The 57,671-nt window shown below is 60.0% G+C and carries 45 protein-coding genes and 4 pseudogenes (2 of these 49 cut by a window edge); 23 read left to right on the plus strand and 26 right to left on the minus strand.

Translation table 11 applies throughout. The annotated features are described in order from the left end of the window. From ruvB to AC3IX1_RS22445, 8 genes and pseudogenes are all read right to left on the minus strand, one after another. Window positions 1-70 carry the 5' portion of a Holliday junction branch migration DNA helicase RuvB gene (ruvB, locus tag AC3IX1_RS22410; protein WP_489385864.1) on the minus strand. It extends 992 nt beyond the left edge of the window, so 70 of the gene's 1,062 nt are visible here — the first part of the coding sequence; the start codon lies at window positions 68-70; its stop codon lies beyond the left edge, outside the window. Then, window positions 71-679 (minus strand): Holliday junction branch migration protein RuvA, encoded by a 609-nt coding sequence (gene ruvA, locus AC3IX1_RS22415; RefSeq protein WP_489385865.1) that lies wholly within the window; start codon window positions 677-679, stop codon window positions 71-73. A gap of 113 nt (window positions 680-792) precedes the next feature. After that, complete coding sequence (ruvC, locus tag AC3IX1_RS22420; protein ID WP_008015799.1) at window positions 793-1,317, minus strand: crossover junction endodeoxyribonuclease RuvC; 525 nt, start codon at window positions 1,315-1,317, stop codon at window positions 793-795. Between the two features lie 159 nt (window positions 1,318-1,476). Beyond that, window positions 1,477-2,223, minus strand: a complete 747-nt coding sequence (locus AC3IX1_RS22425) for a YebC/PmpR family DNA-binding transcriptional regulator (protein WP_489385866.1) — start codon at window positions 2,221-2,223, stop codon at window positions 1,477-1,479. Window positions 2,224-2,362: 139 nt separating this feature from the next. After that, window positions 2,363-4,138, minus strand: a complete 1,776-nt coding sequence (gene aspS / locus AC3IX1_RS22430) for an aspartate--tRNA ligase (protein WP_489385867.1) — start codon at window positions 4,136-4,138, stop codon at window positions 2,363-2,365. Between the two features lie 118 nt (window positions 4,139-4,256). After that, window positions 4,257-4,478 (minus strand): FmdB family zinc ribbon protein, encoded by a 222-nt coding sequence (locus tag AC3IX1_RS22435; RefSeq protein ID WP_032829812.1) that lies wholly within the window; start codon window positions 4,476-4,478, stop codon window positions 4,257-4,259. Between the two features lie 136 nt (window positions 4,479-4,614). Beyond that, window positions 4,615-4,950, minus strand: a complete 336-nt coding sequence (locus AC3IX1_RS22440; protein WP_489385868.1) for a ribbon-helix-helix domain-containing protein — start codon at window positions 4,948-4,950, stop codon at window positions 4,615-4,617. 219 nt (window positions 4,951-5,169) lie between these two features. Beyond that, window positions 5,170-5,241 (minus strand): annotated as a pseudogene (locus AC3IX1_RS22445) (DNA starvation/stationary phase protection protein); the annotation flags it as partial. 247 nt (window positions 5,242-5,488) lie between these two features. Here AC3IX1_RS22445 and AC3IX1_RS22450 point away from each other — a divergent pair. Next, on the plus strand, window positions 5,489-6,091 hold the full coding sequence (locus tag AC3IX1_RS22450; RefSeq protein WP_477778296.1) for a cold-shock protein: 603 nt from the start codon (window positions 5,489-5,491) through the stop codon (window positions 6,089-6,091). 65 nt (window positions 6,092-6,156) lie between these two features. On the opposite strand, the gene AC3IX1_RS22455 is transcribed toward AC3IX1_RS22450, so the two are convergent. After that, window positions 6,157-6,363, minus strand: a complete 207-nt coding sequence (locus tag AC3IX1_RS22455; RefSeq protein WP_008052459.1) for a SlyX family protein — start codon at window positions 6,361-6,363, stop codon at window positions 6,157-6,159. 3 nt (window positions 6,364-6,366) lie between these two features. Continuing rightward, entirely contained in the window at window positions 6,367-6,792 is a 426-nt protein-coding gene (locus tag AC3IX1_RS22460; RefSeq protein ID WP_489385869.1) for an HIT family protein, read from the minus strand. A gap of 908 nt (window positions 6,793-7,700) precedes the next feature. Here AC3IX1_RS22460 and AC3IX1_RS22465 point away from each other — a divergent pair. Next, the gene (locus AC3IX1_RS22465) at window positions 7,701-9,047 is read left to right on the plus strand and encodes an OprD family porin (protein ID WP_489385870.1); all 1,347 of its coding nucleotides are present in this window, start codon (window positions 7,701-7,703) and stop codon (window positions 9,045-9,047) included. A 67-nt stretch (window positions 9,048-9,114) separates the two neighbouring features. On the opposite strand, the gene AC3IX1_RS22470 is transcribed toward AC3IX1_RS22465, so the two are convergent. The 3 genes from AC3IX1_RS22470 to AC3IX1_RS22480 form a co-directional block, all read right to left on the minus strand. Further along, on the minus strand, window positions 9,115-10,320 hold the full coding sequence (locus AC3IX1_RS22470) for an ISL3 family transposase (RefSeq protein WP_489384767.1): 1,206 nt from the start codon (window positions 10,318-10,320) through the stop codon (window positions 9,115-9,117). A gap of 188 nt (window positions 10,321-10,508) precedes the next feature. Further along, window positions 10,509-11,351, minus strand: coding sequence for a mechanosensitive ion channel family protein (locus tag AC3IX1_RS22475; protein ID WP_489385871.1), 843 nt, complete (start codon window positions 11,349-11,351; stop codon window positions 10,509-10,511). 137 nt (window positions 11,352-11,488) lie between these two features. Next, a complete protein-coding gene (locus AC3IX1_RS22480) occupies window positions 11,489-11,974 on the minus strand; it encodes a YajQ family cyclic di-GMP-binding protein (RefSeq protein WP_007977344.1) in 486 nt (161 codons plus the stop codon). Between the two features lie 135 nt (window positions 11,975-12,109). Between AC3IX1_RS22480 and AC3IX1_RS22485 the strand changes: the two genes are divergently transcribed. From AC3IX1_RS22485 to AC3IX1_RS22495, 3 genes are read left to right on the plus strand one after another with little or no spacing between them, the layout of a single operon-like run. After that, complete coding sequence (locus AC3IX1_RS22485) at window positions 12,110-13,027, plus strand: putative 2-dehydropantoate 2-reductase (RefSeq protein WP_489385872.1); 918 nt, start codon at window positions 12,110-12,112, stop codon at window positions 13,025-13,027. 45 nt (window positions 13,028-13,072) lie between these two features. Beyond that, on the plus strand, window positions 13,073-15,109 hold the full coding sequence (locus tag AC3IX1_RS22490) for a sensor histidine kinase (RefSeq protein ID WP_489388775.1): 2,037 nt from the start codon (window positions 13,073-13,075) through the stop codon (window positions 15,107-15,109). A gap of 2 nt (window positions 15,110-15,111) precedes the next feature. Further along, window positions 15,112-15,693 carry a cob(I)yrinic acid a,c-diamide adenosyltransferase gene (locus tag AC3IX1_RS22495; protein WP_489385873.1) on the plus strand — a complete coding sequence of 194 codons (582 nt, stop codon included), beginning with the start codon at window positions 15,112-15,114 and terminating at the stop codon, window positions 15,691-15,693. A gap of 115 nt (window positions 15,694-15,808) precedes the next feature. On the opposite strand, the gene AC3IX1_RS22500 is transcribed toward AC3IX1_RS22495, so the two are convergent. From AC3IX1_RS22500 to secA, 4 genes are all read right to left on the minus strand, one after another. After that, window positions 15,809-16,756, minus strand: a complete 948-nt coding sequence (locus AC3IX1_RS22500) for a Nudix family hydrolase (RefSeq protein ID WP_489385874.1) — start codon at window positions 16,754-16,756, stop codon at window positions 15,809-15,811. After that, the gene (locus AC3IX1_RS22505; RefSeq protein WP_489385875.1) at window positions 16,753-17,385 is read right to left on the minus strand and encodes a glutathione S-transferase family protein; all 633 of its coding nucleotides are present in this window, start codon (window positions 17,383-17,385) and stop codon (window positions 16,753-16,755) included. Before AC3IX1_RS22505 ends, AC3IX1_RS22500 begins: the two co-directional genes overlap by 4 nt. 161 nt (window positions 17,386-17,546) lie before the next feature. Next, on the minus strand, window positions 17,547-18,764 hold the full coding sequence (argJ, locus tag AC3IX1_RS22510) for a bifunctional glutamate N-acetyltransferase/amino-acid acetyltransferase ArgJ (RefSeq protein ID WP_108215085.1): 1,218 nt from the start codon (window positions 18,762-18,764) through the stop codon (window positions 17,547-17,549). A 120-nt stretch (window positions 18,765-18,884) separates the two neighbouring features. After that, window positions 18,885-21,620 (minus strand): preprotein translocase subunit SecA, encoded by a 2,736-nt coding sequence (gene secA, locus AC3IX1_RS22515; protein ID WP_489385876.1) that lies wholly within the window; start codon window positions 21,618-21,620, stop codon window positions 18,885-18,887. A 307-nt stretch (window positions 21,621-21,927) separates the two neighbouring features. On the opposite strand from secA, the gene AC3IX1_RS22520 reads away from it, so the two are divergent. Continuing rightward, window positions 21,928-22,386 carry a DUF721 domain-containing protein gene (locus AC3IX1_RS22520; protein WP_489385877.1) on the plus strand — a complete coding sequence of 153 codons (459 nt, stop codon included), beginning with the start codon at window positions 21,928-21,930 and terminating at the stop codon, window positions 22,384-22,386. 104 nt (window positions 22,387-22,490) lie between these two features. On the opposite strand, the gene AC3IX1_RS22525 is transcribed toward AC3IX1_RS22520, so the two are convergent. Further along, window positions 22,491-23,969 (minus strand): helicase HerA-like domain-containing protein, encoded by a 1,479-nt coding sequence (locus AC3IX1_RS22525; protein ID WP_489385878.1) that lies wholly within the window; start codon window positions 23,967-23,969, stop codon window positions 22,491-22,493. Window positions 23,970-24,157: 188 nt separating this feature from the next. Here AC3IX1_RS22525 and AC3IX1_RS22530 point away from each other — a divergent pair. The 4 genes and pseudogenes from AC3IX1_RS22530 to gpgD form a co-directional block, all read left to right on the plus strand. Continuing rightward, window positions 24,158-25,189, plus strand: a pseudogene (locus AC3IX1_RS22530) (HAMP domain-containing protein); the annotation flags it as partial. A 93-nt stretch (window positions 25,190-25,282) separates the two neighbouring features. After that, window positions 25,283-26,047, plus strand: coding sequence for a methyl-accepting chemotaxis protein (locus AC3IX1_RS22535; protein ID WP_489374296.1), 765 nt, complete (start codon window positions 25,283-25,285; stop codon window positions 26,045-26,047). Window positions 26,048-26,181: 134 nt separating this feature from the next. Beyond that, window positions 26,182-27,294 (plus strand): N-acetylglucosaminyl phosphatidylglycerol synthase, encoded by a 1,113-nt coding sequence (gene gpgS, locus AC3IX1_RS22540; protein WP_489385879.1) that lies wholly within the window; start codon window positions 26,182-26,184, stop codon window positions 27,292-27,294. Continuing rightward, a pseudogene (gpgD, locus tag AC3IX1_RS22545) lies at window positions 27,287-28,060 on the plus strand (N-acetylglucosaminyl phosphatidylglycerol deacetylase); the annotation flags it as partial. The gene gpgS and the pseudogene gpgD, both read left to right, overlap by 8 nt. A 283-nt stretch (window positions 28,061-28,343) precedes the next feature. Here the strand turns inward: gpgD and purU are convergent. Continuing rightward, window positions 28,344-29,192 carry a formyltetrahydrofolate deformylase gene (purU, locus tag AC3IX1_RS22550; RefSeq protein ID WP_007993692.1) on the minus strand — a complete coding sequence of 283 codons (849 nt, stop codon included), beginning with the start codon at window positions 29,190-29,192 and terminating at the stop codon, window positions 28,344-28,346. A gap of 336 nt (window positions 29,193-29,528) precedes the next feature. Between purU and mvaT the strand changes: the two genes are divergently transcribed. Further along, entirely contained in the window at window positions 29,529-29,906 is a 378-nt protein-coding gene (mvaT, locus tag AC3IX1_RS22555; protein ID WP_007933316.1) for a histone-like nucleoid-structuring protein MvaT, read from the plus strand. Window positions 29,907-30,004: 98 nt separating this feature from the next. Here the strand turns inward: mvaT and sbcB are convergent, their stop codons facing one another. Further along, window positions 30,005-31,435: an exodeoxyribonuclease I gene (gene sbcB, locus AC3IX1_RS22560; RefSeq protein ID WP_489385880.1), complete on the minus strand. Its 1,431-nt coding sequence runs from the start codon at window positions 31,433-31,435 to the stop codon at window positions 30,005-30,007. A gap of 200 nt (window positions 31,436-31,635) precedes the next feature. On the opposite strand from sbcB, the gene AC3IX1_RS22565 reads away from it, so the two are divergent. The 4 genes from AC3IX1_RS22565 to AC3IX1_RS22580 are packed head-to-tail and all read left to right on the plus strand — an operon-like array spanning window position 31,636 to window position 36,026. Beyond that, window positions 31,636-32,361, plus strand: coding sequence for an RDD family protein (locus tag AC3IX1_RS22565; RefSeq protein ID WP_489385881.1), 726 nt, complete (start codon window positions 31,636-31,638; stop codon window positions 32,359-32,361). Then, complete coding sequence (locus AC3IX1_RS22570) at window positions 32,358-33,335, plus strand: stage II sporulation protein M (RefSeq protein WP_489385882.1); 978 nt, start codon at window positions 32,358-32,360, stop codon at window positions 33,333-33,335. Before AC3IX1_RS22565 ends, AC3IX1_RS22570 begins: the two co-directional genes overlap by 4 nt. Then, window positions 33,322-34,866, plus strand: a complete 1,545-nt coding sequence (locus AC3IX1_RS22575) for a DUF4129 domain-containing protein (RefSeq protein ID WP_489385883.1) — start codon at window positions 33,322-33,324, stop codon at window positions 34,864-34,866. Before AC3IX1_RS22570 ends, AC3IX1_RS22575 begins: the two co-directional genes overlap by 14 nt. Then, window positions 34,863-36,026, plus strand: coding sequence for a DUF4350 domain-containing protein (locus tag AC3IX1_RS22580; RefSeq protein WP_489385884.1), 1,164 nt, complete (start codon window positions 34,863-34,865; stop codon window positions 36,024-36,026). Before AC3IX1_RS22575 ends, AC3IX1_RS22580 begins: the two co-directional genes overlap by 4 nt. Before the next feature lie 611 nt (window positions 36,027-36,637). On the opposite strand, the gene AC3IX1_RS22585 is transcribed toward AC3IX1_RS22580, so the two are convergent. Further along, a complete protein-coding gene (locus AC3IX1_RS22585; RefSeq protein WP_489385885.1) occupies window positions 36,638-42,634 on the minus strand; it encodes a T1SS-143 repeat domain-containing protein in 5,997 nt (1,998 codons plus the stop codon). Between the two features lie 398 nt (window positions 42,635-43,032). Here AC3IX1_RS22585 and AC3IX1_RS22590 point away from each other — a divergent pair, with 398 nt between their 5' ends. From AC3IX1_RS22590 to AC3IX1_RS22600, 3 genes are all read left to right on the plus strand, one after another. Then, window positions 43,033-43,218: a helix-turn-helix domain-containing protein gene (locus AC3IX1_RS22590; RefSeq protein ID WP_489388776.1), complete on the plus strand. Its 186-nt coding sequence runs from the start codon at window positions 43,033-43,035 to the stop codon at window positions 43,216-43,218. A 242-nt stretch (window positions 43,219-43,460) separates the two neighbouring features. After that, a complete protein-coding gene (locus AC3IX1_RS22595; protein WP_489385886.1) occupies window positions 43,461-44,507 on the plus strand; it encodes an AAA family ATPase in 1,047 nt (348 codons plus the stop codon). Further along, a complete protein-coding gene (locus tag AC3IX1_RS22600; protein ID WP_489385887.1) occupies window positions 44,504-45,832 on the plus strand; it encodes a DUF58 domain-containing protein in 1,329 nt (442 codons plus the stop codon). The genes AC3IX1_RS22595 and AC3IX1_RS22600 overlap by 4 nt, the downstream gene beginning before the upstream one ends. 4 nt (window positions 45,833-45,836) lie before the next feature. Here AC3IX1_RS22600 and AC3IX1_RS22605 read toward each other — a convergent pair whose 3' ends face one another. Continuing rightward, window positions 45,837-46,196, minus strand: a complete 360-nt coding sequence (locus AC3IX1_RS22605; RefSeq protein WP_489385888.1) for a PilZ domain-containing protein — start codon at window positions 46,194-46,196, stop codon at window positions 45,837-45,839. A 234-nt stretch (window positions 46,197-46,430) separates the two neighbouring features. Further along, a complete protein-coding gene (locus tag AC3IX1_RS22610) occupies window positions 46,431-46,814 on the minus strand; it encodes a tetratricopeptide repeat protein (protein ID WP_489385889.1) in 384 nt (127 codons plus the stop codon). Window positions 46,815-46,987: 173 nt separating this feature from the next. On the opposite strand from AC3IX1_RS22610, the gene pyk reads away from it, so the two are divergent. Further along, complete coding sequence (gene pyk, locus AC3IX1_RS22615) at window positions 46,988-48,439, plus strand: pyruvate kinase (protein ID WP_150726740.1); 1,452 nt, start codon at window positions 46,988-46,990, stop codon at window positions 48,437-48,439. A gap of 207 nt (window positions 48,440-48,646) precedes the next feature. Here the strand turns inward: pyk and AC3IX1_RS22620 are convergent, their stop codons facing one another. From AC3IX1_RS22620 to AC3IX1_RS22630, 3 genes are read right to left on the minus strand one after another with little or no spacing between them, the layout of a single operon-like run. After that, window positions 48,647-49,396: an enoyl-CoA hydratase-related protein gene (locus tag AC3IX1_RS22620; RefSeq protein ID WP_489385890.1), complete on the minus strand. Its 750-nt coding sequence runs from the start codon at window positions 49,394-49,396 to the stop codon at window positions 48,647-48,649. Window positions 49,397-49,425: 29 nt separating this feature from the next. Then, window positions 49,426-50,361, minus strand: coding sequence for an iron-sulfur-binding ferredoxin reductase (locus tag AC3IX1_RS22625; protein ID WP_489385891.1), 936 nt, complete (start codon window positions 50,359-50,361; stop codon window positions 49,426-49,428). Then, window positions 50,354-51,460 (minus strand): GGDEF domain-containing protein, encoded by a 1,107-nt coding sequence (locus AC3IX1_RS22630; protein WP_489385892.1) that lies wholly within the window; start codon window positions 51,458-51,460, stop codon window positions 50,354-50,356. The genes AC3IX1_RS22625 and AC3IX1_RS22630 overlap by 8 nt, the downstream gene beginning before the upstream one ends. A gap of 313 nt (window positions 51,461-51,773) precedes the next feature. Between AC3IX1_RS22630 and AC3IX1_RS22635 the strand changes: the two genes are divergently transcribed. The 4 genes and pseudogenes from AC3IX1_RS22635 to AC3IX1_RS22650 form a co-directional block, all read left to right on the plus strand. Continuing rightward, entirely contained in the window at window positions 51,774-53,297 is a 1,524-nt protein-coding gene (locus tag AC3IX1_RS22635) for a fumarate hydratase (RefSeq protein ID WP_046042171.1), read from the plus strand. 144 nt (window positions 53,298-53,441) lie between these two features. Continuing rightward, window positions 53,442-55,208 (plus strand): ATP-binding protein, encoded by a 1,767-nt coding sequence (locus tag AC3IX1_RS22640; RefSeq protein ID WP_489385893.1) that lies wholly within the window; start codon window positions 53,442-53,444, stop codon window positions 55,206-55,208. Beyond that, window positions 55,202-56,541: pseudogene (locus AC3IX1_RS22645) on the plus strand (sigma-54-dependent transcriptional regulator); the annotation flags it as partial. The gene AC3IX1_RS22640 and the pseudogene AC3IX1_RS22645, both read left to right, overlap by 7 nt. A gap of 278 nt (window positions 56,542-56,819) precedes the next feature. Next, window positions 56,820-57,671, plus strand: partial view of an MFS transporter gene (locus AC3IX1_RS22650; protein ID WP_489385894.1) — the 5' portion only. Its footprint extends 468 nt past the window's final position; the window shows 852 of its 1,320 coding nt (coding positions 1-852); the start codon lies at window positions 56,820-56,822; its stop codon lies beyond the right edge, outside the window.

Below are 57,671 nucleotides of genomic sequence, written 5' to 3' on the forward strand. Positions count from 1 at the left end.
CGCGGTCCTGGACTTCTTCGCGCTCACGCGGGCTGTGCGTGGCAGCGATCAGACGATCAGCTTCAATCACTTAGATCATTCCCTTCAAGGCGCGGCGGATCATGTCTTCACTGCTCAAATCTTTGTCCTTGATCGCAGACACAGCCTTGCTCGCTTCCTGGGGCTTGTAGCCCAGGGAAATCAAGGCGCTGACGGCGTCAGTCTCGGCAGTGTTCACCGGGGCCGGTCCATCCGGCTGGTTCGGTACCAGGGCGAACATGGCCGGTACGATTTCCCAGGCCTTGAAGCGATCCTTGAGCTCCACCAGCAAGCGTTCGGCGGTTTTCTTGCCGACGCCCGGGACCTTGGTCAGCGCCGAAGTGTCCTGGGACTGCACACAACGAACCAGTTCGTCGACTTCCAGGCTCGACATCAAGGCCAGGGCCAGTTTCGGCCCGACGCCGTTGAGGCGGATCAATTCGCGAAAAAAGTCGCGCTCACGCTTGCCGACAAAACCATAGAGTAACTGTGCGTCTTCGCGCACGACCAAATGGGTATGCAAGGTTAGCGGCTCACCGACCGACGGCAAGCGGTAAAGGGTCGTCATGGGCACTTCAAGTTCATAGCCCAGGCCATTTACATCCAGAATCAGATGGGGAGGCTGCTTCTCAGCCAGGGTGCCGCGCAAACGTCCAATCACGTTACAAATCCTTGAGCGTTGGCCAGCTCTTGGCCAGCGACTGATAGAGCGAGGAATACCGCCGACAACCCAGGCGGAACGCCCTCACTCCATGAAAATGATTGCTGATGCTATCAGAGACGCAGGCGCCCGCCACGACTGCGTGCAGCTCCCAGCCCATGGGGCAGCAGGCTGGAACGGGTGTGGGCGTGACAGATGGCAATGGCCAGGGCGTCCGAAGCATCGATCTGCGGTTTGCTGGTGAGCTTGAGCATGTGCATAACCATCATTTGCACCTGCTCCTTGTTGGCCGCACCGGTGCCGACGACCGCCTGCTTGACCTGGGTTGCGGTGTATTCGGCAATTTCCAGACTTTCCTCGGCGCCGGCCACAATCGCGGCGCCACGGGCCTGCCCCAGCTTCAGGGCGGAATCGGCGTTACGGGCCATGAACACCTTTTCGATGCCCATGGTCACCGGATGGTACGTCTGAATGATCTCCCGCACGCCGCGATAGACAATCTGCAGTCGCTCATGCAGCTCGCCGGCACCAGTGCGGATACAACCGGAAGCGACGTACTCACAGCCACGGCCGGTATCACGAACCACGCCGTAACCGGTGATGCGCGAACCGGGGTCGATACCAAGAATTAAAGTCATAACGCCTGCGGATAAATTGAAATAACGCGTCGGCCATGACACCGCTCGCTGTAGGAGCGAGCTCGCTCGCGATGGACCTTAACGATAACGCAACGCTTTAAATTAGCGTCGTTCTCGGGTTTTTCGCGAGCAGGGCTCGCTCCTACATAAGGAAGCAGATCAACCGAGCTGTGCGGCCACCGACTCCGGGATGTCCGCATTGGAGTAGACGTTTTGCACATCATCCAGGTCCTCGAGCATGTCGATCAGCTTGAGGACTTTCTCGGCACCTTCCAGATCGAGCTCGGCGCTGGTGGTCGGCAACATGACGATTTCCGCGTCGTCACCTTTGAAGCCCGCCGCTTCCAGTGCGTTACGCACGGAATAGAATCCGGCAAACGAGGTGAACACGTCGATCGAACCGTCTTCGTTGGTCACCACGTCATCGGCGTCGGCTTCCATGGCGGCTTCCATCAGTGCGTCTTCGTTAACGCCGGCAGCGAAGGAGATCTGCCCCTTGCGCTCGAAAAGATAGGCCACCGAACCGTCAGTCCCCAGGTTGCCGCCGCACTTGCTGAACGCGTGACGAACAGCGGCTGCGGTGCGATTACGGTTGTCGGTCATGCACTCGACCATCACCGCGACGCCACCCGGACCATAACCTTCGTAGGTCAGCTCGACCATGTCGTCGGTATCGGCGGCACCGGCACCACGGGCGACTGCCCGGTCGATGATGTCGCGACTCATGTTCGCGCCAAGGGCCTTGTCCAACGCCAGGCGCAGACGCGGGTTGGACCCTGGATCTCCGCCACCCTGGCGGGCAGCTACGGTCAGCTCACGAATCCACTTGGTGAAAATCTTGCCTTTTTTGGCATCCTGACGTTCTTTGCGGTGCTTGATGTTCGCCCACTTGGAATGACCTGCCATAACTCGCTCCGAATTCTCTTTGAAACAATGCCCGCCCTGCTCTTGCATTGGCCAGCAAATAAAAAGTCTCGACCTTCTTTCAATCCATACAGACAGGAAAGAAAAAAGGCGCATCCGAAGATGCGCCTTCAGGCCCGTCTTACTCAGCCTTTGGCGTTTCTCGCAAACGAATGTGCAGCTCGCGCAGTGCCTTGGCATCCACTACACCCGGTGCTTGCGTCATCACGTCGGCAGCACTCTGGGTTTTCGGGAAGGCGATCACTTCACGGATCGACTGGGCGCCGGTCATCAGCATTACCAGACGGTCCAGACCGAAGGCCAAGCCACCGTGCGGCGGTGCACCGTACTTCAGGGCGTCGAGCAGGAAGCCGAATTTCTCTTCCTGTTCAGCCTCATTGATACCCAACAGACGGAACACCGACTGTTGCATTTCCTTGCGGTGGATACGGATCGAACCGCCACCCAGCTCGGTGCCGTTCAGAACCATATCGTAGGCGCGGGACAGAGCGCCGGCCGGGTTGGCCTCCAGCTCTTGCGGCGTGCACTTCGGTGCGGTGAACGGGTGGTGCAGCGCAGAGAAGCTGCCGTCGTCGTTTTCTTCGAACATCGGGAAGTCGACGACCCACATCGGCGCCCACTCGCAGGTCAACAGCTTGAGGTCGTGACCGAGCTTGATGCGCAGTGCGCCCAGCGCTTCACTGACGATCTTGGCCTTGTCGGCGCCGAAGAACACGATGTCGCCATCGACTGCACCCACACGATCGAGGATCACGTTCAGGTTGGCCTCAGGAATGTTTTTCACGATCGGCGATTGCAGACCGTCAACACCGGCAGCGCGCTCGTTGACCTTGATGTACGCCAGACCCTTGGCACCGTAGATACCGACGAACTTGGTGTAATCGTCGATCTGCTTGCGCGGCATGCTTGCCCCGCCTGGAACGCGCAAGGCGGCGATGCGGCATTTCGGATCGTTGGCCGGGCCGCTGAACACTTTGAAATCGACTTCTTTCAGTTGATCGGCAACGTCGACCAGCTCCAGCGGGTTACGCAGGTCCGGCTTGTCGGAACCGTAGCGGCGCATGGCTTCTTCGAACGTCATGTGCGGGAAATCGCCGAATTCCAGACCCAGCACTTCCTTGAACAGGTTGCGGATCATTTCTTCGGTCAGGCCCATGATCTCTTTTTCATCGAGGAAGCTGGTCTCGATGTCGATCTGGGTGAATTCAGGCTGACGGTCGGCCCGCAGGTCTTCGTCTCGGAAGCACTTGGCGATCTGGTAGTAACGGTCGAAGCCGGCGACCATCAGCAGTTGCTTGAACAGCTGCGGCGATTGCGGCAGGGCGAAGAACGAACCGGCGTGAGTACGGCTCGGCACCAGGTAGTCGCGCGCGCCTTCAGGGGTGGCGCGGGTCAGGATCGGCGTTTCTACGTCGAGGAAGCCGTTCTCGTCCAGGAAGCGGCGGATGCTGGTGGTCATGCGCGAGCGCAGACGCAGTTTCTCGGCCATTTCCGGGCGACGCAGGTCGAGGAAGCGATAGCGCAGGCGTGTTTCTTCGCCGACGTCGGAGAACTCGTTCAACGGGAACGGCGGGGTTTCCGATTCGTTCAGCACTTCCAGCTCGTAGCCGAGGACTTCGATCATGCCCGACGCCATGTTGGCGTTGGTCGCACCGGCCGGACGCAGGCGAACCTTACCGGTGATCTTCACGACGTACTCGCTGCGCACGCGATCTGCAGCGGCGAAGGACTCGGCGCGGTCCGGATCGAACACGACCTGGGCCAGACCGTCACGATCACGGATATCGAGGAAAATCACCCCACCGTGGTCACGGCGGCGGTGGACCCATCCGCAAAGGGTAATTTCCTGGCCGTCCAGGCTTTCGTTCAGTTGGCCGCAATAATGGCTGCGCATCATGGTCGTGGTTTCACTTCTCGTAATTCGAAATTCGGTGGAGATCCTACAGCAGCCCCGCCTTTAAAAAGTCACCGGGTGATGCAGGAGCACGCGTGTCGTTCAACTCAGGTTCCAGACCTTAGTCAGCTTTGTCGCCGCCGGCCAGGTTCTTCTTGGAACCGGTCTTGAAATCGGTTTCGTACCAACCCGTGCCGCTGAGGCGGAAGCCCGGCATGGACAGCAACTTTTTAAGCTCTGGCGCCTGACAGGCAGGGCAGTCGACCAGCGGTGCATCGCTGATCTTTTGAATGGCTTCCAACTGATGACCACAGGAAGCACATTGATAATCGTACATCGGCATGGAGGTTGTCTCGGCGATCAGATTGCTACCGCACACGCGGGGTTTTGCGGCAAAGAGCGGGATTATATCCATTAAATGCGGCCTGTGCAGCCGTAAGACTGCACAGGCCGACACTCTGCTGTTTTCGCCGCCCCGCCTAGGCGCTGACGACACAACCTCCTTCCTTGAGACTGTGCACGACACAGACAACCCGAACCAATCCACTGAAGTTCCTTACCCCGCCATGGCGCAAGTGAACTTCGCGATCCACATGAGACAACAGGTTATTGACCGAGCAACCATTGACCCGGGCCATCTCCCCCAAAATATCCCAATAAACCTGCTCAAGCCGCAAACAGGTGGCGAAGCCATTCAATCGTACGGAGCGGGACAAGGGCTGGGCCAGCCCCATATCGAACTCGCGAACAAACGGATCAACCCTTACACCCTTGTGCGAACCGTATCGCCCCTCTTCCTGCCTTTCATAAACCATAACGCTGACACTCCTTTGCCATCCTGGTTTCTTTAAGAGCAACTATCTGTCGACTTATAAAAACGCAGGTGCAAAGGTATTTTCCAGCCGAATTTATGACCCTCGACGTAGGATAAGCCAACAACCTTTGGCAGACCCTGGAGAACGTCCTACTCCGGACCTTTTCCCACGCAGTGAAGCGATACCCCCTTCAGAAGCACCGTATGGAATGATGTAGGAAAGAAGCGCGCGAAGCATCCACGTCGTTTTTTCATGTACCTGCATGCGCTGGGCCGGCAAGTCGGCCGCAGGGAGGTACCGCAGCCCCGCAACCTGGGGCAACCTGCGTCAATTGGCCCCTAAAAGAGCCGCCGGACGCCCTGATTTGAGTAGCCTGCGGCTTTGCTGTTAAATAGACAGCGTGTCGCCAATGCCTATTTTTCCGGGCACGGCGCATAGGCTGATACCGGGTACGTGTCCAACGCCTCTTTATTATCTTGAAGCGAACCGTGCGCCATCAGCTCTTCCTTGTGAGCTGCCTTAACGTGAGTTAATCAAAATGTTGAAAATCGTCCATCTGTTGATAGGCGCAGCGGCCTTGCTGCTGTCCTTCATCCCTAGCCTGCAATCCGAAGCCTTGCCTTACCTGCAACAACCCGACGCGCTGTACCTGGCCTTTTTCGGCCTGCTCAACCTCACACTTGCGCCTGTCATCCCTTACTGGAACAAAGGCCCGCGTCACCAACTGCAAAACCTGGTCAGCGCCCTGCTGGTTCTGAGCGTAGTCCTGCAAACCCTGACGCTGATCGCACCGATGCCCGTCATCGCCGGTCAACCCGCGGTACTGTTCAGCCTGGTCGCAGCCCTGATCGCCGTTGCCCTGCACCTGGGCATCAGCTTCTACAAGTCGTCACCAGCCACCGCCTCGCCAAGCTACGACATGAGCAACCGCGATACCGGCACAGTGAAGTGGTTCAACACATCCAAAGGCTTCGGCTTCATCTCCCGCGACTCCGGCGACGATATCTTCGTCCACTTCCGGGCCATTCGCGGTGAAGGCCACCGCGTCCTGGTCGAAGGCCAGCGCGTGGAGTTCTCCGTCATGAATCGTGACAAGGGCCTGCAAGCCGAAGATGTGATCGCCGCACTGCCGCGCCGCTGATTCAAGGCCAAAAAAAACCGCGCACAGCCGAGCTGTCCGCGGTTTTTTTTATGTCTGCGATTTACTTAATAGTGGGGCGGCGGCGCCTCTTCTTCGAATGACTCGAACTGCCCGACCATTTCCTCCTGCCGCTTGAGCAGTGCGGCCATTTGAAGCTGCAGGCGCTCGACCACCCGCTGCTGTGCCACCAGCACATCGTTCAATGCCTGGATGGTGTCATCCTGAAACGCCAGACGGCTTTCAAGCTCGGTAACGCGTTCTTCCAGGCTCATGGTTCAGCCCTCCAGAAACGTAAAATCATCGGTCAAAATCAAGCGCAAACGCTCGCGAATCGCGGCGATCTGCTCCGAACTGTAGGATTTTGCCGGATGCTTACCCCAAACCGGCGCTGGCCAGGCAGCATCTTCGCGTTTGCGCACAATCACATGCATGTGCAACTGACTGACGACATTGCCCAGCGCCGCCACATTCAACTTGTCCGCATCGAACGAGTCCTTCAGCACTTGCGAAAGCGTCGTCGTCTCCTGCCACAGCCGCTGCTGGTCTGCGACATCCAACTGAAATATCTCACTGATAGCCTCGCGACGAGGTACCAGGATGAACCAGGGATAGTTCGAATCGTTGGACAGCAGCAACCGGCAGAGCGGAAAGTCCCCGATCAGTAACGTGTCTTGTTGAAGTCGTGGATCTAAAGCGAACACTGCGCGTACTCCCGCCGGGTCATCATTTTCAGCTTAGCGCCCATCCAGAAGGACAGCGCACCAAGCGACCGGACGGCAGCATACCTGCGAACGGCGCAGGCTTCACGGCGAACCTTGCATCGAGGCCACGAGCGCCAGCAAAAAACTGACAGCCGCCCCCGAATGAGACAGTTTTCGCCGCCGCGCACTATTACAGAACCGAACGGCAGGCAAAAAACGCCGAAATGACTGATCAACAAGGAGAAGTTCGCTTCAGGCAAGCGACCTACAGAGATGAATTCAGTACAGGGCTAAAATTTTTTGCACCAAAACCGCACAGTGAGTCTACGCTGAACGCTTCGACATCCGCCATTTACTCAGTGGTGGGGTGAACCGGTAACATTTTTGGTTGCCAGGCTGTCGACCAGAAGGGCGAAACATGATGTCAGGCAAGGCGTCAAGCCCAAACCAAAAGCGCTTGAACCCCCCGGTTTTATGAGGTTTTGACAGTACTTGGCAGTCAATTAGAAAAAAAACGTAACAAAACACGATTTTGTGCACGCTTATTGCATTCATACCCAACATCGCCGGAGTGGCACCCGCTGGAAGCGGAGGCCCTCAGGCAAAAAAAATAGTGGCAAGGTAGCCCGATGGAGATTCAAACGTTTCACCAGGACTCTTTTTACCGACGACAAGGCGCAAAAAACAGCATTAAAGTTGTCCGCCCTGTTGCGTCGGAGCTGGAAATTTGCGACATCTACCACGCTGTTTGCGACAGGGTCGTAAAGAAGGCGAAAGGTTAGATGCGCAAGTATCGCCAACATTGTCGGCGTGATATAAGTTTGCGCCGACACAAAAAGAAAGAGCCGCCCAGATAATAAACCAGGTGGGACGGCAGTACTCTTCTAAAACCAAAGGAGCAAATCACGATGCGCGTGATGAAGTGGAGCATGATCGCACTGGCAGTTGCAGCAGCAGCCAGTACCCAATTGGCTACGGCCGCCCCTTTCGTAAGTGACCAGGCTGAAGCCAAAGGCTTTGTTGAAGACGCGAAGTTAGATTTGCTGGTTCGCAACTATTACTTCAACCGTGACAACAAGGACGGCGCCCGCGACGTCAAAGACTGGACCCAAGGTCTTTGGGGCACCTTCAGCTCCGGTTACACCCAGGGTACTGTAGGCGTCGGTGTTGATGCATTCGGTTACCTGGCCATTAAACTGGATGGCGGCGATGGCACCTCCGGTTCGGGTAACATGAGCCGTAGCGACACCGTCAACGCCAACGGTGGCCGCAACGTCAACGACAGCCAGGGTAAAGCCGGTGGCGCAATTAAATTCCGCGTCTCCAAAACCGAGCTGAAGGCCGGTGACATGTCGCCAAGCACTTCTCCAGTGTTTGCTGTTGGCGGTTCCCGTATCCTTCCTCAAGTTGCCAGCGGTCTCCAACTGCAGAGCAGCGAAATCAAAGACCTTGATCTCGAAGCCGGTCACTTCTACTCGGGTTCCAGCCAGGACAAAAACTCCCGCGATGGCGACCTGTTTGCAAACTACGCCGGCGTGCAAGCCGACAGCATCGACTACTTCGGTGGTAAGTACGGCATCACCGACAACCTGTCGGCATCCCTGTACGGCGCCAAGCTGGAAGACATCTGGAACCAGTACTACGCCAACGTGAACCTCACTACCCCATTTGGTGGTGACACGTCGCTGAACACTGACTTCAACATCTATCGCACCACCGATACCGGTGACGCGAAAGCCGGTGACATCAGCAACACTGCATTCTCGCTGGCAACCGCTCTGTCGTTCCTGAAAGCGCACACCATCACCCTGGCCTTCCAAAAGGTTAATGGCGATACCCCGTTCGACTACATCGGTATCGGCAAGAACAACCGTGGCGGCGACTCGATCTTCCTCGCCAACTCCATCCAGTACTCTGACTTCAACGCCCCTGGCGAGAAGTCGGCCCAGATCCGTTACGATCTGAAAATGGCTGAGTACGGCGTTCCAGGTCTGAGCTTCATGACCCGTTACGTGAAAGGTTGGGACATCGACGGTACCAACACCCCAGCAGGCAGCGCTTACACCGGCCTGTACGGTGCAGATGGCAAACACAACGAAACCAACTTCGAAGCCAAGTACGTTGTTCAGTCTGGCCCGGCAAAAGATCTGTCCGTTCGCTTCCGTCAAGCTTGGCACTTTGCTAACGCCGACGAAGGTGAAGGCGACGTGAAAGAGTTCCGTGTGATCGTCGACTACCCGCTGTCGATCTTGTAATCGCATCCATCTAGTTTGCGGTAACAAACAAAAGGCCCATCTTCGGATGGGCCTTTTTTATGGTTCTTCACGGATTACCGGGAAAGACGCTCTTGATCTTCATGAAAAAGAATTCGCTGTCCCGGTAACCGTACGCCATCCGCTTGATGACCTTGATTCGATTGTTGATGCCTTCCAACTGGCCCGTATGCATCGGCCAGCGAACCCGGCTGACGATGCCCCGCCAGTAACCCTTCAGTCGTTTGGCAAACTGGATCAGAGGCGGTATTTCGCTTTCATGCGCATGGCGCAGCCATTGCTGCCAGGCTGATCGCCAGCCCCAGGCGGTGCTCGGTGTCCAAAGCGTTTTGAGTTCAGCCTTCATCAAATAGACCGTCATTAACGCTTGGTTGGCCGCCAGCAGATCCTCCAAACGCACCTGTTGCTCCGGCGTTTTCAGGTTCTGCGGGTTGCGCAGCAACAGCCATCGCGCTTGCTTGATGACCTTTCGGGCAGGCTTGTCATGACGTAGCCGATTAGCTTCATCGACGCGGACTCGATCAATCACCTCTCGGCCATATTTGGCCACCACATGGAAGAGGTCGTAGACCACGCGCGCTTTTGGGCAGTGCTGACGAACCTCCAGGTCAAAAGCGGTGTTCATGTCCATCGCCACCGCTTCGATGCGAGCGCAACCCTCTGGGCCCAGCTCTTCGAAGAATGGCCTGATCGCCGCACGGCTGCGACCTTCGCCAATCCACAGCACTCGCCGGGTATCGGCGTCCAGCACGACGCTGGCGTAACGATGACCTTTGAACAGCGCGAATTCGTCCATTACCAGGCGCCGTGGCTGCGCCTTTGGCAAAACACTCAGCGCCGCTTGCAAGGCTCGACGCTCCAGCAACCGCACACTGTCCCAATGCAGCCCGAACAGTTGAGCCACGTGTTTTGTGGGCAGGCGCTCGCAGGTTTGAATGACGGCCTCGGCCAGGCGGCGTGTCATGCGGGCATAGCGATCCAGCCAACTGACCGCTTCCATGCGTTTGCCACAGTCGCGACACCCGACACGTCGGAGCAACACGCTGAGGCGCACTGCTCGGCCGAGAATGGGCAAATCACGAATGACTCGCTGGCAGTACTCATGCGTGGTTGAACACGGTTGTTGGCAGCCGCCACAGGAAGGAAACCGGGTGGCGTGAGGCATCAGGTCGATCTGTAGCGTATCGCCATCGGGCTTGATCGTAACGACAGAAAAGCCCTCCCAAAAGGGAAGGAAAGTATTAATATCACGCATAAGAACGCCGGTTTGTTAGATGTGTTTGCTCGCACGAACATCATCAATCAAATCGGCGTTCTTGTTTCTGTGTTTCCCGGGATTCCGTGAAGAACCTTTTTTATTGGCTACAGCATTGTGTTTAACTGGCCTGGCTCTTGTCGAACATGTCTGACCGAAAAGTCAGACACTCATCGAAAGACCGACCGTTACACCGCTGCCGATTCCTGAACCACTCGAATAACCCGTTGCGGAAATGGAATATCGATACCGGCTGCCTTCAAGCGATCACGGGCGTGCTCGTTAAACATGAACATTACATTCCAATAATCAGCGGTCTTGACCCACACTCGCAGCGAGACAGTGATCGAACTATCGCCCAACATGGAAATGACCGCTTCCGGTGCCGGCTCAACCAATACGCGTTGATCCTTGGCCAGTTCCAGCAACACTTCCCGGGCCTTTTGCAGATCCGCGAGGTAATCCACGCCAACGTCAAACACGACTTTGCGTGTCGCTTGACGATTGGTGTTGGTGATGATGCCATTCGACAGATTGCCATTAGGTACGATGATGGTCTTGTTGTCACCGGTACGCAGCACGGTATGGAAAATCTGGATGCTGTCGACAGTACCGGCGATGCCCTGAGCCTCGATCCAGTCACCGATGCGAAACGGACGGAACAGCAAAATCAGCACGCCACCGGCGAAGTTCGCCAGGCTGCCCTGCAAGGCCAAGCCAATGGCCAGGCCTGCCGCACCAATCGCCGCCACAAACGAAGTGGTTTCCACACCGATCATCGAGGCCACGCTGACGATCAGAAGGATCTTGAGGATGATGTTCGCCAGGCTGCTGATAAAGCCTTGCAGCGCCAGGTCGGCATTACGCAATGCAATCAGGCCGCCGAGCTTTTTCGTGACCTTGTTGATCAGCCACCAGCCGATGGCCAGGGTGATGACCGCCAGCAGTACACGACTGCCGTATTCCATGATCATCGGGATCCAGGTTTGGGATACCTTGACCAGATTGTCTACCTCGGCATTTAAGTCCATCTACACTCTCCTGTTTTCCGGCTACCCGGCATGCGTAAAAAAAGCGGCAGAAAGACCGAACTGCGACGGGCTCAATCGTTTCTGCCGTTGCTTGGATCTGCGACGTCGCAAACGCCAAGAGGTTCCCGCTTTCAGACTCAGTCGCGGAAGTTGTTGAACTGCAGCGGCATACCGAATTCCTTGGCCCGCAACACTGCAATGGCTTCTTGCAGGTCATCACGCTTTTTGCCGGTGATGCGAACCTGCTCGCCCTGAATGGCCGCCTGGACCTTGAGCTTGGCGTCCTTGACATGAGCGACGATTTTCTTCGCCAGCTCCTTGTCGATGCCTTCCTTGAGGACGGCTTCCTGCTTCATCAGCTTGCCCGACGCGAACGCGTCCTTGACTTCAAGGCACTGCACGTCGATTTTGCGCTTGACCAGCGCCAGCTTGAGGATCTCAATCATCGCTTCGAGCTGGAAATCCGCTTCGGCGGTCAGGTTGACGGTCAGGTCTTTTTCCTTGAACTCGAAGCTGCCTTTGCCTTTCAGGTCATAACGACGATCGAGTTCCTTGACGGCGTTCTCGACCGCGTTGGTGACTTCGTGTTTGTCCAGTTCGGATACCACGTCGAACGACGGCATGTAATCTCTCCAAATTTAAAGGCGTACTGATGGAGCACGCCTGGCTTGCGGTTAAAATCCGCGCTGATTATAACGGGTCTTTCCCATCATTCACTGCGAGCTGCCGATGCACGCCTTAAACAGAGCAAAAAGCTGATGTCCACCACCTGGCATGTACTGGGCGCCGGCAGCCTCGGCACTTTATGGGCGACACGTCTGGCACGGGCTGGCGTGCCGGTCAGGCTGATCCTGCGGGACACCGCGAGACTTCAGGCCTATGAGGCGGCCGGTGGATTGACCCTGGTGGAACACGGCGAGGCGCAGCTCTATGCCGTGCCCGCCGAGACAGCCGACAGCAGCCAACCGATCAACCGCCTGCTGGTGGCGTGTAAAGCCTACGATACCGAAAGTGCGGTGGCTCGATTGGCGCCACGCCTGGCCCCAGGCGCCGAACTGATCCTGCTGCAAAATGGCCTGGGCAGTCAGGACGCGGTGGCCGCACAGGTTCCTCAGGCACGCTGCATCTATGCCTCGAGCACGGAAGGAGCCTTCCGCGATGGCGATTGGCGCGTGGTGTTTGCCGGGCATGGCTTCACCTGGCTGGGGGATGCGAGCCATCCGGTGGCGCCGATCTGGCTCGATGACCTGAGCGCTGCCGGTATCCCCCACGAATGGAGCACCGAAATCCTGACCCGGCTGTGGCGTAAACTCGCCCTCAATTGTGCGATCAATCCGCTGACGGTGCTGCACGATTGCCGCAACGGCGGTTTGCAGCAACATCACTGCGAAGTCGCCACCCTGTGCGGTGAACTGGTGGAGTTGCTCGAGCGTTGCGGTCAGCCGGCAGCGGCCGAAAACCTGCTGCCGGAAGTCGAACGGGTGATTCACGCCACCGCAGCCAACTACTCCTCGATGCATCAGGACGTCACGAGCCAGCGCCGCACGGAAATCAGCTATCTGCTCGGTTACGCCTGCAAAGTGGCCGGGCGCCATCAACTGAACCTGCCTCACCTCAATCAGCTTGAGGCAAGGTTGATCGCCCGCCTGCAAAGCCTTGGATTGCCCAGCGACTGAGCAGCGGCTACGCTGGCCACTTGTTCCTTGTCTGCGATGAATCCGATGCCATTGCGCCAGCGCCTTGAAAACCTGCCCGTCGGCCAGAAACTGCTGGCCGCCCTGCTGGTACTGATGGTCACCGTCCTGCTGGTTGCCAATCTGACCTTTATCAGCGCCGCCTACTACATCTCCCAGGAAAGCATGGCGCCCCAGGCCCTGCAGACCATCGGCCGGCTGGTATCCAACCCGAGCCTGGCCTCCGAGGCCCTGGCGTCACCGCAAAGCGCCGAGCGCCTGCTGAATGAACTCAACAGCTATTCACCATTGCGCGCGGCGGCCCTGTATGACGGAAAGGGTGAGCGGTTGGCGCAATTGCAGCATGGCGACAACCTGGAGCTGCCGAAGCGTTTCCGGCATATCGAAGACTGGCAGGCCACCGAGTTTCGTACCAACCAAGTCATCCCCCTGCCCCGCACCGGTGCGGCACCAGGGCACCTGCTGTTGGTGGCCTCAAGCGAACTGCCAGTGGCGTTCTACACCGGGACCCTGACGGCGAGCCTGGGGATTCTGATCTTCAGCGTACTGCTGTGGCTGATCATTGCCCGGCAGATCAAGCGCCTGATTACCCGGCCGATCCACCAGCTCGAAGAGTTGTCCAGGCAGGTCACCCGTGAAGAAAACTACGCACTGCGCGCTTCGCGAGGGAACCACGATGAAATAGGCAGCCTCGCCGAGGCGTTCAACACCATGCTCTCGCGGATCGAGGCCAGGGAGCAGCAACTCAAGCGGGCCCGGGACGACTCCCAGGCAGCCTATGACCAGGCCCAGGGTCTGGCGGAAGAAACCCGCCATACCAACCGCAAACTGGAGCTCGAAGTCCAGGTGCGCAGCAAGATCGAGAAAAAGCTCACCGGTTTCCAGAACTACCTCAACAGCATCATCGACTCCATGCCGTCGGCGCTGATCGCCCTCGACGAACAACTCTACGTGACGCAATGGAACCAGGAGGCCAGCGCCCTGTCCGGCACGCGCCTGGATGAGGCCCTGAACCAGCCCATCTTCCTCGCCTTCGAACCGCTCAAGCCGTTCCTGCCGCAACTCAAGGAAACGGTCGAGCAGCATACGGTGGCCAAGATCGAACGTGTCACCTGGCTCAAGGACGACGAACCCCGCCACTATGCCCTGACCTTCTATCCATTGATGGGCGGTGCCGGGCGCGGCGTGGTGATCCGGATCGATGACATCACCCAACGCCTGTCCCTTGAAGAGATGATGGTGCAGTCGGAAAAAATGCTTTCGGTGGGAGGCCTTGCCGCCGGCATGGCCCACGAGATCAACAACCCGCTGGGCGCGATCCTGCACAACGTGCAAAACATTCGCCGACGCCTGTCGCCCGATTTGCCGAAGAACCTCGAAGTGGCCGAACAGGCCGGCATCGAACTGGCGACGGTCAACCAGTACCTGCAAATCCGCGAAGTGCCACAGTTGCTCGACGGCATCCAGCAGGCCGGTGCCCGGGCGGCGAAAATCGTCACCCACATGCTCAGTTTCAGCCGTCGCAGCACCCGCCAGATGGCCCCGTGCGACCTGCCCGCCCTGATCGACCAGGCGGTGGAGATCGCCGGTAACGATTTCGACCTGGCTATCGGCTTCGACTTCAAGGGCCAGGCCATCATTCGCCAGTTCGATCCGACCCTGGGACCGGTCCCCGGCACCGCCAACGAACTGGAGCAAGTGCTGCTCAACCTGTTGAAAAACGCCGCGCAAGCCATCCACCAGCGCGAAGACGACAGCGAGCCGGGGCGGATCATTCTGCGCACCAGGCTGAATCCGCCATGGGCGGAAATTCAGGTCGAGGACAACGGCATCGGCATGAGCGAAAACGTGCGCAAACGGACCTTCGAACCGTTTTTCACCACCAAGGAAATCGGCCAGGGTACCGGGCTTGGCCTGTCGGTGTCGTACTTCATCATCACCAATAACCACAAGGGGCAGATGGAAGTGCAATCGACTCTTGGCCAAGGCACCTGTTTCACCTTGCGCCTGCCCTTGGCGAACACGCCGTCTGTGCAGCAAGAACTCAATCTGCTATCGAGGTAACCATGGGCTTTCGTTTGTCGAAGATTTACACCCGTACTGGCGACAAAGGCGAGACCGGGCTGGGCGATGGTCGTCGCGTACCCAAGGATCACCCGCGGATCGAGGCCATTGGCGAAGTCGATACTCTGAACAGCCAGGTTGGGGTGCTTCTGGCCGGGTTGGCGGCGCAAACTGCTCAGTTTCCGGGCCTGAACGAAGTAATCGAGGTATTAGCTCCCTGCCAGCATCGGTTGTTTGATCTGGGTGGCGAACTGGCAATGCCGGTGTATCAGGCGTTGAATGCAGCGGAAATCGAACGCCTGGAAGCGGCGATCGATGTGTGGAATGAAGAGTTGGGGCCGCTGGAAAACTTCATCTTGCCCGGCGGCTCGACGCTGATTGCCCAGGCCCATGTCTGCCGCAGCCTGGCGCGCAGCGCAGAACGGCGCTGTCAGCAACTCAATGCGATTGAGCCGTTGGCCGGGGTTGGCCTGGCGTACATCAATCGGTTGTCAGATTTGTTGTTTGTGGTGGCGCGGCTGATTGCCAAGCGTCAGGGAGTGGCGGAGATTCTTTGGCAGCCGGCGGCGAAGCCTGAGGTCTAATCGGTGTCGTTCGCGCCCCCATCGCGAGCAGGCTCGCTCCTACAATTGACCGAGCTCCAACAGTAGGAATGCGATCCATGTAGGAGCGAGCCTGCTCGCGATGAGGCCATTTGCATCACTGGGAATCAGGCCAAAACGCCCGAATACCCGCCACACCCTGCGCACCCGCCGACCAGGCTTTCTCGACCTCCACCGGGCCAACCCCACCCAGCAGGAACACCGGCTTGCTGAATCCTTCGATCAAGCTCGACGCCTGCTCCCAACCCAACGGCTCGGCGCCAGGGTGAGTCAGGGTCGGCTGCACCGGCGACAAGGTCACGAAATCCACCCCCATCTGTTCGGCCAGCGCCAGCTCTTCAGCGTTATGGCACGACGCCGCCAGCCAGCGCGATGCCGGTAGCGGTCGACCAGCCGCTGCGTACTTGCGCAACTGCGCCGAGGTGATGTGCCAACCCGCGGACGGGAAGTCACCCAGCCATTCGAACGGCCCCTTGATCATCAATTGCGCCTTGCCGGCACACAGCCCTACCGCATCCACGGCCAGGTCGCGGTATTTCGGGTCGTAACCGTTCGGTGCACGCAGTTGGATCAATTTGATGCCGCCGGCAATGGCCTTCTGGATACCGCGCAGCAGCGCCGGGGTTTCCAGGTCTTCCGGGGTAATCAGGTACTGAGCGGGTAACTTCGCGGCGGCGACGATCGGCTGATTGGCCACCGGAAACTCGTAATCCGACAGGTCGCGGGGCGACACCCAGGCCAACGGCTGGCCTTCGGCGCCGTGGGGCTCGCCGGTAAACGCCGAGACTTCCCAGACATCCAGCAACACCTGCTTGTCCGGGTAATCGTGCCGGACCTTGATCAGCGGGCGTGCCGCGCCGACCACAATGCCCAGTTCCTCATGAAGTTCGCGGGCCAGTGCGGTTTCGACCGACTCGTCGGCCTCGACCTTGCCCCCGGGAAACTCCCACAGGCCACCCTGGTGCTGTGAATCCGCACGACGGGCGATCAGGATTTGGCCACTGCCATCGCGGATGACGGCGGCGGCGACATGGACTCGTTTCACCTTTGCAACTCCTCCAGTCCGGCCTTCTGCCAGGCCTTGAACGCTGGCCATTGGTAGAGGGTTTCAACATAGGCTTCGTCAGCCGCGGACAGTTTCACCCGATAGGTGCGCAGGCGCACGGCGATGGGTGCAAAGAACGCGTCGGCCAACGTGATGCGGCCAAACAGGTACGGACCGCTCTCGGTCGCAGCGGCACGACATTCGGCCCACAACGCTGACATGCGCTCGATGTCCGCCTGGACATCGGCCGGGATCGGCGACAGCGCGGCGTCATGGCTCAGGTCGAACGGCATGTTGCCGCGCATGGCGAAAAAGCCACTGTGCATCTGCGCGCACGCCGAGCGCGCCTGGGCACGGGCGGCAGTATCTTTGGGCCACAGCTTCGCGTCGGGAAACTGTTCTGCCAGGTATTCGGCAATCGCCAGGGAGTCGGCGATGGTGCCGTGTCCGGTTTTCAGCAGCGGGACTTTACAGGTCGGCGAATGCTTGAGCAGACGCTCACGAGTGTCCGGCTGGTTCAGCTTGATCAGTTCTTCGGTGTAGGAAGCGCCGGTCAGGTCGAGGGCCAGGGCGCCGCGCAGGGACCAGGAGGAATGCAGTTTGTCGCCGATGATCAGGTGCAGGCTCATGTTCGGGACCTTTTGATGAGGGGACAGGCCAAAATCTCTAGCGTTCGGTCATCCGTCATCGCGGGCAAGCCCGCTCCCACAGTAATCGCGCTGAACACAACCTTTGTGTACGCCACTGAACCTGTGGGAGCGGGCTTGCCCGCGATAGGGGCGACTCGGTCTTACGTACGGTACTCGGCGTTGATCTTCACGTATTCGTGGGACAGGTCGGTGGTCCAGATGGTTTCGCTGCAATCGCCACGACCCAACTCGATACGGATGGTGATTTCTTCCTGCTGCATCACCGCTGCGCCCTGGGCTTCGGTGTAGGTCGCCGCGCGCGCGCCACGACTGGCAATGCACACTTCACCGAGGAATACATCGATCTTGCTCACGTCCAGGTTCGGCACACCGGCACGGCCGACGGCTGCCAGGATACGGCCCCAGTTCGGGTCGGACGCGAACAGCGCGGTCTTGATCAGCGGCGAGTGGGCCACGGTGTAACCAACGTCCAGGCATTCCTGGTGATTGCCGCCGCCATTGACTTCAACGGTGACGAACTTGGTCGCGCCTTCACCATCGCGAACGATGGCCTGGGCCACGTCCATGCACACTTCGAACACAGCCTGCTTCAATTTGGCGAACAACTCGCCTTCGGCGCGGGTGATTTCCGGCAATGCAGCCTGCCCCGTGGCGATCAGCATGCAGCAGTCGTTGGTCGAGGTGTCGCCATCGATGGTGATGCGGTTGAACGACTTGTTGGCGCCATCGAGCATCAGGTTTTGCAGCACGTCGCGGGAGACTTTGGCGTCAGTGGCGATGTAGCCGAGCATGGTCGCCATGTTCGGGCGAATCATGCCGGCGCCTTTGCTGATGCCGGTAACGGTGATGGTCACACCGTCGTGCTGGAACTGACGGCTGGCACCTTTTGGCAGGGTGTCGGTGGTCATGATGCCGGTGGCGGCAGCTTCCCAGTTGTGGATCGACAAGTCGTCGAGGGCCGCTTGCAGCGCGCCTTCGATTTTCTCCACAGGCAACGGCTCGCCGATCACACCGGTGGAATACGGCAGCACCTGGCTGGCATCGACACCGGTCAACTCGGCCAGTTTCGCGCAAGTGCGCTCGGCGGCGGCCAGGCCAGGTTCGCCCGTGCCGGCGTTGGCATTGCCGGTGTTGGTCAGCAGGTAACGCACAGGGCCTTGTACGCGCTGTTTAGCCAGGATCACCGGTGCGGCGCAAAAGGCGTTCAGGGTGAACACGCCAGCAACCGTGGAGCCTTCAACACAGCGCATGACCACAACATCCTTGCGCCCCGGGCGCTTGATGCCGGCCGAGGCGATACCGAGTTCAAAACCGGCAACCGGGTGCAACGTTGGCAAAGGACCAAGACCAACAGCCATGAATGCGCTCCTTTATAAATGATGTCAGCACCGTTTCAGCAGAACGGTGGTTCGAATGGTAAAACGCCGCGACGGCAGAAGCCGGTCGCGGCGCGGGTATTTCAGCGATTGAAACGGGTTTTACTGAATCTGCCCGTGGCAATGCTTGAACTTCTTGCCCGAACCGCAGTAGCACAGCTCATTGCGACCCAGCTTCTGCTCGTTGCGAACCGGCGCGGCAGCGAGGGCAACATCGACCTCTTCGCCCAACACTTCCGACTGCTCCAGGCCTGGAGCCTCTTCATGCAGGAACTGCATGCGAGCGGCCAATGCCTCGGCTTCCTGACGCAGGCGCTGCTCTTCTTCGATCGGGTCTTCGCGGCGAACCTGAACGTGGGACAGCACACGGATCGAATCGCGCTTGATCGAATCCAGCAATTCGGAGAACAGGGTGAACGACTCGCGCTTGTATTCCTGCTTCGGGTTCTTCTGGGCATAACCACGCAAGTGGATACCGTGACGCAGGTGGTCCATGGTCGACAGGTGGTCTTTCCACAGATCGTCCAGTACGCGCAGAACGATTTGTTTCTCGAAGGTGCGCAGCGCTTCGGCGCCCGCCTGGTCTTCTTTCTCGTTGTACGCGGCGATCAGTTCCTGCATCAGCTTTTCGCGCAGGGTTTCTTCGTACAGGTGATCGTCTTCGTCGAGCCATTGCTGAATCGGCAGCGTGACACCGAAATCGCTCTGCAATGCAGCTTCCAGACCGGCCACGTCCCACTGCTCAGGCAGCGATTGCGGAGGAATGTGCGCGCTGACGGTGGCGTCGAGCACATCCTGACGGAAGTCAGCGATGGTCTCACCGATGTTATCGGCGGCCAGCAACGTGTTACGCATGTGATAGATCACTTTACGCTGTTCGTTGTTGACGTCGTCGAACTCGAGCAATTGCTTGCGAATGTCGAAGTTGCGGCCTTCAACCTTGCGCTGGGCCTTTTCGATGGCGTTGGTCACCATGCGGTGCTCAATCGCTTCGCCAGGCTGCATGCCCAGGGCCTTCATGAAGTTCTTCACCCGGTCAGAGGCAAAGATGCGCATCAGGCTGTCTTCCAGCGACAGGTAGAAACGGCTGGAACCGGCGTCGCCCTGACGACCGGCACGACCACGCAGCTGGTTGTCGATACGGCGCGATTCGTGACGCTCGGAGGCAATCACCTGCAAACCGCCCGATTCGAGCACTTGCTGGTGACGCTTCTGCCAGTCGGCCTTGATCTGGGCAATCTGCTCAGGGGTCGGGTTTTCCAGGGAAGCCACTTCCACTTCCCAGTTACCGCCCAACAGGATGTCGGTACCACGACCGGCCATGTTGGTGGCGATGGTCAGTGCGCCCGGGCGACCGGCCTGGGCAATGATCTCGGCTTCCTTTTCGTGGAACTTGGCGTTCAGGACCTTGTGTTCGATACCTTCCTTCACGAGCAGGCTGGACATGTGCTCGGAGGTTTCGATGGTGGCGGTACCGACCAGAACCGGACGACCTGCAGCCATGCTTTCCTTGATGTCGGCCACGATTGCCGCGTATTTCTCGTCGGCAGTCAGGAACACCAGGTCGTTGTAGTCTTTACGGGCCAGCGGCTTGTTCGGCGGAATCACCATGACCTGCAGGCCATAGATCTGATGGAACTCGAACGCTTCGGTGTCGGCCGTACCGGTCATGCCGGACAGTTTGTTGTACAGACGGAAGTAGTTCTGGAAGGTGGTCGATGCCAGGGTCTGGCTTTCGGCCTGGATGTTCAGGTTTTCCTTGGCTTCGATGGCCTGGTGCAGGCCTTCGGACAAGCGGCGGCCCGGCATGGTACGGCCGGTGTGCTCGTCGACCAGTACGACCTGACCGTCCTGCACGATGTACTCGACGTTGCGATGGAACAGCTTGTGCGCGCGCAGGCCGGCGTAGACGTGAGTCAGCAGGCTCAGGTTGTGCGCCGAGTACAGGCTCTCGCCCTCAGCCAGCAGGCCGATGCTGGTCAGCGTTTCTTCGACATACTGGTGACCGGCTTCGTTGAGTTCGACCTGACGGGTCTTCTCGTCGACGGTGTAGTGACCGGCCTGGGTCACTTCGCCTTCGACTTCTTCAACGTGCAGCTTGAGCTGCGGGATCAGCTTGTTGACCTCGATGTACAGCTTGGAGCTGTCCTCGGCCTGACCGGAGATGATCAGCGGCGTACGGGCTTCGTCGATGAGGATGGAGTCGACTTCGTCGATCACGGCAAAATTGAGTTCGCGCTGGAATTTTTCTTCCATGCTGAACGCCATGTTGTCGCGCAGGTAATCGAAACCGAATTCGTTGTTGGTGCCGTAGGTGATGTCGGCGGCGTAGGCAGCGCGCTTCTCTTCCGGCGGCTGGAACGGCGTGACAACGCCGACCGTCATGCCGAGGAATTCATACAGCGGGCGCATCCAGTTGGCGTCACGGCGGGCCAGGTAGTCGTTCACCGTCACAACGTGCACACCGTTGCCGGACAGCGCATTGAGGTAAACGCCCAGTGTTGCCACCAGGGTCTTGCCTTCACCGGTACGCATTTCCGCGATCATGCCTTCATGCAAGGTCATGCCGCCGATCAGCTGGACATCGAAGTGGCGCATGCCCATGACACGCTTGCCGGCTTCGCGGGCGACCGCAAAGGCTTCTGGCAGCAGTTTGTCGAGGGATTCCCCTTTGGCGATGCGGGCCTTGAACTCGCTGGTCTTGGCACGCAATTGATCGTCCGAAAGGGCCACCATTTGCTCTTCGAAGGCATTGACGAGTTGCACCGTCTTGAGCATGCGTTTGACTTCACGCTCGTTCTTGCTTCCAAAAAGTTTCTTTAACAAAGGCGCAAACATATCGGCAGGATCTTCCACACTAAAGGGATGGAGGGCGGCCCCGTGAGTCGCCCGTGCAGCCCTCATGGCCGCATGCGAACGAGCATTCTACCCGGAAACGATGGAGAGGAAAGTGGCGATATTCCACGATGCTGGCACAGCGCTTTGACGGGGCTCACTTAAAATAAGGGCGTTTTGCTCAACTTCAAGCCGTTCAAGGCAGAAGTTAGTTGTTGATTTAATGGGTAAAGCACCCACAAAAGCAATGGGCGGGCGCATCCGGTGCTTTCTGCTACCATGGCGCCTCTGTTACTTCAGGTGTCTGATCATGGCATTTCGCCCACTTACGGCAAAAGTACCTGCCGTTCTACTACGCGAAGCCAAGCCGCTGAAAGCCATTCTCGGCCACGCTCAACGCCTGGGTCATCTGCAACGTTTGCTCGAAAGCCAATTGCAACCCGCCGCTCGTGAGCATTGCCACGTGGCTTCCTGGCGCGAAGGCAGTTTGTTGCTGATTGTCACCGACGGCCACTGGGCAACCCGCCTGCGCTACCAGCAGAAGCGCCTGCAACGGCAGCTGCAAATGTTCGACGAGTTCGCCAATCTGACCCGGATCCTGTTCAAAGTTCAACCGCCGACCGTTCAGCAAGGTGCGGCCGGGCATACGATGGATTTGTCCAACGACGCGGCTGCGACCATTCAGGCCACGGCCGACGGGATCAGCGACCCGAACTTACGGGCCGCGCTGGAGCGGTTGGCGGCGCACGCCAAAACCAAAACCTCATAGGCATCCCCTGCTCGCGAAGGCGGCATGACATTCAACAATGATGTTGCCTGACTCACCGATTCGCGAGCAGGCTCGCTCCCACAGTTAGATTGTGTTCGCTCAAGCTAGCGGCGTTTTTTGCTGCCTAGCAACGAGCCCATCAAGCCGCGCACCAACTGTCGGCCAATCTGGTTCGCCGCCTGTTGCATCGCTGACTTCAGCGCCTTCCCTGCCGCTGTGCCGAGGAACTCTCCGGCCTGTTCGGTGAAGCTCGGTTCCTGTTTGCCCTGCTCCGCTTCGGGCTCAGGTGCCAGTCCCTTGCGTCCCATCAGCACCTCATAGGCTGATTCGCGATCGATCGGTTGGTCATAACGCCCTTTGAACGGTGAGCCTGCGATCAACATCGTGCGCTCGGTTTCGGTCAAAGGCCCGATTCGCGATTGCGGCGGTGCCACCAGCACCCGCTGGACCATTTCCGGCGTGCCTTTTTCCTGCAGGGTGCCGACCAGCGCCTCGCCGATCCCGAGCTCGGTCAACACCGATAAGGCATCGAACGCAGGATTCGGCCGGAAACCTTCGGCCACCGCGCGCAGGGACTTCTGCTCCTTGGCGGTGAACGCCCGCAGACCGTGCTGGATGCGCAATCCCAACTGCGCCAGCACATCATCCGGCAGGTCACCCGGCGACTGGGTGACGAAATACACGCCCACGCCTTTCGAACGAATCAGCCTCACGACTTGTTCCAGGCGGTCACGCAATGCCTGAGGTGTGCCGTTGAACAACAAGTGGGCCTCGTCGAAGAACAGCGCCAGCAACGGTTTGTCGGCATCGCCACGCTCCGGCAGTTGCTCGAACAATTCGGCCAGCAGCCACAGCAGGAACGTCGCGTAGACTTTCGGCGCTTCATGCACCAGACGACTGGCATCCAGCAAATGAATGCGTCCGCGGCCATCCGCGGTGGGCTGGAGGATGTCTTCGAGTTGCAGCGCTGGCTCGCCGAACAAGGCTTCGGCGCCCTGTTGTTCCAGCGTCGCCAGACGCCGCAGCAACGCCTGGCTGGAGCCAGTCGTCATCAATGCCGCATCGTCGCCCAACAACTGGGGGTTGTCCCGCAGGTGATTGAGCAACGCCTTCAGATCCTTGAGATCGAGCAGCAACAGGCCTTCGCGGTCCGCCACCTTGAACGCGGCGTACAGCGCCGACTGCTGACTGTCGGTCAGCTCCAGCAGGCTGCCCAGCAGCAGTGGCCCCATTTCACTCAAGGTTGTGCGTAAAGGATGACCGGACTGACCGTGTATGTCCCACAACGTCACTGGATAAGCCTGAGGCTTGTGGTTGAGCCAGGGCATCCCGGCTATCCGCTCGGCGATCTTGCCCTGGGGGTTGCCCGCGGCGCCAAGTCCGCACAGGTCACCCTTGATGTCGGCGGCGAACACCGCCACGCCAGCATCACTGAAGGCTTCGGCCATTCGTTGCAAAGTGACGGTCTTACCGGTGCCGGTCGCGCCCGCGATCAATCCGTGGCGGTTCGCCAGGCGCATGGCCTGGGCAATCGGCTGCCCTTCGAGATCTGCGCCGATAACGAGTTGCAATGAGTCAGGCATTTGGTCACCCATGATTAATCTTTGGTCCTACATGGCCGATAGAGATAACGACAAAGCAGTCAGACACGATCTGGTCGGAAATTTCCCTAAGGAGAGTCGGAAAATTCACTTGCTTTCAACCTTGCCCGTCGTGCGTCCCTTTATAAAAGCACGCGCTGGACATTAAGACCTTAGCGGAACCCCAAGCCATGAACAAAAATCTGCGTTTCAGCCATAAAATCCTGCTTGCCGCCGCCCTCATTGTGATTGCCGCCTTCGCCTCATTCACCTTGTACAACGACTATTTGCAGCGCAATGCCGTCCGCGAAAACCTGGAAAATCATTTGCAGGAAATGGGCGCAGTGACCGCCAACAATATCCAGACCTGGTTGAACGGGCGCAGCCTGTTGATTGAAAACCTGTCACAAACTGTCGCGCTCAATCACGATGCCGACAATGTTTCCAGCCTGCTTGTACAAAAATCCGTAACCTCGACCTTCATGGGCGCCTACCTCGGCAGCAAGGATGGCTCTTTCATCATTCGCCCGGACAGCAAGATGCCCGATGGCTATGACCCGCGTGCACGCCCTTGGTACAAGAGCGCTCAAGGCAGCAGCGGTTCGGCATTAACCGAGCCTTACATTGATCTGGCCTCCGGCCAACTGGTGATTTCCATTGTCGACAGCGTCATCAAGGACGGCCAGAACATCGGCGTAGTCGGTGGCGACCTGAGCTTGCAGGTGATCGCCGACAGCCTTGGCACGCTGGATTTCGACGGCATGGGTTATGCCTTCCTGGTCAGCTCCGACGGCAAGATCCTGGTACATCCCGACAAAGCGCTGGCGATGAAGACGCTCAAGGATGTCTACCCGCAAGACACGCCGGCCATCAGCAACGCAATGAGCGAAATCCAGGTCGACGGCAAAACCCGAATCGTGACCTTCACACCGATCAAAGGCTTGTCGTCGGTCAGCTGGTACATCGGTGTGTCGGTCGACAAGGAAAAAGCCTACTCGATGCTCAGCGAATTCCGCACCTCGGCTGTCGTTGCAACCATCATTGCCGTGGCCATCATCATCGCCCTGCTCGGCATGCTGATTCGCATCCTGATCCAGCCGTTGCACGTCATGACCCGTGCCATGGCCGACATCGCCGACGGCGAAGGCGACCTGACCAAGCGCCTGTCCATCCAGAACAATGACGAATTCGGCACCCTCGGCACCGCGTTCAACCGTTTCGTCGAGCGCATTCACGGCTCGATCCGCGAAGTGTCCTCGGCCACCGGGCAAGTCAACGAAGTGGCATTGCGCGTAGTGGCCGCTTCCAACTCGTCGATGTTCAACTCCGATCAGCAAGCCTCGCGCACCAGCAGCGTCGCGGCCGCCATCAACCAGCTCGGCGCCGCCGCCCAGGAAATTGCCCGTAACGCCGCCCAGGCTTCGAGCCAGGCCAGCGATGCCCGCAACCTTGCCGAAGACGGCCAGCAAGTGGTGGACCGCAGCATCGTGGCGATGAATCAACTGTCGAGCATGCTCAGCGCATCGAGTTCCAACATCGAATCACTGAACAGCAAAACCGTGAACATCGGGCAGATTCTCGAAGTGATCACCAGCATTTCCCAACAAACCAACTTGCTGGCGCTCAACGCTGCCATCGAAGCCGCCCGCGCCGGTGAAGCCGGTCGTGGGTTTGCCGTGGTGGCGGACGAAGTGCGCAACCTGGCCCACCGCACGCAGGAGTCGGCGCAACAGGTGCAAACCATGATCGAGGAGCTGCAAGTCGGCGCCCGGGAATCGGTCAGCACCATGAGCGACAGTCAGCGCCACAGCCAGGACAGCGTGGAAATTGCCAACCTCGCGGGCGAACGCCTGAACAGCGTGACACTGCGTATCGGTGAAATCGACGGCATGAACCAGTCGGTGGCTACCGCGACCGAAGAACAGACCGCCGTGGTGGAGTCGATCAACGTCGACATCACCGAGATCAACACGCTGAACCAGGAAGGTGTGGAAAACCTGCAATCGACATTGCGTGCCTGCTCGGACCTTGAGCAGCAGGCGGCGCGGTTGAAGCAGTTGGTAGGCAGTTTCCGTATCTGATGCAGTAATTGGAGAGGGAGCTTGCTCCCTCTCCACAACAGCCTCCATCCTGCGCCCCGCAACAAACCCCAACCGAACATCTATCCTTCATATAGGTCAACCAAAGGAGTACCAGGACCGGAGGACCGTTCATCGTGCATATCGCGGACATCACCATGTTCTACGCCCCTGCCAGCGGCGGCGTGCGCACTTATCTGGATGCAAAGCACCGTCGCCTGGGCATCAAGCCGGGCATTCGCCACAGTTTGCTGATCCCCGGATCGTCCTTGAGCGAGCAGGACGGCATCTTCACCGTTCCGGCCCCCGCCCTGCCCTTCGGCAAGGGCTATCGCTTCCCTCTGCGTCTCGCGCCCTGGCGCAATGTCCTGCAAGATTTGCAACCCGACCTGATCGAAGTCGGCGACCCCTATCTCACCGCATGGGCGGCGCTGGATGCGCGGCGCCAACTCGATGTGCCGGTCATCGGTTTCTATCACTCGGACCTGCCGCTACTGGTCAGTAACCGCATGGGCAACTGGGTGACCAACAACGTCGAGGCCTACGTCAGCAAACTCTATGGCAACTTCGACCGGGTCCTGGCGCCCAGCCGGGTCATGGCCGACAAACTCACCGGGCTGGGGGTCAGGAATGTCTTCGTGCAGCCGTTGGGCGTCGACCTGCAAACCTTCAATCCCGATGCCAGAGACCCCGGGCTGCGGGCCGAACTGGGCCTGGACGAAAACACCCGCCTCTTGATCTTCGCCGGGCGCGGTTCCAAGGAAAAAAACCTGCCAGTGCTGCTCGACTGCATGAAACGCCTGGGCCGACGCTATCATCTGCTGCTGGTTGGCTCGTCGATGCCCACGGCCGTGCCCTCCAACGTGACAGTGATCGACGAGTTCTGCCCGGCGGCGCAGGTGGCCCGCCTGATGGCCAGCGCCGACGCATTGCTCCACGCTGGCGATCAGGAAACCTTCGGCCTGGTAATTCTGGAGGCCATGGCCAGCGGCATTCCAGTGGTGGCCGTGGCGGCCGGGGCTTTCGAAGAAATCGTCAGCGAGGACTGCGGCCTGCTCTGTGCGCCGAACAATCCCGCCGCGATGGCCACCGCCGTTCGAGAACTGTTCGGCTCGGGCAGCGTAGCCCTGGGCCGACAAGCGCGATTACATGTCGAACGACATTACGCCTGGGATACGATGGTCAACAGCCTGCTGCGGCACTATCACGCTGTGCTCGGCAGCCAATGGCCGCTGACAGCCAATGGTTGAGTCCATGAACAGTCCCGCTTTAGTGCTGGTACTGCACGACCTGGCACCAACCACCTGGGCCGATTACCAACCCTTCGTCAAAGCCGTCGACGCCTTGGGTGACGTGCCGATCACCTGGCTGGTGGTGCCAGATTTCCACAAACACAACAATCTGGACGCCCATCCGCAGTTTTGCCGCCAGCTCAGTGCCAGGGTCGCCCGGGGCGACGAACTGGCACTGCATGGCTACTTCCATTGCGACGACGGGCCGATGACCCGCAATCCCCGCGACTGGTTCATGCGTCTGGTCTACACCCACGAAGGCGAGTTTTACCGTTTGTCGCAGGAAGACGCCCTCGCCCGCCTGCGTTCGGGCATCGAGATGTTCCACCGGCATGACTGGCCGCTCGCGGGGTTCGTCGCCCCGGCCTGGCTGATGAGCCAAGGCACTCGCCAGGCACTGCGCCAATTGCCGTTGAGTTACACCAGCGACTCGCAACATTTGTACAGGCTGCCGGATTTCACCGCGATCGAGGCGCAGGGGCTGGTCTGGAGTGCGCGCAGTGCCTGGCGCCGGGGCGTATCGAAGCTCGTCAGCGACTGGCTCGAACAGCGCTGGCAGCACGCGCCGGTGATTCGCCTGGGCCTGCATCCGGTGGACATGCGCCATGAGTTCTCGCGCCGATACTGGCTACAAACCCTTGAGCGCCTGCTCAACCACGGACGGGTGCCAATGACCAAGGCCCACTGGCTGGCGCTGCAAGACGACCGAATGGGCTGTGCCGCTGCTGCTGAAGTTGATGAAGCTCAGGCAGTCTTGGATTTGTCCGCGGGCTCTTGCTGCAACTGTTCCCACAATTGCGCGGCGTCAGGAAACTCCGTACCCGTTTCAGGCCCCATGTCATCCGGGTCGTAGCGGCTCAGGCAACCCTCGCCCAGCGTGGCGGGAGCCTTGGAGGTGGCTTTGTCCAGTGGATCGGCCATGGTCATGTCCTCGGTGCAGAAACGGCGAAGGGCCTGAAGCGATTGAACGCCCAGGCCCTTCGAATTTCAACTGTGCCTCCGGTCTGTCAGAAGACGACGGTTTTGTTGCCGTGCACCAGCACCCGGTCTTCCAGGTGATAACGCAGGCCACGGGCCAGCACCATCTTTTCGACATCACGGCCGAAGCGCACCATATCTTCGATGCTGTCGCTGTGGCTGACGCGAACTACGTCCTGCTCGATGATCGGGCCGGCATCCAGCTCTTCGGTCACATAGTGGCAAGTCGCGCCGATCAGCTTCACGCCGCGCAGGGAAGCCTGGTGGTACGGCTTGGCACCGACGAACGACGGCAGGAAGCTGTGGTGAATGTTGATGACCTTGTGCGCGTATTCGCTGCACAACTCGGGCGGCAGGATCTGCATGTAGCGGGCAAGCACCACCACTTCGGCGTCGTGCTGCTTGACCAGGCGCGAAACCTCGGCGAAGGCTGGCTGCTTGTCCTGCGGATTGACCGGGACGTGGTAGTACGGAATACCGTGCCACTCCACCATGCTGCGCAAGTCATCATGGTTGGAAATCACACAGGAAATTTCGCAGTCCAGTTCATCGCTGTGCCAGCGGTGCAGCAAGTCGGCCAGGCAGTGTGACTCGCGGCTGGCCATCAGGACCACGCGTTTCTTTTGCTCGGTATCGGTGATGCGCCAGTCCATCGAGAACTCTTCGGCGATCGGGGCAAAGGCTTCACGAAATGCTTCGATACCAAATGGCAGGGAGTCGGCACGGATTTCGTGACGCATGAAGAACCAGCCACTGAGATTGTCCGAGTGATGGCTCGCTTCAGTGATCCAGCCGTTGTGTGATGCCAGAAAGTTACTGACTTTGGCAACGATGCCAACACGGTCCGGGCAAGAAATCACCAGACGAAAAGTGCGCATGAGGGGGAAACTCCAGAACTTCGCAAAGGCCGCCATTCTAGCGATTACGCAGCAAAACTGCAGTATTGTTGACGTTTCACCCTGCCGGAAGGTCGGTGCGTCAGGGTGGGCAGTACCGGTACCGGTTCGCCCGGATGCGCTAGCGGTACCGGCCAATTGTTAGTTTACGTATATCTGACAGACCTGGACCACACTAATAACTGCATTACCAATGCGTGCCAAAAACCCGCCGATTAAATTAAATAAACTTGCCTTAAATGTTTACTTGATGAAACACCGTGACTATTATTGCCGCACTGTCACCTGCCATCCTGCGCACAACATAAGGTAGTCACCATGTCCTTGATCAACGAATATCGCGCCACCGAAGAAGCTATCAAAGAGCTGCAAGCCCGTTTGAAGAACCTGTCCCAAGACGACAAACTGCAAACCGAGCTGGAATTCGAAGGCAAACTGCGCACCCTGATGGGCGAATACTCAAAGTCCCTGCGTGACATCATCGCGCTGCTGGATCCAGAATCCAAAACCAAGGCACCACGCGGCGGCGCAGTGAAAACTACCGGCACCAAGCGTGCTCGCAAAGTTAAACAATACAAAAACCCGCACAACGGTGAAGTCATCGAAACCAAAGGTGGCAACCACAAGACTCTGAAAGAGTGGAAAGCCAAGTGGGGCGGTGACGTGGTGGAAGGCTGGGCTACCCTGCTGGGCTAAGCCCGAGAGCTTGTCGCAGACGGATCCGTGACAAAAAATAACGCCAGCAAATGCTGGCGTTTTTTATGCGCGGTGTTTAAGCCCTGGCATGTTCGATTTCAAAGACGTAAACGCTGGCGTAGTCCCTGGACATAATCCTGCCACTCACTGAGCACCCCCTGCTGAAACGCAGTAGCACTAACGCTCAATTGGGCCGCGGCCTCTACAAAACTTTCAAGGGTATTTGGCGCCCCCCACTCGGGTTCTGACAAACGTTTCTGACAGAATATTCGCCAGCGTTCCTGCTCTTCGGAATTCAACGTGTCGGGAAAGTTGCGTGCGCGGTATCGAAACAGCAATTCAGGCAAACGTTCGTCATCGAAAGGCCACGGCTCTTGTGCCAATTGCATCGGGTCAACGGTTCTGACTTGTTCACACAATCGCCGATCCCGATCACCGATAAATCCATCGTATAACTGTTGCTCCGGATCCTGACTCTGGGAAAAATCTTCGCGGGCATAAATCGCCAGGATTTTATCCAGCCAAACTTTCCGGGTGTCATTGAGTTGCGACACCCTTTGCTGATACAGCGCCATATCCAGCCCCAGACGCTGTTGATCTTCCTGACGGAGTACCGACAACGGTGCCACCACCGGGCACTTGTTGATGTGAATCAGCTTCAACGGCACCGGCAACTCGCCTTCGGCCAGTTCGTCGCGGCGGGTATACAAGCGCTGGCGCAAGCTTTCGGCATCCAGGTCGAGCAGGCCCTGGGGATCGAGGTGCAGGTCACAGACAATCAAGGCGTTCTTGTTGCGCGGGTGCCAGGCCAGCGGCAACACCACCCCCACATAGTTGCGCGCAGCCGAGAAACGCCCGGAAACATGCACCAGCGGTTGCAGCAGGCGTATCTGGTCCATGACTTTTTGTTTGCTGCGCAGTTGAAACAGCCAGTCGTACAACTTCGGTTGTTTTTCCCGTATCAGGCGCGCCAGGGCGATCGTCGCGCGAACGTCCGACAGCGCTTCGTGGGCATTGCCATGATCGATGCCATTGGCAGCGGTCAGGCGTTCAAGCTTGAGCGTGACCCGCCCCTCGTCATCGGTCGGCCAGACCAGGCCATCGGGGCGCAAGGCATAGGCGGCGCGCACCACATCGATCAGGTCCCAACGGCTGTTGCCGCCCTGCCACTCCCGCGCATACGGGTCGAAAAAGTTTCGGTACAGGCTGTAACGGGTCATCTCGTCATCGAAACGCAAGGTGTTATACCCCGCGCCACAGGTGCCGGGCGCCGCGAGCTGGGCATGCACCCGGGTCATGAAATCGGCTTCGCTCAAGCCTTGCGCCTGCAGTTGCCCGGGGGTGATCCCCGTGATCGTGCAGGCAGCCGGATGCGGCAGGATGTCATCACTGGGCTTGCAGTAAAGATTGACCGGCTCGTCGATTTCATTGAGATCGAAGTCAGTGCGCAGGCCGGCCATTTGCAATGGGCGGTCGCAACGGGGATTGATGCCAGTGGTTTCGTAGTCGTACCAGAAAATGGAGGTCACGGGCGATTCCTGAACTGAAGATCGGCAAAGTCTAGGCGTTCACCTCCCGCCCCGGCCAGTAGTCTTGTCATTCAAGCACCTTGCGCAACTCACCATGCAATACATAGTTATGTCGTTTCCCCCCGCCCCCGACCCTCGAATAGGCTGCTAGCATCGAATGGATACACAATCCCGAATAAGGCCACATCATCAGGTTGCCCATGCTCGAGACCACAGCACAGCCACGGAATGCGCCGCTGTCACCGCCACTGGATACGCGGTACCAGGTCGAAACGCCGGAGGGCGTCGACCTGCCACTGCGCCCGGCCGGGTTGATGGTCCGGGCGCTGGCATTCTCCATCGATCTTGGATTGCGCGGCCTGGTCCTGGGCGTGCTGTTCATTGTGCTGGCGATGCTCGGCAAACTGGGAGCCGGGCTCGGCTCGGTCCTGCTGTTCGTGGTGAGCTGGTGGTACATGGTGCTGTTCGAGGTGCTGAACCACGGCTGCTCGCCGGGCAAGCAATGGATGGGCTTGCGGGTGGTGCACGACGATGGCACTCCGGTCGGCTGGTCAGCTTCGCTGCTGCGCAACCTGCTGCGCGTTGTCGACCTGCTGCCGTTCGGCTACTTCCTCGGGGCCGTCAGTTGCCTGCAACACCCCCACTTCAAGCGCCTCGGCGATATCGCCGCCGGGACCCTGGTGATCTACCGCGAACGACCGCACACCCGCCCCCAACTCCCTGACGCCCAGTCGCGTCGCCCGGCCTTTGTCCTGACACTCACCGAGCAACGGGCCATCCTCGGGTTTGCCGAGCGCCAGGGCCAACTCTCCGAAGCGCGGGTCAATGAACTGGCTTCGATTCTCGCCCAACCCTTGCAAGTCCAGCCCCCGCAGGCGGTGACCGAGCTCAACGGCATCGCCCGCGGCTTGTTGGGGCCGACATGAAGCAAAGCCTTTTTGAAAGCCGGCACAAGGCCGAATGGGAGCATTTCGCCCACCTGCTCGAGCAGTTGGAACGGGACGGCAAGGCCACCGACGCCGGCAGTTTCCCGAAGGACTACCGACGTCTCTGCCAACACCTGGCACTGGCGCGGGAGCGTGGCTACAGCAGTTTTCTGATCGACTCCTTGCAGCAACAAGTGCTGCGCGGACACCAACAGCTTTACCGTCATCGCAGCCGTTTGGGGGCCAATGTATTGGCGTTCATCCTGGCCGACTTTCCGCGACTGGTGCGCGAACAGTGGCGTTTCGTCCTCGCCGCCAGCCTGATGTTCTTTGGCAGCCTGGCCGGTTTCGCGCTGCTGGTGTACCTGTACCCGGAACTGGTCTACAACCTGATCCCCGCCGAGCAGGTCAGCGAGATGCAAAGCATGTACGACCCCGTTGCCGGTCACCTCGGACGCACAGCGGAACGGGCTGCCAGTGAGGACTGGGCGATGTTCGGCTACTACATCATGCACAACATCGGCATTGCCTTTCAGACCTTCGCCAGCGGTTTGTTGTTTGGTTTGGGCAGTGTGTTTTTCCTGATATTCAACGGCCTGATGATCGGGGCGGTGGCCGGGCATCTGACCTACGTCGGCTACGGGCAAACCTTTTGGTCATTCGTGATCGGCCATGGCGCTTTCGAACTCAGCGCCATTGCCCTGGCCGGTGCCGCCGGTCTGAAGCTGGGCTGGGCCTTGGTCGCCCCGGGGCGCCTGCCACGGGCCGAGGCCTTGCGATTGGCGGCGGGCAAAAGCGTACTGTTGATCTGCGGGGCCATGTTGTTTCTGTTGATCGCGGCCTTTATCGAGGCCTATTGGTCGTCAATGACCGGCCCTTCGCACCAGACCAAATACCTGGTCGGCGCAGCGCTCTGGCTGCTGGTGGTGGTTTATCTCGTGTTCGCCGGACGTCGCCGCCATGCGCCTGAGTGACGCCACGGTGGTGATTCGCCCACGCTCGACCTGGGAAGCCATGGACCTTGGGGTGCTCCTGAGCCAGCGCCACAGACGTCTGTTGATGACCAGTTGGGCCTTGGTCACCTTGCCGGTTTTCGCGCTGCTCAGTTGGGGGCTCTGGGATTCGCCCTCTCTCGCCGTGTTCATTTTCTGGTGGCTGAAGCCGGCGTTCGAACGCCTGCCCTTGTACATCCTGTCCCAGGCCATGTTCGGTGAAACGCCCACGCTCAAACAGGCCCTGCGCCAATGGCCACGCCTGCTCAAACCGCAACTGCTGGCCAGCCTGACCTGGCGACGCCTGAGTTTGCCCCGCAGTTTTCTGATGCCGGTGGTGCAACTCGAAGGGCTCCACGGGCAGCAACGGCAACAACGTCTACAGGTGCTGTTGCAGCGAGACGCCGGTGCCGCACGCTGGCTGACGATCATCGGCGCGCACCTGGAAGGCGCGTTGTGGATCGGCTTGATGGTGTTGTTCTATCTGCTGCTGCCACAACAGGTCGCGCTCGACTGGAGCTGGCAGTCGCTGATCTCGGCGGCCACCCAGGACTGGCTCTGGCTGGAACACCTGACCAACGCTTTTTATGCACTGGTGCTGGTGGTCTGGGAACCGATCTATGTCGCCTGCGGTTTCAGCCTGTACCTGAACCGGCGCACCGTGCTGGAGGCCTGGGATATCGAACTGGTGTTCCGTCGAATGCGCCAGCGCCTGGTCAGTGCAGGCGCAGTCCTGTTGATCGCCGTGATTGTGTTGATGCCGCCCACCCACAACGCATGGGCCACCGAACCGGCCCTCTCACCCGACAGCCCGCGCCTGCTGGACCAGCCCCTGACCAGCCAGGCTTCCAGGGACAGCATCAAGTCGATCCTCGAACAGCCGCCCTTCAAGAACCGGGAGTCGGTCACGCGCTACCGCTTTGGCGAAGAGCAACCGAGTGCTGAAGCCGCGGACGATGGCAAGACACCACAATGGTTGAAGGCCCTGCTGAAACTGTTCGAGGGACAACGCTTCGGGGCAGTGGCGACCCTGATTGAAATCGTACTGTGGGGCATCGTCATGGGTGCCGTCGGCCTGTTGATCTGGCGCTATCGCGACTGGTTGCAGGCGTTCGTCAGCCGACGACCGATCCCCGACAGCAAAGACACGCAACCGTTGCCTCAGCAGGCGTTCGGCCTGGACCTCAAGCCCGAATCCATGCCCGCCGACATCGCCGCCCACGCCGAAAGTCTTTGGCAGACTCATCCACGCGAAGCGCTTGGATTGCTTTATCGCGCCCTGCTCAGCCGTCTGTTGCACGACTTCAACATCGCACTCAAGGCCGCCGACACCGAAGGCCAGGTGCTTCGGCGTGTCGAGTTACTGCAGCAACCGGCCTTGCTGGCCTACAGCAAAAACCTGACCGGGCACTGGCAAAACATGGCCTATGGTCATCGCCTCCCACCTGCTCAGGTGCAGCAGGAACTGTGTAACGGTTGGCGTGTTCTGTTCGGCCCGGAGGCTGCCCGTTGAGTCGGCGCTGGGGCTCGATAGCCGGTGCGTTGGTTGCCGTGTTGCTGGCTGCGCTGAGCGTTTATCTGTACCTCAAGGCTACCCCCTACCAGATCGAAGTCGACCACGGCCCCTCCCCGGAAGCCAATGCCAACCCTTATCTGGCGGCAGAGTTGTTCCTGCGCAAGCAAGGCCTGAACGTCGGCCACGCCAACGGCCTCGATATCCTGCCCAGCCTCGATCCGCGCCAACACAGCCTGCTGTTGCTCGGGGAACGCGGCAACATGACCCCACGGCAGATCGACCAGGTGATGAACTGGACCCGGGCCGGCGGGCGGCTTCTGTTCGTCGCCGAGTCGCTGTGGAATGAAAAACTCGGCCATAGCAATGACCTGCTGCTCGACCGGGTGCAACTGCACCAGTCCCTGAGCAAAGACCTCAAGGACCCACCGCCGGGTGTCGGTGACGATCCGTACCCGCTACTGACCAAGCTCTATCTGGAAGACGAAGACGCCCCGGCCTATGCCGGTTTCGATACCGCGTTCCATCTCGAAGACCCGAAAAACCTCGCCCAGGCCTGGGCCAACAGCGCCAGGGCCACGCACATGATGCAACTCGACCACGGACTCGGTTCGATCATCGTGGTCACCGATGCCGACCTGTGGAAAACCCCGGCCATCGACCGGTACGACAACGCCTGGCTGCTCTGGTACGTGACTGCCGACACCCGCGTGACGCTGATATTCAACACCGATCACGACAGCCTGCCGACCTTGCTGCTGCGTTATTTCCCCCAGGCGCTGGTCGCGTTGCTCGCCTTGATTGGCCTGGGTTTCTGGCACTTTGGCGTGCGTCAGGGGCCACTGCTGGAACCGGCGCCGAAAGCGCGCCGGCAATTGCAGGAACACCTGCGCGCCAGTGCCGACTTCCTGTTGCGCAGCAACGGTCAGGCCAGCCTGCTGCAAGCCTTGCAGCAAGACATCCTGCGGCGCGTGCGGCGTCGTCATCCCGGCTTTGAACAGCTCGGCGTTGCCGAACAATGGCTGGTGCTCGCGCGCCTGACCGGCCAACCCACTCACGCCATCAGCCAGGCCATGAGCCCGCGACCGAAACAACGGCTTTCCAGCGTTGAATTCAGCCGTCAGGTCGCCCACCTGCAAACCTTGAGGAACGCCCTATGATCTGGCGCTAGGAAAGCGTTAGATAAGCAGCGTGCCACTGTCCGCAATGGGTCCAGGCTGTGTGAAAACGCGCTAAATACGTCGAAAACCGAGAGGCGCGAGGATTGCTTGTGAAATCAGCGGGCGGAAGCGCGAATTACCTTAGTCAGCTACATAGACGTTCGTAATGCCGTTTGGGCCGCGTCAGCGGCCCAAACGGCTACTAACTGGCGAGCCAAGTGGCTGGATTTACGCCCTGATCGCCTCAAGCAGTCCTACGATGCCGAAGATGCTCATCATTCGTTTGAGGTTGTAGGCGAGTACAGACATTGGTTTGAGACCACGCTACTAGCGTGAACAGCCGATAGATTTAATGTAGCAACGCAGGCTACAAAACTTTCCATGCGTTTTCACACAACCTGGACCCATAGCGGACTTTCATACTAGCCACCAATTGGCCGCTCTCTACTGGTCGTCACTACGGCCTGTGCAGTCACGTCGGATGTAAGCGGGTGGTCACGTGGAGCGCAATTTCGGTAATCGAATCAAAGGGCGCTTTCAGCGCCCGCCCTTATATTACCGCGCGAGACAGGTTTTACATCCTGTCTCGCGCGTGTACTCTTCTTAGCGGATCAAAGCCCGAAATCTGTCGGTGCCAAGTTAGTTAATCCCACCAGTTCGACCACGACAGGATTTTCGATATCAATCGTCTGGACATCGGTGAAATCACTATCTCTATCGACGACCTTGAAATCCAGCGTTAGATCAAGGGTAGCTGGTGTAGTCGTGGTGGTGGAGAAACCAGCATCGATGATCTTCAGCGGATTCGTACTCGTATCCTCCGCAATCGTGTTTCCAGGCCCGACGAGACCACTGACCGTCTGTGCAGAAGTGCTGCTTCCGCCATCGGCACCGACATCGCGATTCAGATTTATCGCGCTGCCCGTAAGGCCAGCATCATTCGAAAGAATCTGAATACCCTTGATGAGCCAGTTATCACCGGTCTGAATGTTGAAGTCATTGCTTTCAACAATCAATAGAGCATCATTATTGTCCAAGAACGGGTCGTTCGGATCGGCTGGGTCGTTGAGGATAAGGGCCGCGTACTTGGTTCCAACAAGATCGGTGTTGACCGTATCATTCTCGTACACATCGCCTTGGTCGACGTAGATGGCACGTGTTGTAGTTATGGAGGAATCATTTGCATTAGCAAGACTGACGATAAGCAAAAGATCATCGCTTTCAGTCTCGTATCCATCGAACTTGATAAAGAAATCGGTCGCGTAACTAAAATTGTTGGCGCCCAGATTTCCTTTCGGATCAGTCTGGAAGAAATTGATGTTGGCCGCTTCACCTGCCTGGATCGTATTTCCGGAGACGCCCAGAGCAGTGCTGGACAAGGTTACAGGGGCCTGCGTGCCGCTCACAAACTCACCCGCCGCCACAACAGTATTGCCGCCGGCACTAAGTGGTGCCTCGAAGCCCGTGATCTGGATGAAGAAACCTTCCCCAAGCTTCCCAGTGGCTACAGGTGATGGGCCACTGGAAGGGCTCGTACCACCCACGTCATACGTTTCGTATCCAGTGCCTTCGCCCAGCGTGACGTCTTGCGTCACTTGCAGCGCATCCATCTCGAAGGTATAGGTGTCATTGACTTTGTCAAACACCAGCGTGCCTTCCACCAGTTCAGGCGTGGTGGCAGCATTCCGATCGTGATCGTATTTGAACGACACGTTAAACGTGGCACCGTCGAGATTCTCTGAGTCCCAGGTGACCGTTGGATCAACGATCGCAACATCGTTCGCCAAACCAGAGAGGGCGAGTTCGGCAAAATCACTGTCCGCTGCCGAAGAGTAGGTCGGCCCGCGCGTGTCCGCACCTATCGAGTAGGCGAAGTCACCCGAAAAGGTCCATAACGCCGCACCCAAAGTGGGATCGACATCCTGCACAGGGGCTGTCCCTATAACGGGCGTATCGTCGTCGACGGTGATGACCAGTTTGTCGGCCGCAGCCGTCACCGTGTCACCGTCCTTGTCGGTGGCCCGCAGTAGCGAGCCCAGGTTGATGGTGATGTCGTTTTCGTCGTTGCCTGCCGCATGATCCAGCGGCTTGAGCAGGGTGAAGCTGTACACACCCGCTGCGGTGAGGCTGAAGGTGAACACGTCGGTCGCGCCGGCCTTGGCGGTGAGCGTGTTGCCCACGACGCTGTATACCAGCGCCACCCCGCCCGAACTCAGCGCCGGCAAGCCGCTGGTGTCACTCGACAAGGCATAGCTCAGCGGTGTGTCGGCGCCGGACTGGAAGATGCCGGTCACGCTGTCGCTGGCCGTGGTCGCCACGCCAGCCACGTCGCCCACACCACCGGCAATGCCATTGGCCAGGCCATCCTCGTCGACGGTTCCTGTCACGGCGGTGCCGGTCGCCGTCGGCGTGTCGTCGTCGACGGTGATGACCAGTTTGTCGGCCGCAGCCGTCACCGTGTCACCGTCCTTGTCGGTGGCCCGCAGTAGCGAGCCCAGGTTGATGGTGATGTCGTTTTCGTCGTTGCCTGCCGCATGATCCAGCGGCTTGAGCAGGGTGAAGCTGTACACACCCGCTGCGGTGAGGCTGAAGGTGAACACGTCGGTCGCGCCGGCCTTAGCGGTGAGCGTGTTGCCCACGACGCTGTATACCAGCGCCACCCCGCCCGAACTCAGCGCCGGCAAGCCGCTGGTGTCACTCGACAAGGCATAGCTCAGCGGTGTGTCGGCGCCGGACTGGAAGATGCCGGTCACGCTGTCGCTGGCCGTGGTCGCCACGCCAGCCACGTCGCCCACACCACCGGCAATGCCATTGGCCAGGCCATCCTCGTCGACGGTTCCTGTCACGGCGGTGCCGGTCGCCGTCGGCGTGTCGTCGTCGACGGTGATGACCAGCTTGTCGGCCGCAGCCGTCACCGTGTCACCGTCCTTGTCGGTGGCCCGCAGTAGCGAGCCCAGGTTGATGGTGATGTCGTTTTCGTCGTTGCCTGCCGCATGATCCAGCGGCTTGAGCAGGGTGAAGCTGTACACACCCGCTGCGGTGAGGCTGAAGGTGAACACGTCGGTCGCGCCGGCCTTGGCGGTGAGCGTGTTGCCCACGACGCTGTATACCAGCGCCACCCCGCCCGAACTCAGCGCCGGCAAGCCGCTGGTGTCACTCGACAAGGCATAGCTCAGCGGTGTGTCGGCGCCGGACTGGAAGATGCCGGTCACGCTGTCGCTGGCCGTGGTCGCCACGCCAGCCACGTCGCCCACACCACCGGCAATGCCATTGGCCAGGCCATCCTCGTCGACGGTTCCTGTCACGGCGGTGCCGGTCGCCGTCGGCGTGTCGTCGTCGACGGTGATGACCAGTTTGTCGGCCGCAGCCGTCACCGTGTCACCGTCCTTGTCGGTGGCCCGCAGTAGCGAGCCCAGGTTGATGGTGATGTCGTTTTCGTCGTTGCCTGCCGCATGATCCAGCGGCTTGAGCAGGGTGAAGCTGTACACACCCGCTGCGGTGAGGCTGAAGGTGAACACGTCGGTCGCGCCGGCCTTGGCGGTGAGCGTGTTGCCCACGACGCTGTATACCAGCGCCACCCCGCCCGAACTCAGCGCCGGCAAGCCGCTGGTGTCACTCGACAAGGCATAGCTCAGCGGTGTGTCGGCGCCGGACTGGAAGATGCCGGTCACGCTGTCGCTGGCCGTGGTCGCCACGCCAGCCACGTCGCCCACACCACCGGCAATGCCATTGGCCAGGCCATCCTCGTCGACGGTTCCTGTCACGGCGGTGCCGGTCGCCGTCGGCGTGTCGTCGTCGACGGTGATGACCAGTTTGTCGGCCGCAGCCGTCACCGTGTCACCGTCCTTGTCGGTGGCCCGCAGTAGCGAGCCCAGGTTGATGGTGATGTCGTTTTCGTCGTTGCCTGCCGCATGATCCAGCGGCTTGAGCAGGGTGAAGCTGTACACACCCGCTGCGGTGAGGCTGAAGGTGAACACGTCGGTCGCGCCGGCCTTAGCGGTGAGCGTGTTGCCCACGACGCTGTATACCAGCGCCACCCCGCCCGAACTCAGCGCCGGCAAGCCGCTGGTGTCACTCGACAAGGCATAGCTCAGCGGTGTGTCGGCGCCGGACTGGAAGATGCCGGTCACGCTGTCGCTGGCCGTGGTCGCCACGCCAGCCACGTCGCCCACACCACCGGCAATGCCATTGGCCAGGCCATCCTCGTCGACGGTTCCTGTCACGGCGGTGCCGGTCGCCGTCGGCGTGTCGTCGTCGACGGTGATGACCAGCTTGTCGGCCGCAGCCGTCACCGTGTCACCGTCCTTGTCGGTGGCCCGCAGTAGCGAGCCCAGGTTGATGGTGATGTCGTTTTCGTCGTTGCCTGCCGCATGATCCAGCGGCTTGAGCAGGGTGAAGCTGTACACACCCGCTGCGGTGAGGCTGAAGGTGAACACGTCGGTCGCGCCGGCCTTGGCGGTGAGCGTGTTGCCCACGACGCTGTATACCAGCGCCACCCCGCCCGAACTCAGCGCCGGCAAGCCGCTGGTGTCACTCGACAAGGCATAGCTCAGCGGTGTGTCGGCGCCGGACTGGAAGATGCCGGTCACGCTGTCGCTGGCCGTGGTCGCCACGCCAGCCACGTCGCCCACACCACCGGCAATGCCATTGGCCAGGCCATCCTCGTCGACGGTTCCTGTCACGGCGGTGCCGGTCGCCGTCGGCGTGTCGTCGTCGACGGTGATGACCAGCTTGTCGGCCGCAGCCGTCACCGTGTCACCGTCCTTGTCGGTGGCCCGCAGTAGCGAGCCCAGGTTGATGGTGATGTCGTTTTCGTCGTTGCCTGCCGCATGATCCAGCGGCTTGAGCAGGGTGAAGCTGTACACACCCGCTGCGGTGAGGCTGAAGGTGAACACGTCGGTCGCGCCGGCCTTGGCGGTGAGCGTGTTGCCCACGACGCTGTATACCAGCGCCACCCCGCCCGAACTCAGCGCCGGCAAGCCGCTGGTGTCACTCGACAAGGCATAGCTCAGCGGTGTGTCGGCGCCGGACTGGAAGATGCCGGTCACGCTGTCGCTGGCCGTGGTCGCCACGCCAGCCACGTCGCCCACACCACCGGCAATGCCATTGGCCAGGCCATCCTCGTCGACGGTTCCTGTCACGGCGGTGCCGGTCGCCGTCGGCCCATCGTCGTCGAAGATCATCTTGGAACCGATTTCGGCGCTCGTAATAGAGGCTTGGAACAGGTGGAGGCCACCGATATCAAAATCGGCGTGGTTATTGCCCTTGGCGTCGAGGGCCGCCCCGTTCTCGATGAGCACTCGGTTGTGATCCAACGTTGTGGTGTATTCAATCAGGTAGCCGGCTTTAATGCCGGTGATGGTTGCAACCCCATTAGCAAAGCTGATGAGAATGGCCGGATCATTCTCCGGTCCGCTTGAATTCTCGATTACCGCCCCGGTGCTGCTGAGGACGCGAACATTGGTGATGGGAATCTCCAAATCATCCGTATATCCGTCGATGAAATCCGTTTTAGGTTCAGGATCGGTGCTGAATGCGCTGATTTTTACGACAGCACTCTTGCCGCTTTGCAACTGCACGACGTCGAAACTGACCGTCTTCACATTGACGACGCCGGTAAAGTCGATGTTGGACTCAACATCTGCTTCGCCCTGACTAAGGTTGGGAATGGTCACATCCTGCCTGGCACCCGTGACGAACGAAAAACGGATGCCTTCCCCTTCCGTAATCATCTGGTTGTTGGTGCCGAAGGTGGTCGGCCCACCCGCCTGGCTGGTATTGATCGTGTCGCCAGTCGTGATACTGATGTCGTCGTTCGTGGTGTTGGGGTCAAGCCCGGACTGATTCGCCGGTAACTTGCCGGTGGCGATGATGACGGGATCCGTGATTCGCACGACATTATTGACAGTTTCAGTTGCCGGGTCCGCTTTCGTGAACATCAGGAAGAGGTTCTGACCGGAGGGCGCATTGGCCAGACTGAATTCCAGATTCTGACTGGCTCCGATGAAAACCTTGTCCAGCAGATTGAGCGAGTCATCGGCGTTCGTACTGTCTGGATGACTGAGTGGTTGGTATTCCACGACCCAGATCTTGCCGCCCGTGACCGGCGATCCGGTTTCTTCAATATAGGCAGCGAACACGATCGCGCCGGTTGCGCCCCCGACTCGGCCCAGAACGATGTTGTTGTTCTCTGTATCCGTATAGAGAAAGATGCTGACGCCATCGAGGGTAACCAGTCCACTGTCCACGTTATTGAGCGGTGCGCCATTGCTGTCGACGAAGCTGACATCGGTAGCGCTTGTTGCGCCGCTGATGGTGAACGCATCGCTGCCCGTATTGCCCACGGCACCGGTATAGCCACTCAAGGCCGCATCCATTGCGGTACCTGCCCCAAGGGTGGTCAAACGGGTAGAGAAGGCCAACGGTAGGGGGGTCGCCGTGTCGTTGTCGTCAGCGTCTTCCGCGTCTTCCGCAGGGATTGGTGTGGTGGTGAGGTTCTGCAACCCGGCCGTTTCGTCGAGCGAAACGTCCACACCGGTCGCCACGACGCTCAGAGCGTTGGCGGTAATCGACGTTGTGAGCAGTGAGTTTTTTTCGTCAAGAGTCATGACTTTTTCCTTGGGCAGTTGCGGTCATGAAGGCCTGACCGTTGGACCGTTAATCTTGGCCACAACTATGGCTAAGCGCCGTGGATTGCACATCGCCCGATACTCCCAAGCGGGGTAGGAGTTTCAGACTACTTGGGAGGGGAGGCGGGATAAGGAGAACGCGAAGGCGCGACGCCGCATATTCCATTTATGAATGAGAACATGGCGCCGGTACTCAAGACCGCCCGGGCTTTGACCAGCGCGTCGAGCTGAATTTGAGCCAGCTCAGGCGGTCGGGGGCGGGGGGGCAGCTTTTTTTGACGGAGGTACACGACATCCTGAGTGCCGAAGCGCCCGTCCGCCTTGCTATTAGACGTCAGCGGATAAGGGATATACATGGTGATGCCGAACTGTCGCAGGTGAGACTTAGGAGGAACATTCCCCAGGAAAGCTTAGGTCCAAGCCAGCCATACATAAGCAGCCTCGAAGCAGGAAGAGGCAGTGCGTCGATAGACAAGATCGAGCAGATGGCAGATGTTCTCGGGGTTCATCCCATGAGCGTAATCTTCGCTGGCTACCTTACATCAGACGAGGATGCCAACTAGGATCAGTTGTTTGAAAGGATTCGAATGGAGTTAGCTGAAATAGGGATCTAACTGATCTCAGCTATCCGGGGCCGATGAAATGAAAAATGGGCTGCTGACAGCGTCCGCCAAAGAATCGGTCGGTTTTGGCCGGTCATGCCCACGACGTTTTGGGTAAATTCCAACGCAAATTCTTGGTCAACTCATCGATAAATGGATGGTAAATATCGTGGAAAAAGTTAGATCACGTAAGTGGCTGATTTATGGAAGATAAAACACATATAACGGTTAGTAAGGCTCCGGAATTTACGAGTCAACCGATCGAGCCCGACGCACCGAGCCGTGCCGCTCAACAGCGTCAGCGTGCCGGCCATCTGGCCCAGGCCGTACGCAAAGAACTGCAAAAAGCAGTGATTGGCCAGGACAACGTGATCGACGACGTCCTGACGGCACTGATCGCCGGCGGCCACGTGTTGCTCGAAGGCGTGCCGGGTTTGGGCAAGACCCTGTTGGTCCGTGCCCTCGCACGCTGCTTCGGCGGTGAGTTCGCGCGCATCCAGTTCACCCCGGACCTGATGCCCAGCGACGTCACCGGACATGCCGTGTATGACTTGCAGACCGAGCAATTCAAGCTGCGCAAGGGGCCATTGTTCACCAACCTGCTACTGGCCGACGAGATCAACCGCGCCCCGGCGAAAACCCAGGCGGCGCTGCTCGAAGCCATGCAGGAGCGGCAAGTCACCCTCGAAGGCCGGCCATTGCCGATTGCGCAACCGTTCATGGTGCTCGCTACGCAAAACCCGATCGAACAGGAAGGCACTTACCCCTTGCCGGAGGCTGAACTGGACCGCTTCATGCTCAAGGTGCGCATGGATTACCCCGACGCCGGGCAAGAGCTGGACATGGTGCGTCAGGTCAGCCGCTCGACCCGGGCCGACATGCTCGACGTTCAACCGATGCGCACGTTGTTGCAGGCCAGGGATGTACTGGCCCTGCAACGCATCGCCAGCGACCTGGCCCTGGATGATCAGGTGCTCGATTACGCCGTGCGCCTGGCCCGCTCCACCCGCAACTGGCCCGGTTTGATCCTCGGCGCCGGTCCTCGGGCATCCATCGCGCTGGTGCGATGTGCCCGGGCCCGTGCGCTGCTGCGCGGCGGTGAGTTCGTGATTCCGGATGACATCAAAGGCTGCGCCCTGGCTGTGCTGCGCCATCGTGTGCGCATCGCGCCGGAGCTGGACATCGAGGGCCTGGATGTCGATCAGGTGCTCCAGCAGATGCTCGACCAAGTGCCGGCGCCGCGCCTGTGAAACCCTCGCGCCTGATGCTCGTCTGGCTGCTGATCCTGCTGGCCTGCGGCATTGTGTCGGGCACTTTACGGGCGTTGGAGTTCGCGATTCCGGCGAATCTCATGGCGATCAATTGGGGGTTGCTCCTGGCGCTGCTGGCCCTGGCCATCCTCGATGCCATTCGCCTCAAGCGCTTGCCTTCGCCCCGACTGAAACGCCAGATACCCGGCAGCCTGGCGCTGGGTCGATGGAGCGAGGTGCAACTGACGGTCGAGCACGACTTTACGCAACCGCTGAAGGTACAAGTCTTCGACCATGTGCCACCGGGCCTGAGCTTCGAAAACCTGCCGCTGACGGTCGAGCTGCAACCCGGCCTGCACAGCCTGGCCGGTTATCGACTGCGCCCGCTCAAGCGCGGCCACTTCAGCTTCGAACGCTGCGAAATCGACCTGCCAAGCCCCTTGGGGCTCTGGTCGGACAGACGCTTGCTCGACCTGCCCGACGCCACCCGCGTCTACCCTGACTTCGCCCGCTTGTATGAAGGGCAATTGCTGGCGGTGGATAACTGGCTCAGCCAGCTTGGCGTCCGCCAGAAACAACGACGGGGCCTGGGCCTGGAATTCCATCAATTGCGCGAATTTCGCGAGGGCGACAGCCTGCGCCAGATCGACTGGAAAGCCACCGCCCGCCAGCGCACGCCGATTGCCCGGGAGTATCAGGACGAACGCGATCAACAGATCATTTTCATGCTCGACTGCGGCCGGCACATGCGCAGCCAGGATGATGAGCTGTCGCACTTCGATCACGCCCTCAACGCCTGTTTGTTGCTCAGCTACGTCGCGCTGCGCCAGGGCGACGCGGTGGGTTTGAGCACCTTTGCCAGCGATCAGCCGCGCTACCTTGCGCCGGTAAAAGGCACCAGCCATCTCAACACACTGCTCAACAGCGTTTATGACTTGAACAGCACCCAACGCAGCGCCGACTATCAAGCCGCGGCCACGCGACTGTTGGCACGGCAAAAACGCCGGGCACTGGTGGTGCTGGTGACCAACCTGCGCGAAGAGGATGACGATGGGCTGCTCTCGGCTGTCAACCGCCTGAGCCAGCGGCATCAGGTGCTGGTCGCGAGCTTGCGTGAAGACGTGCTCGACCACCTTCGCCAGGCCCCGGTGCAGACCCTGCCCGAAGCGCTGGCCTATTGCGGGACCGTGGACTACCTGAATTCACGCGCCGAACTCCATGAGCGCTTGAACGCTCATGGAGTATTGGCGATGGATGCACGGCCCGGCGAGTTGGGGGCAGAGCTGGTGACTCGGTACCTGGGCTGGAAAAGAACCGGACTCTGAGCAATCAGGCCGAAGCCGGCAACGGCAGAAAGCTGAAATACTGCTTCAACGCCTCCACCAGTTGCCCATATTCCGGGGGCGCCCGTTGCAGGCTGAACCCGGCGTCGTAATGTTGGGGGGTCGCGTCTTCGTGGCACCACAGGCAACAGGCCTGCAGGTCGATGATCCGCTGGCCACCTTCGTTGGCGGGAATTTTCAGGCGCAGGTTGAAGTCCGCGCCGATCATCATCGGCAGCTGGCTGATCAGCATCAGCCCGTCTTCGGAGACATTGCCCAGATAGCCGATGAGATTGCCGGTGATGCCGTTGAACACTTGCAGGAAGTACGGCAGTTGATGCCGCTCGATTCGGCGGTCGGTGAACATGTGCAATTTCGCTATGCAAGGCTCTTAAGCAGAGCCGCACTACTGCTTCGGAACGGGTACGCATAAGTCTTGCCCGCTCTCCCCGCTTCCGGTGCGCCAGTCCTTGTAGCGCAGAGTACTGCCTGTGCCGGTCACAGGTGTTGCCCCGGTTCATCAGAGGCAACGCTCTAAAACCGGTTCCCTGGACTATAGCTCACCACCGACGGGGAGCCAGCGCTCAGAGGGTTACGGCCGTCAGAACTGCGTGGGTTTTACCGCTACGGCACTGCGCAACGGGTAGTGACCCAGGCTTTGCAGGGTTTCCAGCCGGGCTCGGGCGCGGTAGGCGTATTCGCTCTGTGGGTACGAAGCGATGATGAACTGATACGTCTGCGCCGCATCGACAAACATCTTCTGCCGTTCCAGGCACAGGCCACGCATCATCGACATTTCCGGCCACACATAAGGCCGCGCCCGGCTTTCGCGCTCGACCTTGGACAGTTCAAGCATGACTTGCTCGCAATTGCCCCGGTCATAGGCTTTGTAGGCATTGTTCAAATGATGGTTCATCGACCAACGGGTGCAGCCCGTGACGCTGAGGGCGCTGATGGCAAGGGCGGCAATGAGAACGAAACGCATGGGAAAATCTCCTGTCTTGAACGCTGTATCGACCCATGGTCGGAAATCTTCAGGCTGCCGGGACGCAAAGTTGCAGGGTTCAATAAAGAAAGAAATAAGTAGTGCAAACGAACAATGACTACAACTTCGGAGCATAGTAGCCTCACTCAGCGCTTGAACTCAGGAGTCTTTGCATGTCCGTCCGTCGTACCAAAATCGTCGCCACCCTTGGCCCGGCCAGTAACTCGCCGGAAGTTCTCGAACAGCTGATTCTGGCTGGCCTGGACGTCGCCCGCCTGAACTTCTCCCACGGCACCCCCGACGAGCACAAGGCTCGCGCGAAGCTGGTGCGTGACCTCGCTGCCAAGCACGGCCGCTTCGTCGCCCTGCTGGGTGACCTGCAAGGCCCGAAAATCCGTATCGCCAAATTCGCCAACAAGAAGATCGAGCTGAAGATCGGTGATCAATTCACCTTCTCCACCAGCCATCCTCTGACCGAAGGCAACCAGCAAGTGGTCGGCATCGACTACCCGGACCTGGTCAAGGACTGCGGCGTAGGCGACGAGCTGCTGCTCGACGACGGTCGCGTGGTGATGCGCGTCGATACCGCCACGGCCACCGAACTGAACTGCACCGTGACCATCGGCGGCCCGCTGTCCGACCACAAAGGCATCAACCGTCGCGGTGGCGGCCTGACCGCTCCGGCCCTGACTGAAAAAGACAAGGCCGACATCAAGCTCGCTGCGGAAATGGAAGTCGACTACCTCGCGGTCTCCTTCCCGCGTGACGCCGCCGACATGGAATACGCTCGTCAACTGCGCGACGAAGCCGGCGGCACTGCCTGGCTGGTGGCGAAGATCGAACGCGCCGAAGCCGTTGCCGACGACGAAACCCTCGACGGCCTGATCAAGGCGTCCGACGCGGTGATGGTTGCCCGTGGTGACCTGGGTGTGGAAATCGGCGACGCCGAGCTGGTGGGCATCCAGAAAAAGATCATTCTGCACGCACGCCGTCACAACAAGGCAGTGATCGTCGCGACCCAGATGATGGAGTCGATGATCCAGAACCCGATGCCGACCCGCGCCGAAGTGTCCGACGTAGCCAACGCCGTGCTCGACTACACCGACGCCGTGATGCTCTCGGCCGAAAGCGCCGCTGGCCTGTACCCGCTGGAAGCCGTTCAGGCCATGGCGCGTATCTGTATCGGTGCCGAAAAGCACCCGACCAGCAAGACCTCCAGCCACCGCATCGGCAAAGAGTTCGAGCGCTGCGACGAAAGCATCGCACTGGCGACCATGTACACCGCCAACCACTTCCCGGGCGTGAAGGCGATCATCGCCTTGACCGAAAGTGGCTACACCCCGCTGATCATGTCGCGCATCCGTTCCTCGGTGCCGATCTACGCGTTCACCCCACACCGCGAAGCCCAGGCCCGCGCGGCAATGTTCCGTGGCGTGTACACCATCCCGTTCGACCCGGCTTCGCTGGCCCCGAACGAAGTCAGCCAGAAGGCTATCGACGAGCTGGTCAAGCGCGGCGTAGTACAGAAAGGCGACTGGGTCATCCTGACCAAGGGCGACAGCTACCACACCACCGGCGGCACCAACGGCATGAAGATCCTGCACGTTGGCGACCCGATGGTCTGAGTGACCGGTTGCTGAGAAACAAAAGCCCCGCCATGTGAATGGCGGGGCTTTTTGCTTTCTGATCCAACTGGTGTGTTGTCTGATAGGGCCTCATCGCGGGCAAGCCCGCTCCCACAGGGTTTTGTGTTGTTCACAAATCCAATGTCCACCTCCGGAACCTGTGGGAGCGGGCTTGCCCGCGAAGAGGCCGGTACAGTCAGCGAAGACTCAATGCCGCTTGATAAACCCGGTCAACGCCGCCAACGCTTCCGGCGAACGCAGTCGCTGGGTAAACAACGCCCCCTCCTCTTCAATCACCTTGCGCAACAGGTCCCGGTCCGGCGCCTTCATCAATTGCTTGCTGATGCGCACCGCTTCCGGCGGCAGCGACTCGAAGCGCAGCGCCATCTCCCGCGCCCTGGCCAAGGTTTCTTCGCCACTGCCCAAGGCTTCGGACGCAATACCCCACGCGGCAGCCTGCTCCCCATTGAACCCCTCACCGAGCAGCAACAACTCTGCCGCCTTGGCCTGCCCGAGCAGGCGCGGCAGGATCAGGCTGGAGCCGAACTCAGGGCATAGACCAAGGTTGACGAACGGCATGCGCAACCGCGCATCACGGCTGACGTAGACCAGATCGCAATGCAGCAACATCGTCGTGCCAATGCCCACCGCCGCTCCGGCCACGGCGGCGATCACCGGTTTGCGGCATTCGAGCAGGTTGAGCATGAACTGGAACACCGGGCTGTCGAGGCCACTCGGCGGTTGCTGGATGAAATCGGCGATGTCGTTGCCGGCGGTGAAGCACTCGGTAGAACCGGTGATCAGCACGGCATTGATCTGCGGGTCGCTGTCGGCCTGTTTCAACGCCTCGGCCAGGTCGCTGTACATGGCGCGGGTCAGGGCGTTTTTCTTGTCCGGGCGATTCAGGCGCAGGGTCAACAGGCCGCGTTCGCGTTCAACTTGGATGGCATCGGTCATGGCAGGTCTCGCGTCTGAAAGGTCAGCGCTCAACCACGGGGCAGGAACACATCGGCCAGCAGTTGGTTGCGCGGCAATCCCGCCAGGTACAGGCGCCGGGCAAAGGCATCGACACTGTCGGGGGCTCCGCAGAGTAAGGCCAGGGTTTGCCGGGAAACAAGCCGCAGTTGCGCCAAAGCCGCTGGCAACTCGGCCGGGGTCCACAGTTCGACACTCAGGTTCGAGCGGCTGGCGGCCATGGCTTGCAAAGGTTTGGCCAGATAGTGCTCATCGGCATCATGGGCCAGGTGAATGACGCGGATGGCCCCTTGGTGATCTTGCCGCAGCGCTTCGCGCAATACGCCAAACAACGGCCCCAACCCGGTGCCGGCCGCCATCAACCACAACGGCCGGGCGTGCCAGTCAGGGTCGTAATGCAAGGCACCGCCGCGCAGTTCGCCGAGACGGATCGGATCGCCGATACGCAATTGCCTGGCGGCATCGCTGAATTCCCCCGGCTTGCGGCAATCGAGATGGAACTCCAGAAAACGGTCTTCCTGCGGCAGGCTGGCGAGAGAATACGGCCGCGCCACGCTGCCGGCCCACAACACCAGATGCTGGCCGGCGCTGTAGCGCAACGGCCGCTGGGGGATTACCCGCAAGCGCAGCACCGTGGTACTCAGCCAATCGACCGCCGCGACCTCGGCCGGATGGCCATCGGTTTGCGGGTCGAAGGCATGCACCTGCAAGTCCTCGACCACCTGGCACTGGCACGCCAGGCGCCAGCCTTGTTCACGCTGCTGTGCACTCAAGGCATCGGGACGGCTGTCGCTCGGCAGGCCCCGCACACACTGCACCAGGCACGCATGGCAACTGCCGGCGCGGCAACTGTAAGGCACCGGCACGCCGTTCTGGTTCAGCGCGTCGAGCAGATTGCTGCCCGCCGCCACCGACCAATGGCGCTCGCCGACCCGCAGCTCAGGCATCGACGTTCTCCCACGCTGCCGCGCACCGGTTACGACCGTCACGCTTGGCGCGATAAAGGGCCTGATCGGCCCGATGCAGGGCATCATCGAGGTCGTCGCCCAGTTCCAGCAGCGTCATGCCGGCGGACAAGCTGAGGCTGCGTACATTCAGACCAATCAGCTCGACATCGGTAAATGCGATGCGCAGCCGTTCGCAGCACGAAGTCAGACTGTCGGCATCGCAATCGGGCAGCAGCACCACGAATTCTTCGCCGCCGTAGCGAGCCAGAACGTCACCGTTGCGCAGGCACGCGGTGGCAACACCGGCAAAGGCTTGCAGCACCTGATCGCCGGCGGCATGGCCGTGCAGGTCGTTGATGCGTTTGAAATGGTCGAGGTCGATCAGCGCCAGGCCATGCACGACACCGGCGTCCATGGCGTTCAACTCGCGTGAAGCCAGGCGCAGGAAATGCCGGCGATTGAATAGGCCCGTGAGTTCGTCGGTGGCCACCAGGTCTTCGAGCTGGCGCATCATCCCGCGCAACGTGTCCTGGTGCGCCTGCAGGGCAAAACGCCGCTGGCGCATTCGCTGTCGCGAAGCCTGCACATAGCGGGCATACAGCACCAGCCACACCAGTACGATGAACAGCACACAGACCTGCAACGCTGCCATGGCCGGGTCAGGCAGCTGGAAGTGGTAGCCCTCCCACAGCGTGATCGCACAGAAACTGAAAAACACCAGCAGCGCGCATCGTACTAAAGACCGGCGTGACAGATGGAACAGGCCGAACAGCAGGATCAGCACGTAAAACACCAGAAACGCGCCCCGGGCTTCGTCCAGATGGGCGATCAGCCAGGTTTGCCAGCCCAGTCCCAGCAACACTTGCGCCTCGGTCAGGCTGGTGTCGGCGAAGCGCAAGTTGCAGCCGCTGTAGAACACCGCGAACAGGATGGCCTGGCTGATCACCACCAGTGCGCTGCCGATGACGACACTGGAAAGCGGGGCATCGTAGTGGCCGGTAAAAAATGCCAGCCACAGCAACAGCAATGCCAGGGCATAGGTGCCGGCCGCGAGGGCGAAACGTTTGAGCAACAGGCGCTGGATGGCGTTATGGGTCAATCGTTGACTCACCAGATGAAAGGAGACTGACAGAGCGTCCTACTCTACAGACCGCATGTCACTTTAGTGGCGTGACCGATAAATGACCATTCAATTTTCGGGATGGGCAAGGTCGTCTCGGTTGCAGGAGCTTATGCGACCAACGATTGACTGTCGGCGCGTGTGCCTGTCCGCGAGGCGCGGTATACTGCCGCGCCTTTTTAGCGTCGCGCCAGCTTGCCCGGCGTGCCTTGAAAGGTGCTTGCAACCGACCGATGCACCCAAGCTGCAAGCACCTTATTGAATGTTCCCGTCTTTTAGAGGAGCGCGACTCATGACCGTGATCAAGCAAGACGACCTGATTCAGAGCGTTGCCGACGCCCTGCAGTTCATTTCCTACTACCACCCCGTGGATTTCATCCAGGCGATGCACGAGGCCTACCTGCGCGAAGAATCGCCAGCGGCCCGCGACTCGATGGCACAGATCCTGATCAACTCGCGCATGTGCGCCACCGGCCATCGTCCGATCTGCCAGGACACCGGCATCGTGACCGTGTTTGTCCGCGTGGGCATGGACGTGCGTTGGGATGGCGCCACCATGAGCGTGGACGACATGATCAACGAGGGCGTACGTCGCGCCTACAACCTGCCGGAAAACGTCCTGCGCGCCTCGATCCTCGCCGACCCGGCGGGCGCTCGCAAGAACACCAAGGACAACACCCCGGCGGTCATCCACTACTCCATCGTTCCGGGTAACACCGTGGAAGTGGACGTGGCGGCCAAGGGCGGCGGTTCCGAGAACAAGTCGAAAATGGCCATGCTCAACCCGTCCGACTCGATCGTCGACTGGGTGCTGAAAACCGTCCCGGAAATGGGCGCCGGCTGGTGCCCACCAGGCATGCTCGGCATCGGCATCGGCGGCACCGCCGAGAAAGCCGCCGTCATGGCCAAGGAAGTGTTGATGGAATCCATCGACATTCACGAACTGAAGGCCCGCGGCCCACAGAATCGCATCGAAGAAATGCGCCTGGAACTGTTCGAGAAGGTCAACCAGTTGGGCATCGGCGCCCAGGGCCTCGGTGGCCTGACCACCGTGCTCGACGTGAAGATCATGGATTACCCGACCCACGCCGCGTCCCTGCCGGTGTGCATGATCCCGAACTGCGCCGCCACCCGTCACACGCACTTTGTGCTCGACGGTTCCGGCCCGGTTGCCCAGGAAGCGCCACCTTTGGACGCCTACCCGGAAATCGTCTGGGAAGCCGGCCCGTCGGCCCGTCGCGTCAACCTCGACACCCTGACCCCGGAAGAAGTGCAGAGCTGGAAGCCGGGCGAGACCGTCCTGCTCAACGGCAAGATGCTCACCGGTCGCGACGCTGCGCACAAGCGCATGGTCGAGATGCTGAACAAGGGCGAAACCCTGCCAGTGGACCTCAAGGGTCGCTTCATCTACTACGTCGGCCCGGTTGATCCGGTGCGCGAAGAAGTGGTTGGCCCGGCTGGCCCGACTACCGCGACGCGGATGGACAAGTTCACCCGTCAGATCCTCGAGCAGACTGGCCTGCTGGGCATGATCGGCAAATCCGAGCGCGGCCCTACCGCGATCGAAGCGATCAAGGACCACAAAGCCGTTTATCTGATGGCTGTCGGTGGCGCGGCTTACCTGGTGGCGCAAGCGATCAAGAAATCCCGCGTTGTCGCCTTCGCCGAACTGGGCATGGAAGCGATCTACGAGTTCGACGTCAAAGACATGCCTGTGACCGTTGCGGTCGACAGCAAGGGCGAGTCGGTACACATCACAGGTCCTGCCATCTGGCAGAAAAAGATCAGTGAAAGCCTGGCGGTAGAAGTGCAATAAACGGCACTTGAATCCGCTGAAGAAACCGGTTTGTCGGTCACGACAGACCGGTTTTTTTTCGCCCCGACAATGGCTCCCTCAGGAGAGAAGAACGCGATTCGCATGCTATGGTGCTCGCCCTTATTTTCGCCTGTTGCCGACCGCATGCTCCTGACTTCCCGCCCTTTGCGCCTGGCGCTCTACACCCTGTTGATCATCGCCGGCGCTGCCCTTGCCGCGACCCTGGCCATGCGTCAAACCGTGCGCCAGTCGATGGTCGAGGACGCCGCCCGTGCCAATCAGCAATTGGCGCTGTACGCCAATTCCCTGCACACCCTGATCGAACGTTACCGTGCCCTGCCCGCCGTGCTGGCCCTGGACCCGGAGCTGCGCTCGGCCCTCAAGGGCCCGGTGAGTGCCGAGCAGCAGGACGCACTGAACCGTAAACTGGAGAAGATCAACGGCGCAGCTGAATCCTCGACCCTGGAGCTGCTCGACCGCACCGGTCTGGCCGTGGCGGCGAGCAACTGGCGTTTGCCCAGCAGTTATGTCGGCCACAACTACGGTTTCCGCCCCTATTTCAACCAGACCCGCACCCAGGGCACCGGGCGCTTCTACGCTGTGGGCGTGACCAGCGGGATTCCCGGCTATTTCCTGTCCAGCGCCGTCACGGATGACGAAGAGCAGTTCCTCGGTGCGATGGTGGTGAAACTGGAGTTCCCCGAACTGGAACGCGAGTGGCGTCAGGGCAGCGACACGTTGCTGGTCAGCGACGCGCGCGGGATCATCTTCATCGCCAATCAGCCAGGCTGGCGCTATCGCTTGCTAAAACCGTTGAGCGCCAGCGATCACGCCGAACTCAAGACCACTCGCCAATACGACAAACAAACCCTGACCCCGCTGGCGTTTGAGTCGCTGCGACGCTTCGACGACAACAGTGATCTGGCGCGGGTCGATGGCCCCGACGGCAAGGCGGAGTACCTGTGGGAATCCCTGCCGCTGAGCACCGAAGGCTGGACGCTGCACCTGCTGCGGCGCCCGCAGGTCGCCTTCGAAGACAGCCGCAACGCTGCCCTCGCTGCCGCCGGTCTGTGGCTGACGCTGGTATTTCTGTTGCTGTTTCTCAACCAACGCTGGCGCTTGGCCAAACTGCGCCAGCGCAGTCGTGAAGAGCTCGAACAACTGGTGGAAGAGCGCACCCGCGACTTGCGCACCGCTCAGGAAGGCCTGGTGCAATCGGCCAAACTCGCCGCGCTTGGCCAGATGTCGGCGGCGCTGGCTCACGAGATCAATCAACCGCTAACCGCCCAGCGCATGCAGCTGGCAACCTTGCGCCTGCTGCTCGACCACGGCCGGGTCGACGACGCCTACAAGGCGCTCAAACCGGTGGATGAAATGCTCACGCGCATGGCCGCCCTCACCGGCCATCTGAAAACCTTCGCCCGCAAAAGCCCCAGCGGCTTGCGCGAACGCCTGGACCTGGCGGCGGTGGTGGACCAGTCGCTGCAACTGCTCGACACAAGGTTGCGCGACGAACAGGTCAGCACCGTGCTGCACCTGACCCGCCCGGCCTGGGTGCGTGGCGATGCGATTCGCCTGGAACAGGTGCTGATCAACCTGCTGCGCAATGCCCTCGACGCGATGCAGGACAAACCCTGCAAACGCCTGGAAATTCGCCTCGAAGCCGACGAACAATTGTGGCGCCTGAGCGTGATCGACAACGGTGGCGGCATCGCCGAAGAGAACCTGTCCAAGGTCTTCGATCCGTTCTTCACCACAAAACCGGTGGGCGACGGCCTTGGGATCGGTTTGGCCGTGTCCTTTGCCATCGTTCATGAATCCGGCGGGCGCTTGAGTGCCGAAAATCATGACAAAGGGGCCGTGTTTACCGTGACCTTGCCCATCGACCTGGAGGTGCATGAAGCATGCTGAACTCAGTGATCGTGGTCGACGACGAAAGCAGCATCCGCAGTGCCGTCGAGCAATGGTTGAGCCTCTCGGGTTTCGAGGTGCAGCTGTTCAGCCGCGCCGATGAATGCCTGGCGCAATTGCCCAGGCATTTTGCCGGGGTGATTCTCAGCGATGTGCGCATGCCCGGCATGACCGGCCTGGAACTGTTGGCCGAAGTACAGCGCCGGGATGCCGATTTGCCGGTGATCCTGCTGACCGGCCACGGCGATGTACCGATGGCCGTCGAGGCCATGCGCGACGGTGCCTACGATTTTCTCGAAAAGCCCTTCAGCCCGGAAACCTTGCTCGGCAGCCTGCGCCGCGCCCTCGACAAGCGCCGGCTGGTGCTGGAGAACCGCGCGCTGCACGAGCAGGCGGACAACCGCGCCAAGCTGGATGCCACGCTGCTCGGCGTGTCCCGGGGTTTGCAGACCCTGCGGCGGCAAGTTCTGGACCTGGCAGCACTGCCGGTCAACGTGCTGATTCGCGGGGAAACCGGTAGCGGCAAGGAGCTGGTCGCGCGTTGCCTGCACGATTTCGGACCGCGGGCCGACAAGCCCTTTGTCGCGCTCAACTGCGCGGCCATTCCCGAGCAATTGTTCGAGGCCGAGCTGTTCGGTCACGAGAGCGGTGCGTTCACCGGGGCGTCGGGCAAGCGCATCGGCAAGCTCGAGTACGCCGACGGCGGCACGCTGTTTCTCGATGAAATCGAAAGCATGCCGCTGGCCCAGCAAGTGAAACTGCTGCGGGTGTTGCAGGAGCAAAGGCTTGAACGACTGGGCTCGAACCAGAGCATCCGCGTGGATTTGCGCATCATTGCCGCGACCAAACCGGACCTGCTCGACGAAGCGCGGGCCGGACGTTTTCGCGAAGACCTGGCCTATCGCTTGAACGTCGCGGAACTGCGCCTGCCACCCTTGCGCGAACGCCGTGAAGACATCCCCCTGCTGTTCGAATCCTTTGCCCAAAACGCCGCCGAACGGCTGGGACGAAAATTTCCACCGTTGAGCGGCGCGCAGTTGAGCCACTTGCTGAGCCATGACTGGCCGGGCAACGTGCGCGAACTGGCGAACGTCGCCGAGCGTCAGGTATTGGGGCTCGGTGAGCCCGAGCCCTTGGGCATCGAGCCTGGCCAGTCACTGGCGGCGCAACAGGAAGCGTTCGAAGCGCAATGCCTGCGTGCGGCATTGACCCGGCACAAGGGCGATGTGAAAGCGGTGCTCGAAGAACTGCAACTGCCGCGCCGGACCTTCAATGAAAAGATGCAGCGGCATGGGTTGAGTCGGGAAATGTTCCTGTAGCGTCTGAACCGGCCTCATCGCGAGCAGGCTCGCTCCTACAGTTATTTGATGTACACCGGACCATTGTGGGAGTGAGCCTGCTCGCGATGGGGCCGGCTCAAGCAAAGAAAATTCCCGACATGAATAAGCAATTTTCCGCTCGCACCCAACGAAACATAAGCGGATTTCCGCTCACCGAAACACCCTCACCCCTCTAAACCGGCCCTCTCTTCGTTGGCACAGCTCCTGCTATAGCCCTGGCAGGCTGCGTTTAATCGCGCTCCACAAAAACAATTAAATGAAGGATCCTTCAATGGATAACTCCAACGCCCTGCCCCTTGGGTCGGCTGCCGTGCCGGCCAAAGAAAGAACCACGTCCAGCCGCATCAAATCGATCTTCAGCGGTTCCGTCGGCAACATGGTCGAGTGGTACGACTGGTACGTCTACGCCGCCTTCTCCCTGTACTTCGCCAAGACCTTCTTCCCCAAAGGCGACACCACCGCCCAACTGCTCAACACCGCCGCGATCTTCGCCGTGGGCTTCCTGATGCGTCCGATCGGTGGCTGGCTGATGGGCCTGTATGCCGACAAGGTCGGGCGCAAAAAGGCCCTGATGGCCTCGGTGTACCTGATGTGCTTCGGCTCGCTGCTGATCGCCCTCAGCCCGGGTTATGAAGTCATCGGCATCGGCGCGCCGATCCTGCTGGTGTTCGCGCGCTTGCTGCAAGGCCTGTCGGTGGGTGGCGAATACGGCACCTCCGCCACTTACCTCAGCGAGATGGCAACCAAGGAGCGTCGCGGCTTCTACTCCAGCTTCCAGTACGTGACCCTGATCTCCGGCCAGCTCATCGCTTTGGCAGTGCTGATTGTCCTGCAGAACTTCCTGACCACCGAGGAGCTCTACGCCTGGGGCTGGCGCATCCCGTTCGCCATCGGCGCGCTGTGTGCCGTTGTTGCGTTGTACCTGCGTCGCGGCATGGAAGAGACCGAGTCCTTCACCAAGAAAGAAAAAGCCAAGGAAAGCGCCATGCGCACCTTGATGCGTCACCCCAAGGAACTGATGACCGTGGTCGGCCTGACCATGGGCGGTACCCTGGCGTTCTACACCTACACCACCTACATGCAGAAATACCTGGTGAACACCGTCGGCATGAGCATTTCCGAC

Source organism: Pseudomonas sp. KH_046_2, assembly GCF_057838985.1.

Coding starts and splice junctions, on each gene's coding strand:
- AC3IX1_RS22440 (WP_489385868.1), bottom strand. CDS start 4,950: ATGGTTTATGAAAGGCAGGAAGAGGGGCGATACGGTTCGCACAAGGGT.
- AC3IX1_RS22570 (WP_489385882.1), top strand. CDS start 32,358: ATGAAGCAAAGCCTTTTTGAAAGCCGGCACAAGGCCGAATGGGAGCAT.
- AC3IX1_RS22490 (WP_489388775.1), top strand. CDS start 13,073: ATGCCATTGCGCCAGCGCCTTGAAAACCTGCCCGTCGGCCAGAAACTG.
- AC3IX1_RS22505 (WP_489385875.1), bottom strand. CDS start 17,385: ATGAGCCTGCACCTGATCATCGGCGACAAACTGCATTCCTCCTGGTCC.
- AC3IX1_RS22450 (WP_477778296.1), top strand. CDS start 5,489: ATGTTGAAAATCGTCCATCTGTTGATAGGCGCAGCGGCCTTGCTGCTG.
- AC3IX1_RS22435 (WP_032829812.1), bottom strand. CDS start 4,478: ATGCCGATGTACGATTATCAATGTGCTTCCTGTGGTCATCAGTTGGAA.
- mvaT (WP_007933316.1), top strand. CDS start 29,529: ATGTCCTTGATCAACGAATATCGCGCCACCGAAGAAGCTATCAAAGAG.
- AC3IX1_RS22485 (WP_489385872.1), top strand. CDS start 12,110: ATGTCCACCACCTGGCATGTACTGGGCGCCGGCAGCCTCGGCACTTTA.
- AC3IX1_RS22425 (WP_489385866.1), bottom strand. CDS start 2,223: ATGGCAGGTCATTCCAAGTGGGCGAACATCAAGCACCGCAAAGAACGT.
- AC3IX1_RS22585 (WP_489385885.1), bottom strand. CDS start 42,634: ATGACTCTTGACGAAAAAAACTCACTGCTCACAACGTCGATTACCGCC.
- AC3IX1_RS22635 (WP_046042171.1), top strand. CDS start 51,774: ATGACCGTGATCAAGCAAGACGACCTGATTCAGAGCGTTGCCGACGCC.
- AC3IX1_RS22535 (WP_489374296.1), top strand. CDS start 25,283: ATGTTCAACTCCGATCAGCAAGCCTCGCGCACCAGCAGCGTCGCGGCC.
- purU (WP_007993692.1), bottom strand. CDS start 29,192: ATGCGCACTTTTCGTCTGGTGATTTCTTGCCCGGACCGTGTTGGCATC.
- AC3IX1_RS22470 (WP_489384767.1), bottom strand. CDS start 10,320: ATGCGTGATATTAATACTTTCCTTCCCTTTTGGGAGGGCTTTTCTGTC.
- AC3IX1_RS22495 (WP_489385873.1), top strand. CDS start 15,112: ATGGGCTTTCGTTTGTCGAAGATTTACACCCGTACTGGCGACAAAGGC.
- AC3IX1_RS22605 (WP_489385888.1), bottom strand. CDS start 46,196: ATGTTCACCGACCGCCGAATCGAGCGGCATCAACTGCCGTACTTCCTG.
- ruvC (WP_008015799.1), bottom strand. CDS start 1,317: ATGACTTTAATTCTTGGTATCGACCCCGGTTCGCGCATCACCGGTTAC.
- AC3IX1_RS22465 (WP_489385870.1), top strand. CDS start 7,701: ATGCGCGTGATGAAGTGGAGCATGATCGCACTGGCAGTTGCAGCAGCA.
- AC3IX1_RS22525 (WP_489385878.1), bottom strand. CDS start 23,969: ATGCCTGACTCATTGCAACTCGTTATCGGCGCAGATCTCGAAGGGCAG.
- AC3IX1_RS22625 (WP_489385891.1), bottom strand. CDS start 50,361: ATGCCTGAGCTGCGGGTCGGCGAGCGCCATTGGTCGGTGGCGGCGGGC.
- AC3IX1_RS22620 (WP_489385890.1), bottom strand. CDS start 49,396: ATGACCGATGCCATCCAAGTTGAACGCGAACGCGGCCTGTTGACCCTG.
- pyk (WP_150726740.1), top strand. CDS start 46,988: ATGTCCGTCCGTCGTACCAAAATCGTCGCCACCCTTGGCCCGGCCAGT.
- AC3IX1_RS22575 (WP_489385883.1), top strand. CDS start 33,322: ATGCGCCTGAGTGACGCCACGGTGGTGATTCGCCCACGCTCGACCTGG.
- AC3IX1_RS22610 (WP_489385889.1), bottom strand. CDS start 46,814: ATGCGTTTCGTTCTCATTGCCGCCCTTGCCATCAGCGCCCTCAGCGTC.
- AC3IX1_RS22475 (WP_489385871.1), bottom strand. CDS start 11,351: ATGGACTTAAATGCCGAGGTAGACAATCTGGTCAAGGTATCCCAAACC.
- AC3IX1_RS22480 (WP_007977344.1), bottom strand. CDS start 11,974: ATGCCGTCGTTCGACGTGGTATCCGAACTGGACAAACACGAAGTCACC.
- argJ (WP_108215085.1), bottom strand. CDS start 18,764: ATGGCTGTTGGTCTTGGTCCTTTGCCAACGTTGCACCCGGTTGCCGGT.
- secA (WP_489385876.1), bottom strand. CDS start 21,620: ATGTTTGCGCCTTTGTTAAAGAAACTTTTTGGAAGCAAGAACGAGCGT.
- AC3IX1_RS22455 (WP_008052459.1), bottom strand. CDS start 6,363: ATGAGCCTGGAAGAACGCGTTACCGAGCTTGAAAGCCGTCTGGCGTTT.
- AC3IX1_RS22520 (WP_489385877.1), top strand. CDS start 21,928: ATGGCATTTCGCCCACTTACGGCAAAAGTACCTGCCGTTCTACTACGC.
- AC3IX1_RS22640 (WP_489385893.1), top strand. CDS start 53,442: ATGCTCCTGACTTCCCGCCCTTTGCGCCTGGCGCTCTACACCCTGTTG.
- AC3IX1_RS22565 (WP_489385881.1), top strand. CDS start 31,636: ATGCTCGAGACCACAGCACAGCCACGGAATGCGCCGCTGTCACCGCCA.
- AC3IX1_RS22595 (WP_489385886.1), top strand. CDS start 43,461: ATGGAAGATAAAACACATATAACGGTTAGTAAGGCTCCGGAATTTACG.
- aspS (WP_489385867.1), bottom strand. CDS start 4,138: ATGATGCGCAGCCATTATTGCGGCCAACTGAACGAAAGCCTGGACGGC.